The 44,848-nt window shown below is 71.0% G+C and carries 45 protein-coding genes (1 of these 45 running past the window's edge); 20 read left to right on the top strand and 25 right to left on the bottom strand.

Going from position 1 to position 44,848, the window contains the following annotated elements; all coding sequences use genetic code 11:
- Positions 1-90: 90 nt before the first annotated feature.
- From R3E98_14780 to R3E98_14740, 9 genes are all read right to left on the bottom strand, one after another.
- Positions 91-546, bottom strand: coding sequence for an OsmC family protein (locus R3E98_14780; protein ID MEZ4424672.1), 456 nt, complete (start codon positions 544-546; stop codon positions 91-93).
- The gene (locus R3E98_14775) at positions 533-982 is read right to left on the bottom strand and encodes a tetratricopeptide repeat protein (protein ID MEZ4424671.1); all 450 of its coding nucleotides are present in this window, start codon (positions 980-982) and stop codon (positions 533-535) included. The genes R3E98_14780 and R3E98_14775 overlap by 14 nt, the downstream gene beginning before the upstream one ends.
- A gap of 67 nt (positions 983-1,049) precedes the next feature.
- A complete protein-coding gene (locus tag R3E98_14770) occupies positions 1,050-1,667 on the bottom strand; it encodes a Trm112 family protein (protein MEZ4424670.1) in 618 nt (205 codons plus the stop codon).
- Between the two features lie 10 nt (positions 1,668-1,677).
- Positions 1,678-2,049: a 6-carboxytetrahydropterin synthase QueD gene (gene queD, locus R3E98_14765; protein ID MEZ4424669.1), complete on the bottom strand. Its 372-nt coding sequence runs from the start codon at positions 2,047-2,049 to the stop codon at positions 1,678-1,680.
- Positions 2,050-2,089: 40 nt separating this feature from the next.
- The gene (locus R3E98_14760) at positions 2,090-2,791 is read right to left on the bottom strand and encodes an SDR family oxidoreductase (GenBank protein MEZ4424668.1); all 702 of its coding nucleotides are present in this window, start codon (positions 2,789-2,791) and stop codon (positions 2,090-2,092) included.
- Positions 2,792-2,795: 4 nt separating this feature from the next.
- Positions 2,796-3,386: a GTP cyclohydrolase I FolE gene (gene folE, locus R3E98_14755; protein ID MEZ4424667.1), complete on the bottom strand. Its 591-nt coding sequence runs from the start codon at positions 3,384-3,386 to the stop codon at positions 2,796-2,798.
- 31 nt (positions 3,387-3,417) lie between these two features.
- The gene (locus tag R3E98_14750) at positions 3,418-3,834 is read right to left on the bottom strand and encodes a 6-carboxytetrahydropterin synthase (protein MEZ4424666.1); all 417 of its coding nucleotides are present in this window, start codon (positions 3,832-3,834) and stop codon (positions 3,418-3,420) included.
- A gap of 488 nt (positions 3,835-4,322) precedes the next feature.
- The gene (locus R3E98_14745) at positions 4,323-5,717 is read right to left on the bottom strand and encodes a class II fumarate hydratase (protein ID MEZ4424665.1); all 1,395 of its coding nucleotides are present in this window, start codon (positions 5,715-5,717) and stop codon (positions 4,323-4,325) included.
- A gap of 16 nt (positions 5,718-5,733) precedes the next feature.
- The gene (locus R3E98_14740; protein ID MEZ4424664.1) at positions 5,734-6,450 is read right to left on the bottom strand and encodes an SDR family oxidoreductase; all 717 of its coding nucleotides are present in this window, start codon (positions 6,448-6,450) and stop codon (positions 5,734-5,736) included.
- A gap of 111 nt (positions 6,451-6,561) precedes the next feature.
- Between R3E98_14740 and R3E98_14735 the strand changes: the two genes are divergently transcribed.
- Entirely contained in the window at positions 6,562-7,290 is a 729-nt protein-coding gene (locus R3E98_14735; GenBank protein MEZ4424663.1) for an SDR family oxidoreductase, read from the top strand.
- Positions 7,291-7,308: 18 nt separating this feature from the next.
- Here the strand turns inward: R3E98_14735 and trxB are convergent, their stop codons facing one another.
- From trxB to R3E98_14705, 6 genes are all read right to left on the bottom strand, one after another.
- Positions 7,309-8,295, bottom strand: coding sequence for a thioredoxin-disulfide reductase (trxB, locus tag R3E98_14730; protein MEZ4424662.1), 987 nt, complete (start codon positions 8,293-8,295; stop codon positions 7,309-7,311).
- 8 nt (positions 8,296-8,303) lie between these two features.
- Positions 8,304-9,314: an NAD(P)/FAD-dependent oxidoreductase gene (locus tag R3E98_14725; GenBank protein ID MEZ4424661.1), complete on the bottom strand. Its 1,011-nt coding sequence runs from the start codon at positions 9,312-9,314 to the stop codon at positions 8,304-8,306.
- A gap of 142 nt (positions 9,315-9,456) precedes the next feature.
- Positions 9,457-10,443, bottom strand: a complete 987-nt coding sequence (locus tag R3E98_14720) for an MlaD family protein (protein MEZ4424660.1) — start codon at positions 10,441-10,443, stop codon at positions 9,457-9,459.
- On the bottom strand, positions 10,440-11,189 hold the full coding sequence (locus tag R3E98_14715; GenBank protein MEZ4424659.1) for an ABC transporter ATP-binding protein: 750 nt from the start codon (positions 11,187-11,189) through the stop codon (positions 10,440-10,442). Before R3E98_14715 ends, R3E98_14720 begins: the two co-directional genes overlap by 4 nt.
- Positions 11,186-11,968, bottom strand: coding sequence for an ABC transporter permease (locus R3E98_14710; GenBank protein MEZ4424658.1), 783 nt, complete (start codon positions 11,966-11,968; stop codon positions 11,186-11,188). The genes R3E98_14715 and R3E98_14710 overlap by 4 nt, the downstream gene beginning before the upstream one ends.
- A gap of 52 nt (positions 11,969-12,020) precedes the next feature.
- A complete protein-coding gene (locus R3E98_14705) occupies positions 12,021-12,413 on the bottom strand; it encodes a hypothetical protein (protein ID MEZ4424657.1) in 393 nt (130 codons plus the stop codon).
- A gap of 216 nt (positions 12,414-12,629) precedes the next feature.
- On the opposite strand from R3E98_14705, the gene rho reads away from it, so the two are divergent.
- Complete coding sequence (rho, locus tag R3E98_14700) at positions 12,630-13,886, top strand: transcription termination factor Rho (protein ID MEZ4424656.1); 1,257 nt, start codon at positions 12,630-12,632, stop codon at positions 13,884-13,886.
- 13 nt (positions 13,887-13,899) lie between these two features.
- Positions 13,900-14,343, top strand: coding sequence for a hypothetical protein (locus R3E98_14695; GenBank protein MEZ4424655.1), 444 nt, complete (start codon positions 13,900-13,902; stop codon positions 14,341-14,343).
- A 25-nt stretch (positions 14,344-14,368) separates the two neighbouring features.
- Here the strand turns inward: R3E98_14695 and R3E98_14690 are convergent, their stop codons facing one another.
- A complete protein-coding gene (locus R3E98_14690) occupies positions 14,369-16,192 on the bottom strand; it encodes a DegV family protein (protein ID MEZ4424654.1) in 1,824 nt (607 codons plus the stop codon).
- A 176-nt stretch (positions 16,193-16,368) separates the two neighbouring features.
- Here R3E98_14690 and R3E98_14685 point away from each other — a divergent pair, with 176 nt between their 5' ends.
- Positions 16,369-18,504, top strand: a complete 2,136-nt coding sequence (locus R3E98_14685; protein MEZ4424653.1) for an ATPase, T2SS/T4P/T4SS family — start codon at positions 16,369-16,371, stop codon at positions 18,502-18,504.
- 27 nt (positions 18,505-18,531) lie between these two features.
- Here the strand turns inward: R3E98_14685 and R3E98_14680 are convergent, their stop codons facing one another.
- The 4 genes from R3E98_14680 to ggt all read right to left on the bottom strand — a co-directional run bounded on the left by R3E98_14680 (position 18,532) and on the right by ggt (position 23,178).
- Entirely contained in the window at positions 18,532-19,326 is a 795-nt protein-coding gene (locus R3E98_14680; protein ID MEZ4424652.1) for a metallophosphoesterase family protein, read from the bottom strand.
- Between the two features lie 59 nt (positions 19,327-19,385).
- Positions 19,386-20,303 (bottom strand): radical SAM protein, encoded by a 918-nt coding sequence (locus R3E98_14675; protein MEZ4424651.1) that lies wholly within the window; start codon positions 20,301-20,303, stop codon positions 19,386-19,388.
- Positions 20,304-20,359: 56 nt separating this feature from the next.
- Positions 20,360-20,974: a hypothetical protein gene (locus R3E98_14670; GenBank protein MEZ4424650.1), complete on the bottom strand. Its 615-nt coding sequence runs from the start codon at positions 20,972-20,974 to the stop codon at positions 20,360-20,362.
- A 449-nt stretch (positions 20,975-21,423) separates the two neighbouring features.
- Positions 21,424-23,178 carry a gamma-glutamyltransferase gene (ggt, locus tag R3E98_14665; protein ID MEZ4424649.1) on the bottom strand — a complete coding sequence of 585 codons (1,755 nt, stop codon included), beginning with the start codon at positions 23,176-23,178 and terminating at the stop codon, positions 21,424-21,426.
- 231 nt (positions 23,179-23,409) lie between these two features.
- Between ggt and R3E98_14660 the strand changes: the two genes are divergently transcribed.
- The gene (locus tag R3E98_14660) at positions 23,410-23,778 is read left to right on the top strand and encodes a cupin domain-containing protein (protein MEZ4424648.1); all 369 of its coding nucleotides are present in this window, start codon (positions 23,410-23,412) and stop codon (positions 23,776-23,778) included.
- A 9-nt stretch (positions 23,779-23,787) separates the two neighbouring features.
- Entirely contained in the window at positions 23,788-24,579 is a 792-nt protein-coding gene (locus R3E98_14655; protein ID MEZ4424647.1) for an SDR family oxidoreductase, read from the top strand.
- A gap of 57 nt (positions 24,580-24,636) precedes the next feature.
- Here R3E98_14655 and R3E98_14650 read toward each other — a convergent pair whose 3' ends face one another.
- Together R3E98_14650 and thyX are read right to left on the bottom strand one after the other, a co-directional pair.
- The gene (locus tag R3E98_14650) at positions 24,637-25,488 is read right to left on the bottom strand and encodes a hypothetical protein (GenBank protein ID MEZ4424646.1); all 852 of its coding nucleotides are present in this window, start codon (positions 25,486-25,488) and stop codon (positions 24,637-24,639) included.
- Between the two features lie 11 nt (positions 25,489-25,499).
- A complete protein-coding gene (gene thyX / locus R3E98_14645) occupies positions 25,500-26,474 on the bottom strand; it encodes an FAD-dependent thymidylate synthase (protein ID MEZ4424645.1) in 975 nt (324 codons plus the stop codon).
- Positions 26,475-26,625: 151 nt separating this feature from the next.
- On the opposite strand from thyX, the gene R3E98_14640 reads away from it, so the two are divergent.
- Positions 26,626-27,687, top strand: a complete 1,062-nt coding sequence (locus tag R3E98_14640; GenBank protein ID MEZ4424644.1) for a methylated-DNA--[protein]-cysteine S-methyltransferase — start codon at positions 26,626-26,628, stop codon at positions 27,685-27,687.
- A gap of 48 nt (positions 27,688-27,735) precedes the next feature.
- Here R3E98_14640 and R3E98_14635 read toward each other — a convergent pair whose 3' ends face one another.
- Entirely contained in the window at positions 27,736-29,655 is a 1,920-nt protein-coding gene (locus R3E98_14635) for a sulfatase (GenBank protein ID MEZ4424643.1), read from the bottom strand.
- Positions 29,656-29,814: 159 nt separating this feature from the next.
- Between R3E98_14635 and R3E98_14630 the strand changes: the two genes are divergently transcribed.
- The 12 genes from R3E98_14630 (at position 29,815) to R3E98_14575 (ending at position 41,899) form a co-directional block, all read left to right on the top strand.
- A complete protein-coding gene (locus R3E98_14630; GenBank protein ID MEZ4424642.1) occupies positions 29,815-31,428 on the top strand; it encodes a hypothetical protein in 1,614 nt (537 codons plus the stop codon).
- Between the two features lie 28 nt (positions 31,429-31,456).
- Positions 31,457-32,656 (top strand): dicarboxylate/amino acid:cation symporter, encoded by a 1,200-nt coding sequence (locus tag R3E98_14625; protein MEZ4424641.1) that lies wholly within the window; start codon positions 31,457-31,459, stop codon positions 32,654-32,656.
- The gene (locus R3E98_14620) at positions 32,653-33,846 is read left to right on the top strand and encodes an aminotransferase class V-fold PLP-dependent enzyme (GenBank protein MEZ4424640.1); all 1,194 of its coding nucleotides are present in this window, start codon (positions 32,653-32,655) and stop codon (positions 33,844-33,846) included. Before R3E98_14625 ends, R3E98_14620 begins: the two co-directional genes overlap by 4 nt.
- Positions 33,828-34,157, top strand: a complete 330-nt coding sequence (locus R3E98_14615; protein MEZ4424639.1) for an MmcQ/YjbR family DNA-binding protein — start codon at positions 33,828-33,830, stop codon at positions 34,155-34,157. The genes R3E98_14620 and R3E98_14615 overlap by 19 nt, the downstream gene beginning before the upstream one ends.
- Positions 34,158-34,167: 10 nt before the next feature.
- Positions 34,168-34,653: a GNAT family N-acetyltransferase gene (locus tag R3E98_14610; protein MEZ4424638.1), complete on the top strand. Its 486-nt coding sequence runs from the start codon at positions 34,168-34,170 to the stop codon at positions 34,651-34,653.
- Between the two features lie 236 nt (positions 34,654-34,889).
- Entirely contained in the window at positions 34,890-35,318 is a 429-nt protein-coding gene (locus tag R3E98_14605) for an Rrf2 family transcriptional regulator (GenBank protein MEZ4424637.1), read from the top strand.
- On the top strand, positions 35,315-35,869 hold the full coding sequence (locus R3E98_14600) for a cytochrome c (GenBank protein ID MEZ4424636.1): 555 nt from the start codon (positions 35,315-35,317) through the stop codon (positions 35,867-35,869). Before R3E98_14605 ends, R3E98_14600 begins: the two co-directional genes overlap by 4 nt.
- Positions 35,870-35,910: 41 nt before the next feature.
- Positions 35,911-37,896: a Sec-dependent nitrous-oxide reductase gene (nosZ, locus tag R3E98_14595; GenBank protein ID MEZ4424635.1), complete on the top strand. Its 1,986-nt coding sequence runs from the start codon at positions 35,911-35,913 to the stop codon at positions 37,894-37,896.
- Between the two features lie 64 nt (positions 37,897-37,960).
- Complete coding sequence (locus R3E98_14590; GenBank protein ID MEZ4424634.1) at positions 37,961-39,082, top strand: nitrous oxide reductase accessory protein NosL; 1,122 nt, start codon at positions 37,961-37,963, stop codon at positions 39,080-39,082.
- Positions 39,079-40,317, top strand: coding sequence for a nitrous oxide reductase family maturation protein NosD (gene nosD, locus R3E98_14585; GenBank protein MEZ4424633.1), 1,239 nt, complete (start codon positions 39,079-39,081; stop codon positions 40,315-40,317). Before R3E98_14590 ends, nosD begins: the two co-directional genes overlap by 4 nt.
- The gene (locus R3E98_14580; protein MEZ4424632.1) at positions 40,314-41,102 is read left to right on the top strand and encodes an ABC transporter ATP-binding protein; all 789 of its coding nucleotides are present in this window, start codon (positions 40,314-40,316) and stop codon (positions 41,100-41,102) included. The genes nosD and R3E98_14580 overlap by 4 nt, the downstream gene beginning before the upstream one ends.
- Positions 41,102-41,899, top strand: a complete 798-nt coding sequence (locus R3E98_14575; GenBank protein MEZ4424631.1) for an ABC transporter permease subunit — start codon at positions 41,102-41,104, stop codon at positions 41,897-41,899. Before R3E98_14580 ends, R3E98_14575 begins: the two co-directional genes overlap by 1 nt.
- Positions 41,900-41,969: 70 nt before the next feature.
- Here R3E98_14575 and R3E98_14570 read toward each other — a convergent pair whose 3' ends face one another.
- Both R3E98_14570 and R3E98_14565 read right to left on the bottom strand, forming a co-directional pair.
- Complete coding sequence (locus tag R3E98_14570) at positions 41,970-42,356, bottom strand: Rrf2 family transcriptional regulator (GenBank protein ID MEZ4424630.1); 387 nt, start codon at positions 42,354-42,356, stop codon at positions 41,970-41,972.
- A 116-nt stretch (positions 42,357-42,472) separates the two neighbouring features.
- On the bottom strand, positions 42,473-43,705 hold the full coding sequence (locus R3E98_14565; protein MEZ4424629.1) for a LamG-like jellyroll fold domain-containing protein: 1,233 nt from the start codon (positions 43,703-43,705) through the stop codon (positions 42,473-42,475).
- Positions 43,706-43,866: 161 nt separating this feature from the next.
- On the opposite strand from R3E98_14565, the gene R3E98_14560 reads away from it, so the two are divergent.
- Positions 43,867-44,848: the 5' portion of a serine hydrolase gene (locus R3E98_14560; protein ID MEZ4424628.1), read on the top strand. The gene runs 488 nt beyond the window's last position; the window shows 982 of its 1,470 coding nt (coding positions 1-982); it begins with the start codon at positions 43,867-43,869; its stop codon lies beyond the right edge, outside the window.

Below are 44,848 nucleotides of genomic sequence, written 5' to 3'. Positions count from 1 at the left end.
GCGCGGGGAAGCTGTCGCACGCCTCCAGGAACAGTTCCACCAGCGTACCGGTGGGGACCGGAGCGGGATTGGCGTAGGCGCGGAGCGTGGTCACGAGCCCTCTCCGGCCGACTCCTCCACGTCGATGCGTGTGTTGATGCGCGTGTCGGGTGCGAGGGAGTGGAGCACGCTGCAGTAGGTGTCCAGGGACAACTGTACGGCCCGCTCCACCTTGGGGCGGTCCTCCGCGGCCGGACCCGCCAACCGGTAGGTGAGGTCGATCTGGAGGAAGCGCCGGGGCGGCTTCTCCGCCCGCGTTCCCACCGCGTCGACATGCAGCCGGTCCAGTCGAACCCGGGACTTCTCCAGGATCATGCGCACATCGATGGCCATGCAGCCGGACAGGGCCAGCAGGAGGGCATCCATCGGCGAGGGACCTTCCTGGCCGCTCCCGTCGATCACGATGGCGGCGCCGGCGCCGCTCCCCTCGTAGACGTCCGCGCGTCCGGTCCAGTCCAGACGGACGCGCTTCACCGGATTGGGGGGAGCGACCTCAGGCGGACTCACGCGCCGCCCCGCCCGCCTCGTCCTCCATCGCCGCGAGCGCGTCGAGCGTCTCCCGGGCATGCGTCACATGGGGAGCGGAGGCCGGATCCGAGGGTGCGCCCGCGAGGAACGCCCGCAGGTGCTCGGCGGCCGCCTGCAGATGGCCGCCCCGCACGAGCAGGAAGGCCAGCCCATAGTGGGCTCCGGGCGTGTCCGGGTGCTTCTGGAGGACGTGCCGGTAGGTCTTGGCGGCTTCGTCCAGGAGCCCCATGCGGGTGTACGTGATGGCGATCTGTTGGAGGACCAGAGGGTCGCCGGGCGTGTCTTTGAGCGCCAGTCGGAGCGACGTCAGGGCCTCGTGCAGGCTACCCGCGTCCAACAGCGCCATCGCCTCGGCGTAGTAGTCGACGCCCCTGGGTCCGTCCGTTCCGCCGATGAGCTTCTTCAGCCAGTTCATCGCTGCTTCGAACCCTCCGCAGGCAAGGTGTCCAAAGCATATGGACACAACGCGTACCGGGCAACGGTCAACGACGCTCCCAGACACGCGCGCGCGGGTCGTCCAGCAGCGGAACGAACCCGTGCGCCTCCACGGAGCCCGCTTCCTCCGCTGCGGGATCGAGCAGCACGAGCCGACCCCGGGACTGCACGACCCGCGACGCTTCCGCGAGCGCGCCCCCGTCCGGACCCTCGACCACCACGGCCCGGAGGGAGCGGTCGAAGAACGGAAGCCGCCCGCCCGTCCGGACACGTTCGACGCCCGCCTGCTCCGACCAGGAGCCGACGGCCGGGTGGTCGGCGATCCAGTGCACGTCGGGGAGCTGCTCGGCGAGCGTCGGAGCGAACCGGGCCGCCCGGCCGTGCAACAGGACCTGCGCCGGACCCTCGCGGACCCCGACGAGCGCGGCGACCCGGAGTGCCTCCTCCGCCGTAGCGGCCTCCAGCGTGGACGGGGGCGTCGTCGAGGACGCGGTCGCCCGCAGGTCCGCGAGCCCCGCGCGCACCGCGTAGCGCTGGCGGCAGTTGGGGCAGCCCAGCTCACCCTCCAGGACCCGTCTCTCCTCGAGGGTGCGAGCCAGGAGGATCAGCCCGAACGCGGGACCGCAGTGTGGACAGGCGAGCCGATCGGTGAGGAGAAGGTGCACGCGCGTCGGTTCAGGGCTCGTATTGGGCGTACTGGTCCGGAGTCTCCCAGACCCGCGTGTGCACCAGACCGGTGGCGATCTCCGGCGGCAGCACCTTGCGCAGCTCCTCGTAGAACCAGCGCGCCTGGTTCTCGGCGCTGGTCTCCCACTCGTCGAAGGGAGGGATCTCGTTGATGAGCTGGTGATCGAGCCGACCGGCGATCTCCCGGAGGTGGCGCTTGAGCTCCACGAAGTCGAAGGCGATCCCGGAGTCGTTCAGGCGCTCGGTACGCACGGCGGCCTCCACCACATACCGATGCCCGTGCAGCCGCTCGCACTTGCCTTTGTAGTTGCGCAGGAAGTGGGCGGAGTCGTAGTGGGCGCGCGCACTCACGGTATACATGCGGTCTCTGCGTCTCGGGCGTTGCGGGGTGGCGCGAGCCTCACGCTCGCTGGATCTGGATCAGGGGGACGCACACGTGGGCCGGCCGGGTCAACGCGAACAGGATGGCCTCGGCCACGTCGGCCGGCTGGAGCATCTGTCCCCGCGAAGGGAGGGTGGGATCGGCATCGGGGTCGATCGGATCCCACAACGGGGTGTCGACCGCGGCCGGCTCGATCAGCGTGCTGCGCACCCCCGTCCCGGCCAACTCCGCGACCAGGACCTCGTGCAATCCGCGCAGCCCGAACTTGGAGGCGCTGTAGCCGGCATTCCCGGGGAAGGCCCTGCGCCCGGCCACGGAGCCCACGTGCAGCAGGTCTCCGTGTCCCCGCGCCTTCATCTCCGGCAGGAAGCACCGGATCCAGTCGAAGGGCACGCGCAGATTCAGGGCGAGCATCCGTTCCAGGGCCTCGGCCGACGTCCGCTCCACGTCCGACAGCGCAAAGGCCCCGGCGGCGCTGACGACGGCGTCGGGCACCGCGCCCAGACGGGTCCGGACCTGGTCCGCCGTCCGCTCGACCGCGGCCGGGGTGGCCAGGTCCACGGCCAGCCAGTCGCAGCCCAGGCGCTCCGCGGAGGAGCGCAGTCGGCTTTCCGTGCGCGCAGCGATCACGACCCGCGCGCCCGCGGCGACGAGGATCTCGGCCACCGCACCGCCGATCCCTTGGGTGGCCCCGGTGACCAGGACGCTCCTTCCCTGCACGGCGCTACGACCCCAGCGGGCTGTGCGGCGTCATCGCGTAGCGCAGGAACTCGCTGCGCGTGCCCTCGTTCTCGAGGAAGACGCCCCGCATGGCGGAGGTGATGGTCTTGGAGTTCTGCTTCTCCACGCCGCGCATCATCATGCAGAGGTGGAAGGCCTCCACGACCACGCCGACCCCCTGGGGACGGATGGCGTCCCACAGCGCCTGCGCGATCTGCTCCGTCAGACGCTCCTGCACCTGGAAGCGACGCGCATAGACCTCGACGAGGCGGGCCGCCTTGCTCAGCCCGATGATGCGTCCGGAGGGGATGTAGGCCAGGTGGACCTTCCCGATGAAGGGCAGCATGTGGTGCTCGCACAGCGAGTACATCTCGATGTCCTTCACGAGCACCATGTTGTTGTGCGGCTCCTGGAAGATCCCTTCCCCCAGCGCATCGGCCGCCGTGAGCGCGTAGCCGCGCGTCAGGAACCGCATGGACTTCTCCACCCGCTCGGGCGTACGGAGCAGACCTTCGCGGCCCGGATCCTCCCCCAGCCGTCGCAGCATCTCCGCGACCAGCTCGGGGAAGCTGGCCTGCGCCAGGGCGGACGCCACGTCGGCGCCGGGCACTGCGGTCACGGGGGCACTACCGTCCATCGTACTCGACATAGTTGCGCGGCGTCTCCCACAGGGTGATCCGGACCAGCTCCACGGCGTCCGGCAGGTGATCGACGATGCGGTGCCACATGGCCACCGCGACGTTCTCGGTGGTCGGGTTGGTCCCGGACAGCCACGGCACCTCGGTGTTCAGGTTGCGATGGTCCACGTCCGCCAGGACGTGCCGTTCCACCGCGTCCCGCAGCACCTTCAGATCCAGCACGAATCCGGTCTCGGGATCCACCTCTCCCTCGACCGTGACGTCCACTTCGTAGTTGTGTCCGTGCCAGTTGGGATTGGCGCAGTCGCCGAAGACGGCCTGGTTGCGTTCCTCCGGCCAATCCGGCCGATGCAGGCGGTGGGCGGCGCTGAAATGGAGGCGCCGCGTCACGCGGACTCTCGGCATTCTGGACTCTCCCACCAGGCCCGGCGGTCCGGCCCCTTCCCTCTGGTGCCGGACCCCGCCGGGAATCCGGTCACCGCTACCCCCGGCCTTCCGGAAACGGTCCCGCCCGGAGAGCGCAACGGCCGCCGCGGCCATCCCGATGCTCCCGGGGCCGGACGGGAGGGGTGGTCGACGGGGGCCCGCCGCCCGGAACGAAGATCGGGCCGGCGCCTCGTGAGGCGTCGGCCCGACCGGGTTGAACGTACTGAAGGGGGTTATTGAAGCCCGGGTCCAAGGAATGGTGACTCCCCCGTTGCGTCCGAAGTCCCCCTCGGGGGCAGGTCGTCGGCTTCGGGAGTCAGTCCCGGCTTCACTTTTGTTGGCTCAATAATGAAATCCCTTCAGCACGCTCGATATTCGCTGTCCAATATACCGTGCGGGGCCGGTCCCGTCCAAGCGTTCCCGCCGCTCCCACCATCCGCAGGATGCGTGCCGCGGCGCACCCCGCTTCAGCCTCGCGGAAGACCGGGCTCGGTCATGGAACGGACGTCCAGCGCCGTGTCCAGCTGGTCCTCCGGCAGAAGCCCCTTCTCGCGCACCACGTCCCGCACGGAAGCGCCGCGCTTGGCGGATTCCTTGGCCACCTCCGCGGCCCGGTCGTAGCCGATGAACAGGTTGAGCGCGGTCGCGATGGCCGGGTTCTTCTCCAGCAGCTCCCGGATGCGCTCACGGTTGGGCTCGATGCCCACCACGCACCGACGCGTGAAGGCGCGTGCGCCGCCCGCGAGGAGCAGGATGGATTCGAGCAACGCGTCGACCATCACCGGCATCATGACGTTGAGCTCGAAGTTCCCGCGGCTTCCGCCGACCGTGATGGTGGTGTGGTTCCCCGCCACCCGGGCAGCCACCATCATGAGCGCTTCGCTGAGCACGGGATTGACCTTGCCCGGCATGATGGAGCTGCCCGGCTGGACGGCGGGAAGCTGGATCTCGGCCAGGCCGGACGTGGGGCCGCTCGCCAGCCAGCGGATGTCGTCGGCGATCTTCATGAGCGAGACCGCCACCGTGTTCAGGGCTCCCGACGCGCTCACGACCGCGTCGCGGGCACCCTGGGCCTCGAAGTGGTTGTCGGCTTCCCGGAAGGACAGGCCCGTGGCCTCGGAGATCCGCGCGATGGTCTTCGCGGCGAACTCGGGGTGCGTGTTGATGCCGGTGCCGACCGCCGTCCCCCCGAGGGCGAGCTCCTCCAGCTCGGCGATGGCGCGTTCCACGCGCTCCATCCCCCGCCGCACCTGGGCGGCGTACCCGCCGAACTCCTGCCCCAGGCGCACGGGCGTGGCGTCCATGAGGTGTGTCCGCCCGGACTTCACGATGTCGTCGAAGGCCTGGGCCTTCTGCTCCAGCGCGGTCGCAAGCTCGTCCAGCGCGGGCAGCAGGTCCCGGTGCAGCGCCAGGGCTCCCGATACGTGGATGGCCGTGGGGATCACGTCGTTGGACGATTGCGCCATGTTGACGTGATCGTTGGGATGGACCCGCGGGTCCCCCCCCAGGATCTGCGTGGCGCGGGTGGCGATCACCTCGTTGGCGTTCATGTTGGTCGACGTGCCGGAGCCGGTCTGGTACACGTCGATCGGGAACTGCGCGTCCCAGCGGCCGCTGCTCACCTCTCCCGCCGCCTCGCCGATGGCGGCGGCCAGCGTGGCATCCAAGCCGCCCAGCTCTTCGTTGGTGCGGGCCGCGGCGCGCTTGACGATCCCCAACGCCTCGATGAACCGACGGCCGAAGGGCCGGCCGCTGATGGGGAAGTTCTCCACCGCGCGTTGGGTCTGCGCGCCGTAGAGCGCGTCCGCGGGGACCTGCACCTCACCGAGCGAATCGCGCTCGACGCGGGTCGTGGAGCTCATGGGGTGGTTCCTTCCTTCAGTTGCGGGGTGGTTGGGACGGCCGGAGCTCGACCCGGCTCACGTGCGCATTGGCTGGATAGCGGAGCAGGTCCACGACCGCCCGGGCCACGTCGTCCGAGGTCAGTCGCCAGGTGTCCTCCTCGACCGTCCGTCCGCGAAACTCGGTGTTGACGCTCCCGGGCATCACCAGGCTGACGCGGATGTCCTGGTAGCGCACGTCGAGCATCATGGCTTCGGTCATGCCCAGCAGGCCGAACTTGGAGGCATTGTAGCCCACCCCGCCCGCGAAGGCATTGCGGCTGGCCAGGGATCCCACGTTGATGATCCAGGCTCCGCCGGCGTCGGCCAGATGGGGAAGCGCCGCGGTCGAGCAGTGGAAGACGCCGCCCAGGTTGGTGTCGATCTGGAGCTGCCAGTCGTCCACGGAGAGCTCACCCAGCGGGGCGAACACACCCAGGCCGGCATTGTTGACCAGGACGGAGAGGCGACCGAAGCGCTGTACCACCGCATCCACGGTGGTCCGCACCGATCCGGCGTCCCGCACGTCGCACGACCTGCCGAACACCCGGTCCCCATGGGACGCGCTCAACTCCTGGACGGCCGCCTCGACGTCCCCGGCGGAGCGGGCGCAGAGGGCGACCCGGGCGCCCTCCTCCAGGAGTCGCTGGACGATCGCGCGGCCGATCCCGCGGGTACCGCCGGTGACGAGGGCCACGTGTGTCGACAGGTCCATGGGCTGCTCCTGCGGCGGGTCGGGACATCCTCGGGTAGCAAAGGTAGCCCGGTCCACCGCCGCGCGGGTAGCTTGAGGCAGCGCGGACCGGCACCAGGAGTGGCAGCGGCGGTGGCAGAGCGAGACAGGGTGGTCATGGTGACGGGCGGCGCCGTGCGCGTGGGCGCCGCGCTGTGCCGCGGGTTCGCGGAGCGGGGCTATGACGTCGCGCTGAACTACAAGAGCTCCGACAAGGAGGCGCGCGCGCTCGCGCGTCGCATCGAGAAGGGCGGACGGCGCTGCCTGCTGCTCCAAGGGGACGTCGCCAGCGAAGACCAGGTCTCCCGGATGCTGGAGTCGGTCGGGCAGGAGCTGGGACGGCTGGACGTGCTCATCAACAGCGCCTCCACCTTCCGCGAGAACCAGCTCCTGGCGATCGACGCCACGGAGTGGGACGAGGTGATGGGCGTCAACCTGCGCGGGCCTTTCCTGATGTCGAAGCACGCCGCGCCGCTGCTCCAGGCCAGCCGGGGCTGCATCGTCAACATCGTCGACATCTCGGCCTTCCGCCCCTGGACGCGCTATCCACACCATTCGGTGTCGAAGGCGGCGCTGCTGCACCTGACCAAGGTGATGGCCAAGGCCTTCGCGCCCGCGGTCCGGGTCAACGCCATCGCGCCCGGAACGGTGCTCCCTCCGGAGGGCACGAGCGACTCCGAGCTCGACCGCGAGCGGGGCAAGACGCTGCTCGACCGGCTGGGCACACCCCAGGACGTCGTGGACGCGGCGCTCTTCCTGGCCGACGCCCGCTACGTCACGGGGGACGTCATCCTGGTGGACGGAGGCCTGGCCCTGGGCTGACCCCGGGACGGGGCCGCGTCAGGTCCGGTGGGAGACCGGCGGGACCGCCACCTCGTGGTGGGCCAGGAAGCGCTCGGCGTCCAGGGCCGCCATGCACCCCGTTCCCGCCGATGTGATGGCCTGCCGGTAGTAGCTGTCCATGACGTCCCCGGCGGCGAACACGCCCTCGACGCTCGTCAGCGTGCGGAACGGCTGCTGGATCTGCACGTAGCCCTGTGCATCCAGCTCGATCTGCCGATCCAGGAAGCCGGTGTTGGGCGTGTGTCCGATGGCCACGAACAGGCCGCCGATCTCCAGCTCCTCCCGTGCGCCGGTCCGGACGTCCTCGAGCTGGATGGCGGTGACCTCCTGATCGCCGATCACGTCCACGACGGTGCGGTTCCACAGCACGCGGATCTTCTCGTGGGCGAGCACGCGGTCGGCCATGATGCGCGAGGCGCGGAATTCGTCGCGACGGTGCACGATCACCACTTCGCCCGCGAACTTCGTGAGATAGAGCGCCTCCTCCATCGCGGAGTCGCCGCCTCCGACGACCACCAGCCGCTTCCCGCGGTAGTGCGGAAGGGCGCCGTCGCAGACCGCACAGGCGGACACGCCACCCCCCGACTGCGCCAGACGGGTCTCGTTGTCCAGACCCAGCCAGTTGGCCCGGGCCCCGGTGGCGACGATGAGGGTCTCGGCGAGGAGCGGCTCGCTGCGGCTCGGCTCCACCCGGAACGGCCGCTCGGACAGATCCACGCGGTCGACGTTCTCCGAGACCACCCGGGTGCCGAAGCGCACCGCCTGGTCGCGGAACTTCTGCATCATCTCCGGACCGGTGATGGACTCGGGGAACCCGGGGTAGTTCTCCACCTCGGTGGTGAACATGAGCTGACCGCCGGGGATCATCTCGCGGCTGGGCTCCCCTTCGAACACCAGGGGCTCCAGGTCGGCCCGGGCCGCGTAGATGGCAGCCGTCCAGGCGGCAGGACCCGATCCGACGATGACCAGCTTCTCGCGCTGCATCGAAGGCCTCACTTGTTCTCGAAGATCTTGAGGTTCGTGGAGTGGCCGGGGTTGACCCGGGCCGACGGGTCGAGGAAGCGGGCCGCGTTGTTCACGGCGATGGCCGCCTCGGCGAACCCGGTGGCGATGAGGTCGAGCTTCCCGTCGTAGTCGACGATGTCTCCCGCGGCGTAGACGCCCTGCAGGTTGGTCTCCATCAGCGACGTGACGAGGATGCGGTTCTTGCGGATGTCGAGGCCCCACTCCTTGATGGGCCCCAGGTCCGGCTTGAAGCCCAGGAAGCACAGCAAGGCATCGGCGGCCAGGCGGTCGTCGAGGTCCGTCCGGTTGTCGAACACGGTGACCGCCTCCACGAGTTCCCGACCCTCCACGCAGCGCACCTCGTGGAAGGTGCGCAGGTCGACGGTTCCGGCCACCACGGCGGCCTGCAGCGCCTCGACCGACTGCTCGTGCGCCCGGAATCCGTCCCGGCGGTGGAGCAGCACCACCTGGCTGGCGACATCCTTCAAGGCCAGCGTCCAGTCCAGGGCCGAATCGCCCCCGCCCACGATCACCACGCGCTTGCCGCGATAGGATTCGGGGTCCTTGACCGCATAGTACACGCCCCGGCCCATCAGCTCGTGGTAGCCCGGCACCTCCAGGTGCCGGGGCTCGAAGGCCCCCTTCCCGCCCGCGATCAGCAGGGCCCGGGCCCGGTACTCGCCGGTGCGGCCCACGAGGCGCCAGTGATCGTCCTCCCGCTGGAGCCCGCCCAGCTCCTCGTCCAGGATCGTCTCGGCACCGAACTGGAGCCCCTGGGCCACCAGGTCGCGGGCCAGGTCCTTGGCCAGGATCCGCGGGATCCCGCCCACGTCGAACACGTACTTCTCGGGATAGAGGGCCGTGAGCTGACCCCCGAGCTCGGGAAGGGAGTCGATGATGGCGGTACGGAGGCCGCGCAGCCCCGCGTAGAAGGCACCGAAGAGGCCGGTGGGGCCGCCCCCGATGATGATCAGGTCGCGGATGTCGTCGGAAGCCATCGGGCAGATCGCTGGAGAAGTGGGGAGGGCCTGCGGGCGCGGGGGGCGGAGCAGGCCCCCACCGTCCCGCGGGCGCCTGGGAAGCGCTCAACAATAACCCCCACACTCCTCAGAGCAACGGCCCGGCGGGGGCCGGATCGCCTCAGAAGATGGACAGGCGCACGTACCGCTGGGGGTTCTCGCGGAAGTCGGCCAGCAGCAGGTCGAGCTGGGTCAGCACGGCCTCGGCGCGCACGGCCAGCTCGTTGTTGGACAGGAGCAGCCCCAACGTCCCCTCGCCGGACTCGATGGAGGCCCCGATGCGCTCGAAGCGACCGAGGGCCGAGGCGCCCACCGCCAACGTGGAATCCACCTGCGCCAGGGTCGCATCCAGCCGCGTGGAGGCGGAACGCAGGGCCGCCAGGGTCTCGCGGGCGTCGCCGAGGGTGGAGTCGGCCGCTCCGCTGTCCAGCATGCGGTTGACGCGCGCGAAGGTGGCACCCGCTTCCTGCGACGCCGCCCCCACCTCGGCGGCGGTCTCGGCCACTTCCGCGGTCAATTGCTCCACGGAGCGCGCCTGCTGCGTCACGAGGCGATTCAGCTCGTCGCTGACGGAGCCGATGTTGTCGATCGCCCGCGCCAGGTTGCGCGCGGTCTCCTCCGTGAAGGCCAGCTCCACGCGGTCCGTCAGCACGGTCAGGTTCTCGGCGATCTCGTCCGCCGTCGCGGTGAGGCGCGACAGGTCGGGCAGGGTGTGGCCCGGCAGGGCCTGCGACCCGTCGACGACGAGGAAGTCGTAGCTCGGGAAGTCCGCGCGTGACACGATCTCGACCTGCCAGTCCCCGAAGAGCGACTCCGGCGAGACGACCACGGCCGCGTCCTGCGGCAGATTGACGTCACGCTGGACCAATAGATCCACGGCGACGGCCCTCCCCGACGGCGCGACCCGGATCTCCTCCACCCGACCGATGGCCACACCGCGGAACTTGACCGAATTGCCCGGCGCGAGCTGCCCGGCCTCGAAGAGCAGCGCCTGCATCGGCGTCATGTTCCGGCGCAGCGAGGCTCCCTTCAGGAAGAGCGTGCCGCCGACCGCCACGGCCGTCGCCAGGACGATCACCAGACCGACGAGCACTTCCTTGCGTCTCATGTCGCCTCCTCGAACAGCTCGGGGAGCCCCGCCACGAACCCGCGCACGACGGGATCGGTGGCCTCCTGGATCTCCTGGGGGGTCCCGAAGAAGCGGATCCTCCCGTCATGCAGCATCGCCACCCGGTCCGATACCCGGAAGGCGGACGTCAGATCGTGCGTGATCACCACGCTCGTGACGCCGAGCTCGTCACGCATCCGCATGATGAGGCGGTCGATCACGGTGGTGGTGACCGGGTCCAGCCCGGTGGTGGGCTCGTCGTAGAGCAGGTAGCGGGGCCGGGTCGCGATGGCCCGGGCCAACCCCGCCCGCTTGCGCTGCCCGCCGGACAGTTGGGCCGGGAAGCGCTCGCCATACCCCTCGAGGTCCACCAGGTGGAGGCACTCCTCCACGCGCTCCCGGATGCGGGCGTCGTCCCAGTCGGGGAGCCGGCGCAGGCCGAGGCAGATGTTGTCGGCGATCGTCAGCGAGTCGAACAGGGCGGCGAACTGGAAGACGTACCCCACCTTGCGCCGCAGATCCCGCAGCCCCTCTCCCGACAGCCCGTTCACGTTGTCCCCGTCCACCCAGATCTCGCCCCGATCCGGACGGAGCAGCCCGACCACGTGTTTCAGCAGCACGGACTTGCCCACCCCCGAACTGCCCATGACGGCGACGGTGCCGCCTTCCGCGACCTCCAGGTCGACGCCGTCCAGGACCGTCTTGGTCCCGAACGACTTGTGCAGGCCCACCAGACGGATGCTCACAGCAGCGCCGCGGCCCAGAACGCGTCGAGGACCAGGATGGCCATGCTGCTCACCACCACCGCCCGCGTCGTGGAGCGCCCGACCCCTTCGGCCCCTCCCTGTGTGGTGAAGCCGAAGAAGCAGCCGATGGACGTCAGGATGGCGCCGAAGCTCAGTCCTTTGATGATGGCGAACTGCACGTCGAAAGGCTCGAAGAACAGGCGGAGCCCCTTCAGGAACTCCGGGGTGCTCATGTCGAGCAGGCCGAGCGCGGTGAGCCACCCGGCGATGACGCCGACCGTGGTGGCCAGCACCATGACGGCGGGGAACATGGCCACCCCCGCCACCACGCGCGGCGTGACGAGATAGTCGATCGGATCGTACCCGAGCGTTTCCAGCGCGTCGATCTGCTCGGTGACGCGCATGGTGCCGAGCTCGGCCGCGATGTTGGCGCCGACGCGTCCGGAGAGCGCCAGCCCGGTGAGCACAGGCCCCAACTCCAGGATCATGGTCTTGCCCACCAGCGTGCCCACGAAGTACAGGGGGATGGCGCCGGTGAAGGTGTAGGAGGCCTGCAACGCGAGCACGACGCCGGTGAAGAGCGCGATGAACGCGGCGATGGGGACGGACTCGACCCCGATGCGCGCCATCTGGGCGGGCAGATGCCGGAACCACTCGCGCAGCCGCGGAACGCTCCGGGCCGTGGCGAACACCAGCTGTCCCCACCGACCGATCCCCGCGGCGAGATCGAAGATCGCGCGCCCGATGGCGCCGAACAGCACCTTCAGGAGTGTAGGCATGGCGACTCTTCGCTCCCGGCCCGGTCGAGGTCGGACACGGGGATGTCGGGGATCAGCGTCCGGTGGGCCCCTGCTTCAGTCCGTCCTCGAACGTGAAGACCACTTCCTCACCGCGTACCGCTCCGCCGCGCCTTCCCCGCGGGGCGCGTTCCGGCGGGTCGAGCTCGTACGTGACCGTCACGCGGCGAACCCGCATGCGCGGATCCGTGACGGTGATCGCGAAGTCGATGTGTCCGTCTTCCGAGGCCACGGCGGTGCGCGTCGTGGAACCGGGCTCCGACTGCCGATACGGAGACGGGTTGCGGAAGAGGTTCATGGTGGACTGGCGACCGGAAAGGAGCTTCCGGGTCACCTTCACGCGGCGCAGCCAGTCGGGCTGGTAGTCGATGCGATAGGGCTGGTCCCTCTGATCGACACCCTTGCCCGTGCGATTGTGCCGCGGCACACACCCTCCGGAACCGACGATGAGGAGAAAGGAGAGGTACGTTCTGCCCGGCACGGGGGGCTGTCAAGGCGAGTCTTGACCGGGTGGGTGGGCCGCCCCTAGACTCGGGCTCGACCCCTGAGCCTCCGCGCGGTCCGGCCGGAACGCGCCAACGACCGCCATCCGACTCCCCCGCGTCTTTGGGCCGTTCCCCGACGACCCAGGAGCCTCCCTCCCGTGGACATCGCCGAACTCAAGAGCAAGAGCATCCCCGAGCTCCATGAGATGGCCGAAGAGCTCAGCATCCAGAACTACTCCGGGATGCGCAAGCAGGATCTGATCTTCCGCATCGAGCAGAACCTCCTCGACAGCGAGGTCGTGCTACGCGGGGAAGGTGTGCTCGAGATCCTGCCGGAAGGCTACGGGTTCCTGCGCTCGCAGGACTGGAACTACCTCTACGGTCCCGACGACATCTACGTCAGCCCATCGCAGATCAAGCGCTTCGATCTGCGCACCGGCGATACGATCCTGGGTCAGGTGCGTCCCCCCAAGGATGGAGAGCGCTATCTCGCGCTGCTCAAGGTGGAGACCGTCAACGGGGACGAGCCCGAGAAGGCCAAGCACCGGATCGCGTTCGACAATCTACGGCCACGCTATCCCGAGCACCGTCTCCGTCTGGAGCAGGTCGAGGACAACCCGCTCGCGATGCGCGTCGTGGACCTGATCGCGCCGATCGGCAAAGGACAGCGCGGCCTCATCGTCTCCCCGCCCAAGGCGGGAAAGACGACCCTGCTGCAGAAGATGGCCAACTCCATCGCCACCAACTATCCGGAGGTCTACCTGATCGTGCTGCTCATCGACGAGCGGCCCGAAGAGGTGACCGACATGGAGGAGAACGTCCGGGCCGAGGTGATCTCCTCCACGTTCGACGAGCCCGCCGACCGCCACACGCAGGTGGCCGAGATGGTGCTGGAGAAGGCCAAGCGGCTGGTGGAACACGGACGCGACGTGGTCATCCTTCTGGACTCGATCACCCGCCTGGCGCGCGCCTACAACGTGACCGTCCCGCACTCGGGCAAGATCCTGTCGGGCGGCGTGGACGCCAACGCGCTGCACAAGCCCAAACGCTTCTTCGGCGCGGCCCGCAACATCGACGAGGGTGGATCGCTCACGATCATCGCCACGGCGCTCATCGAGACCGGCAGCCGCATGGACGAAGTGATCTTCGAGGAGTTCAAGGGCACCGGCAACATGGAGCTCATCCTCGACCGCCACATCGCCGACAAGCGCGTCTTCCCCGCCATCGACATCAACCGTTCGGGTACCCGCAAGGAGGAGCTGCTGCTCTCCGAGGCGGAGCTGAACCGCGTATACCTGCTGCGCAACTTCCTGGCGGACATGCCGTCCACGGAGTCCATCCACTTCCTGCTCGAGCGCATGCGCCGCACGGCCAGCAACAAGGAGTTCCTCGACTCCATGGCCGCCGGCGGCTGAGGGCTCGCACTGGATGTCCGCCGATCCGCAACAGACGGCCGACGCACGCTTCGAGGAGGCCCTCGCGGCCCGGGGCGCACGCGACCCGCGCGAGTACTACCGTGAGCGCATGCGGGAGCTGAAGGGACAGGACCCGGAGAGCTACGAGCGCGCGACCGCGTTCTATCGCGACGAACTGGTGCCGAGCATCGCCAGCGGTGCTGCCGACCCGATCGAAGCCTGGTTGGACTTCGGCTGCCGTCTGGCCGAGTGGTCCGCCCCGGGGGACGCGGTGGAGGTGGACGCGAGCGGCCGACGCCACCCACACGTCCCTCCCACCCCGCTCGACCGGCTCGTGCTGCACCTGCCGCGCGAGCGTGGGGCTCGGGCGCAGCTGGTCGGCCTGCCGATCGAGCCCAGTGCCGCCCAGCGCGCGACCTACGCGCTCCTCGTGCAGGGTCGCCTGAAGCTGCGCTGACGCGCTACGCGCGGGACCGTCCCGTCTACAGCGGGTCCTCCACCAGGTAGGCCACGGCCCACGCGCCCGGACCGGTGTGCGTGGCGATGACCGGCGTGGCCGGCAGGGTCCAGACATCCACCTCCCCGAAGCGCGCGCGCAGGGCGCTCGCCACCCCTTCGATCACTTCGGGACAGGCGACGTGCACCAGCCCGAACCGGACCGGATGATCCTCGGGGATCTCCCGCGCCAGCAGGTCCAGCACCGCGGGGAGCAGGCGCTCACGGCCCATCACCTTGCCGACCGGGACCACCTTGCCGTCCCGCGAGAGGCCCAGGATGGGCTTGACGTTGAGCAGGGAGCCCAGCAAGGCCCGCCCCTTCCCCACCCGACCCGAGGCCAGCAGGCGGTCGAAGGTGTCGACCGTGAAGACGATGCCCGACCGGTCGCGGATGCGCTCCAGCGTCTCGAGGATCTCGTCCGGCGCGACACCGGCTTCGCCCAGCTCGGCAGCCTTCAGCGCCAGCAGACCGAGGAGCGCCGAGGCCGCCCGCGAGTCGAAGACCCGCACGTCCGCGTCCGGCACCGCCGTGGCCGCCGTCCGGGCGGAGGTGTGGGTCCCCGAGAGCGCGGAGCCGAGCACCACGGACAGCACGGTCTCCCCGTCCTGGGCGGCCGCACGATAGGCCTCGACGAAGGCACCGGGGGGCGGCTGCGACGTGGTGGGCAGGGGACCGCCGTCCTGCATGCGGCGGTGGAACTCCTCCGCGGTGATGTCCACCCGGTCGCGCAACGCGCGCTCGCCCTCCATCAGCATGAGCGGCACCACGTGGATGCCGTGCTGACGGCGCACGTCGTCGGGGACGTCCCCGGACGAGTCCATCACCACCGAGACCGGTCGCCGCGCCAGCGTGAGGTGTCCCGACGCCGCGGCGCGCTCGACCACCTCGTGCTGCGCCCGCATGTCCTCCGCCTTGTGCGCGGTCAGCGTGCCCACCGAGCGCAGGTACCGGAAGACCGCCTCGGGGTCGTCCGTGTGGATGTGCAGCTTGAGCAGACCCTCGGCCCGGATGACGATGAGCGAGTCCCCCAGCCCCTGCAGCCGCACCCGCACCTGGTCGCGATCGGGCAGGTCCGTCCCGCGCACCAGCGCTTCCGTGCAGAAGCGGTAGGTCTCGCTCTCGGCGGGGTAGTCGACCGCAGCGACCGCAGCCGCGTCCGGGGCGGAGTCGAAGGACTCCGCCGCCTCGACGAGCGGATCCCCGTGCACGAACAGCACGACCCCCTCGAGGAGGCTCACGAAGCCCTTGGCGCCCGCATCCACCACGCCCGCCTTGCGCAGCGCCGGAAGCAGGTCGGGGGTCCGCGCGAGGGATGTGCGGGCCACCGCCAGGATGCGCTCCAGGAAGGGCAGGAAGTCGTCCGTGCGCGTCTGGTGGGCGGCCTCCGCGGTGTCGCGCATCACCGTGAGCATGGTGCCTTCCACCGGGCGCTCCAGCGCCCCCGTGAGGCGCTCGACGCCGGAGGCCAGCGCGCACCCGAAGTCGTGGGTGGAGATGCGCTCGGCCGAGCCCACCCGCTCCGCGAACCCCAGGAGGAAGTGGGAGAGCATCATGCCGCAATTGCCACGGGCTCCCAGGACCGAGGCTTCGGCGGCGCGCCTGGCCACGGCGCCCACGTCCCGGTCCGCGTTGGACCGGAGTTGTTCGGCGATGGCGCGCACGGTCAGCGCCAGGTTCGTGCCGGTGTCCCCGTCCGGGACGGGAAAGACGTTGATCCGGTTGAGATCCTGACGCCGGCGTTCGGCGTAGCCGCACGCGGCCAGGAGCGAGCGCCGGAACCGGGGGCCGTCCACATAGGCGATCTGCATGGAGCGCCAAGATGGGACGGGGAGGAGCGCCGGAGAAGGGCTCCCGCCCCTGGCATGCCTCTTGAAATCCGGACCGCGTCGCCCCGCGCCCGGACGGCCGCCGGCCCGGGGAATCAACGGATTCCGCCGTTCGGACCTGGTCCGGGCGGCACGGATTCCCTTTCGATGGGGAAGGCGTGTACACGACTCGCACACCTGGACGGCACTGGCTGGAGGACGTCGCGGAGGCCGCGGGCCTGCGCGGGCTGGCGCTGGATCCGAACCCCCCGTTCAGCCAGGTCCGGGCGGCGTGGGCCGAGATCGCCCAGCGGAGCAGCCTCTCCGAGGAGGCCCTCGCGGAGCGGGTGGCCGCCCATTTCCGCCTGAAGCTCGCCGATCTGGCCGCTGCCGAGCCCCACGCCGCGAAGCTCCTCCCCGAGCAGACCGCCCGCAAGCACGGCATCCTGCCGCTCCGGGCTTCCGACCAGGTCATCGTCGCGGCGACGGCCGACCCGACGAACGCCCACGCCGAGCAGGACCTCCAGTTCCTCTCCGGACGCCGCGCGGTCTTCCAGGTCGCGGCGCCCGGCCCCCTGCAGGACGCGATCGACCACTGCTATTCCCGCAGCCGGATCATCGAGTTCGTGCTGCAGAACCTGGCCGCCGAGGTGGCCCGCGACGACGTCGAGATCGTGCGGGACCAGACGCTGGGCGCGCCGGCCGACTCCTATTCCGACACCCGTCCGGTGGCGAGCCTGGTCAAGCGCACGCTGCGCCAGGCGACCGCGGTGGGCGCCTCGGAGGTGCGGGTGGCCGGTACCGCCGAGGGCGGGCAGGTCCAGTTCCGGATCGGCACCGAGCTCCAGCATTTCATGCACCTCCCGTATCCGGCGCTGGTGCGCGTCGTGCGCCGCCTCAAGGAGCTCGCGCGACTCGACCTCGCGGAGCGCTCGGGCCCGCAGGAAGGCCAGTTCAGCGCCTCCGTGGACGGTCGGCGGTTCGTGATGCGCGTGCGCTCCGAGCCCGGCCGCGCGGTCGAGAGCGTCGTGGTGCGGGTCACGGATCCGTCGCTGCGGCCCACGCTGACCGATCTCGGCCTCCCCCTGGCGGAATCCGACGCGCTGCGGGCCGTGCTGGACGGGCCGCCGGGGCTCGTGCTCCTCGCCGGGCCTCCCGGCCGGGGCCGCGAGACGCTCCTGACCGCCTTCGCGCAGGCCCTCGTGCCCCTGGGCCCGGTCACCCTGGTGGACTCGTCCCTCCCGGCGCCGCTCGCGGACATCCGGCAGATCCAGGCCGATCCCGACGCGGGCTTCCGCTTCGGCGAGGCGCTGGCCCAGGCGCTCGACGACACGCCCACCGCCGTCGTGCTCGGCCGGTTGGACGACCCCGACGCGGCCCGGCTCGCCCTGGAGGCCGCCGGATCCGGGACGTGGATCGTCACCGCCGTGGAGGCCAACAGCCCGGCCGCCGCGGTGGACGAGCTCGCGCCGGAGGAGGTGGGCCCGGAGCGCGCCGCGCACGCCCTGCGCGCGATCGTGCAGCACAGCTCGCTCCGGACCCTCTGCCCGCACTGCGCGCACCCGGTCCAGACGATGGACCGGCTGCCGTCGCGGGAGCGCAGCCTGGCCTCGGCGTACGGGGTCACGCCCGCCGCGCACGCCAGCGGCTGCGAGTCCTGCCATCAGACCGGGTTCAGCGGTGAGACCCTGGTCACCGGTACGGTGGCCATCACCGACGCGCTGCCGGGAGCGATCGCACGGCGTGCCTTCGCCGAAGCGCTCGAGAGCGTCGAGCGTCACACGCTCGAAGAAGCGATGTTCGACCGCGTGCGGAGCGGCCAGACCTCCCTGCTCGAGGTCGAGCGCAACCTGCCCCCCACCCTGGCGGTCGTGGTGCCCACCCGCACGCGGCCGCGCATCCTGGTGGTGGACGACTCCCCCGAGGTACGCTTGCTGGCCCGCACCATCCTGGAAGCGCGCGGCTTCGACGTCGACGAGGCGTCCGATGGCGACACGGCCGTGATGCACCTGGAGATGAACGACGACACGTCCCTGGTGCTCCTGGACCTCAACATGCCACGCATGGGGGGCGCCGAGGTCCTGCAGCGCATCCGGACCTCCGCGCGCATGGCGGCGCTTCCGGTCGTGGTGCTCACCGCCGAGCAGGACCCGAACCTCGAGATCGAGCTGATCGAGGCCGGCGCCGACGACTATCTGCGCAAGCCGGTCGATGCGTCCCGTCTCGCGGTCCGGGTCCGGGCCGTGCTGCGTCGCGCCGGCTCCTACGATGCGCTCCTGGGGACCGCGCTGTCCGAGGCGCCGGTCACGGTCTGAGCGGGCTGCCGCCGATCCGCGGCAGCCTCAGTACCGCCCGCGCGCCCGCTCCTTCCCGGGGAGCACCTCCAGACAGGTGGTCCACCACCCCGTGCGGATGGTGGCGATGAACTCCTCCGGCAACCGCTCGTCGCGCATCTCGTCCGCCAGGGCTTCGTGGTCGTAGGCCAGCGGGACGAACCGGGTCTGCAGGGCACCCTTCCCGTCCGCTTCGATGAGGGCATACCACACCTCCGTGCGCCCGTCGTTGGCGGGACGGCCCAGCGCGCCGGCATTGACGTACCAGGCGTGCGGCCCCACCTGCCGCTGCCAGTGCAGGCCGGTGTGGGTGCCGACGATCACGTCCGTGTCGTAGTGGCGGGTGAGCCGCTCCAGGAAATGGGTGGGCGTCGCCGATTCCCAGAGGAACTCGTTCATGCGCCGGGGACTGCCGTGGCAGGCCAGGACGCGGAGATCGCCCACGCGGAAGCGGAGCGCCTCCGGGAAGGTGGCCATGCGGGCGCGGTGCGCGGACGCCGTGTGCGCGAGCGTATACTCGTAGGAGAGACGGGCGAAGTGGTTGTCCCGCGGATCGGTGTATCCGCACTGGCAGTCGTCCAGCCCACGTGCGATCGAGTCGTCGTAGTTGCCACGCACGACCGGGATGCCCTCGCGCTCCAGGAGGGGGAACACCTTGTCGGGGTGGGGGCCGAAGGCGCCCAGGTCGCCCAGCGCGTACACCGCATCGGCACCGCGGTCGCGGGCATCGTCGATCGCTCGCGCCAGGGCTACGTGGTTGGAGTAGATCCCGCCGAACAGCGCCACGCGGCTGTGACGGGGCACGTCCGTCCACGGATCTCCATCGCGCTCGCGCCCGGGTGTCCCCGCGCGGCCGGCCTCCGTCACTGGCCCGCCGCCTGCGCCACGGACACGTTGGCGCAGAGCGCGCCGTGCAGCCAGCAGGTGTAGCAGGCGCTCTGTTCGAGGCGAGCCGGTACGTCGACCGCCTCCTCCAGCGTGTCGGCCACCCGCGCGGCCGGATCGTCCAACAGGATGGGACAGACCCACACGCCCCGGGCCGTCACCAGTCGCGCCGAGGCGCACAACAGCGCGTCCGTCCCCAGCGCCTCGACCATCTCCGCGGTCACCCGTTCCTCGGACGCGTAGCCGTGGGTGCGGCTCGCTTCGCCGCCGATGCGCAGAGGGGGGAGGATCTTGATGCGGGGCTGCCGGTAGCCCAGACCGGCCAGCAAGGACCGGAACCCGTCCAGCACCGCGTCGGACTCCGCGTCCGGCCAGTGCTGCATGGCCGTGAGGATCGGCAGGAATCCCGCCTGCACCAGCCGGCGGGTGCCGTCCAGGGCACGGGCGAAGGTGCCCTCACCCCGGATCGCGTCGTTGACGGGCGCGGTCACGCCGTCGAGGCTCACCCGCACCTCCAACGAGTAGGGCGAGCCCTCCGCCAGACGCGCGAGTCGGTCCACGGCCCGGTCGCCGAGCAGCGTCGCGTTCGTCAGGACGGTCACGGGTCCCAGCGCCAGGCTATCGGCGAGCATGTCCGGCAGCTCGCGGTTCATGAACGGCTCCCCGCCGGTGAAGTAGTACTCCTTCACGCCCAGATGCACGGACGCATCCAGCGCGCGCCGCACGTCGGCCCGGGAGAGGAACCAGAAGGCGTGGTTGTCGGGCGCACAGGAGATGAAGCAGTGCCGGCAGCGCAGATTGCACACCGTCCCGCTCACCTGGAACCAGAGCTGGTCCAGGGCCCTGAGCGGGACCTCGGGCGCGGCGGGAGCGGCAGGCGGGTGCGGAGGGATCATGGGCCGAAGCTCGCGCGCGCCCGGGGCGCGGGCAACGGCCGTTGGACCCCCAGCGACTAGAACCGCAGGCGGGCGCCCAGGTCGACGACGAGCGCAGAGACCTGGAACGGTTCGGCGCCCGTGTTGAAGGTCTCCAGGTTGATGTCCGTGCGGTAGTAGACGAAGCGCAGCGCCGGTGCCAGGGCCAGGAAGCGGTGCACGCGCACGTCCGCCCCCACCCCCACCTCCACCCCGGGCGTGACGTCCGAGCGGAGGACCACACCATCGAGATCGTAGGAGAACCGGTGGAGCGTGACGCCGCCGCGGAACCAGGGCGTGGTGACCGTCTGATGGGGCAGCACGATGCGCACGCCGGCTTCGAAGCCCGACGACGCGACCACCGCATCGGGCGCGCAGTCGGAATCCCCACTGCAGGCGACGCCGTGGCGGCTCCATCCTCCGTACAGCCCCAGTCCCGGCCGCACCCGCAGCAATGCGGATACCCCGCGCGAGATCCCGGCGTTGGTGGCAATCCCCCGCTGGCCCCGGGACAGCTCACCGGTGGGGAAGCTCACCCCCAGCCGAGCCTCCACGGAGAACGCCTGTCCCTCCCCCTCCTGGGCCGCGACGGCCGCGGGACCTCCCCCGATCAGGAGGCCGAAGGCGAGCAGCAGGCGGCGCGTGGTAGGCATGGGGATCGTCCGGGATGTAGATTGCCCGCTCGTCGGGTCGGGGGCGTCGCGTCCGATCCGCAGGATTCCCCACCCCCGCTGCGGACTTTGCAAGACATCGGCCAGACGCCCCGAGCGTCGCGCCCGCCGGCGCACCTCGTGCCGCCACCCGGCCCGGTGGGGCGGGAGGCCTGCCTCCCGGTCGAAGCCGTCACCGGGCCGCGGGCACTGTTCTAGCAGCACGCTCCCGCATGCGCATCCTGGTCCGAGGGGGCCGTGGCCCCGACGAACGTCAGACCCGACGCCAGCGGTGGATCCGCGTCCTCGTCGGGCTGATCGTCCTGATCGTCATCGCCGGCTTGATCGGGTTCATCCTGTACGCGAACGACCGGGCCGCCCGCCCCCGTCGGGTCGAGGCTCCGCCTGCGGCCTCCCCGCACCGCCTGGCGCGCCGGACGCCCGCGGCCGGCTCAGTGGCCGGCCGCCCCGGCGTCCTCGGAGCGGGGATCGGGGGCGCCCAGACGGTCGCCTGTCCGGGGGTCGATCATGATGGAGTTGGCCGACCCCTGCTGACCCCCGACCGACACGGTATGGCCCAGCGCGCGTAGCGCCGCCACCCCCGCCTCGTCCAGCCCGCCCTCCTCCATCCGGATCCGGTCGGGCAGCCACTGGTGGTGGATGCGGGGGGCGTCCACGGCCTCCTGGATGTCCATCCCGAAGTCCACCACGTTCAGGAAGACCTGGAGCACCGTGTTGATGATGGTCCGCCCGCCGGGCGTGCCGATCACCGCCACGAGCTCGCCGTCCCGGGCCACGATGCTGGGCGACATGGACGACAGCATCCGCTTCCCGGGCCGCGCGACATTGGCAGGCGTGCCGATCAGCCCCGAGGAGGTGGTGACCCCGGGATGGGCATTGAAGTCGCCCATCTCGTTGTTGAGGAGGAAACCCGCGCCCGGCACCACGATGCGGGAGCCGTACCCGAACTCGAGCGTGTACGTCACGGAGACGGCCATCCCGTCCTTGTCGACGACGGAGTAGTGGGTGGTCTCCGGGCTCTCGTAGGCGACCTCCACCGCCACGGAGTCCGACGCGCTGGCGCGCTCCGGATCGATCCCGGCGCGCAGCTCGGCCGCGTAGGCCTTGCTGGTCAGGCGCTCCAGCGGCATCTCCACGAAGTCCGGATCGCCCAGCCAGCGCGCCCGATCCAGGAAGGCCCGCCGCATCGCCTCGCCGAGCAGGTGCAGGTAGGCCGGTGAATTGTGCCCCAGGGCGGCCAGGTCGTAGCCCTCGAGGATGTTGAGCATCTCGATCAGGGCCACGCCTCCGCTGGAGGGCGGGGGCATGCTGATCAGCTCGTAGCCCCGGTAGGTGCCCACCACCGGCTCGCGTTCGACGGCTTCATAGTCCGCCAGATCCGCTTCGGTGATCCACCCGCCCCCGCGCTCCATCTCGGCCGCGAGCATCCGTGCCGTCTCGCCCCGGTAGAAGCCGTCGCGACCCTGGTCGCGGATGCGGGCCAACGTGCGCGCGAGGTCGGGGAGGCGGATCGTCTCGCCGGCCGTCCAGGGTCGACCTGCGTTGGAGTAGGCGTCCACCGTGGCCGTGTAGCCGCGCTCGCGGGCGTCGCGCAGGAGGTAGTCCAGGCCGTCGGCCAGGTCTTCGCTCACGGGGAATCCGTCGCGGGCCAGCTCCACCGCGGGATCCACGAGATCCTCCCAGCTGCGGCTCCCGTGTGCGGCGTGCGCCATCCAGAAGCCGGCCACGGTTCCCGGCACACCCACGGCCAGGTGCGAGTTGTGATGCCGCTCCGGCGAGTACTCGCCGTCGGCCTCGAGGAACATGTCGGGGTGCGCGGCCGCCGGCGCCCGCTCCCGGAAGTCGTAGGCTGTCACGCGGCCATCCGGGAAGCGAACCACCATGAAGCCCCCACCGCCGATGTTGCCGGCGGTGGGATGCGTGACCGCGAGCGCGAGCCCCGTGGCCACTGCCGCATCGATGGCGTTGCCGCCCTCCTCCAGCACGCGCGCGCCCACCTCGCTGGCGATCGCGGACTGGGAGACCACCATGCCGTTCGGAGCGCGGACGGGATCGCCCGCACGCACCGGCGCGGCTGCATCCGCCCGCACCGCCAGCCACGTGCCGGCCCCCGCGGTCGCGACGGCCAGGGCAAGAGCGAGGGGAGCGGCGACGCCGCCGCGGCGGAGGTGGGCTCTCGGACGCATCGCAGGCACTCCGAACCGTGGTGAGGATCCGCGGCCCCGAGGGCCCCGGTGGTCCCTCAATGAATACAGGGCTCCGGGCGGGCCGGCGACCCGCGGCCCTCCCGCCTGGAGGCCTGTGGCTCCGCCGGCGCCCCGCGAAGCCCTTTCGTCCATCGTCCGCCCGGGGCATCTTGGCCTGCCTCGCGCGCGGCGCAGACCGCGCCCCGTCCCCGCTGTCCGGAAGTCGGATCCATGAGCTCCAAGGTCCATCACCACCGTCTCGCGTCCATGCCCCTGGAAGAGGTGAACCCGCTGCTGTCCCGGCGGCTGATCACCGGCGAGCGCATGATGTACGCCCAGGTCCTGCTCAAGAAGGGATGCGTGGTACCGCGCCACTCCCACGACAACGAGCAGATCACCTTCATCGTCGAAGGTGCGCTCAAGTTCTGGATCGGGGAGGACGAGTCCGAGGAGCTGATCGTGCGGGCGGGCGAGGTGTTGCTGATCCCGTCCCACGTGCCGCACAAGGCGGAAGCGCTCGAGGACACGGTGGACGTGGACATCTTCTGCCCCCCGCGCGCCGATTGGCTGTCGGGGAGCGACGCCTACCTCCGCCGCTAGGACGCCACGATGGAGCTGGGGCTCGGCAAGAAGGTGGCGCTGGTCTGCGGTGCCAGCAGTGGCCTCGGTCGCGCCGCCGCGCTGGAGCTGGCGCGTGAGGGTGCGCGCGTCGTCGTCTGTTCGCGCAGCGAACGGACGCTGGAGGCCGCGCGCGCCGACATCGCGCTCACCACGCGCGCGGAGACGCTCGCCATCGCGGCAGACCTGAGCGAGCCGGACCAGGTGGACCGCCTCGTGGACCAGACGCTCGAGCGCTTCGGTCGCATCGACATCCTGGTGACCAATACCGGAGGGCCGCCTGCCGGCCCGTTCGAGGCCCACGACCGCGACACGTGGAGCCGGGCCATCCGCCAGAACCTCGAGAGCGTCATCAACCTCTGCCGCGCGGCCTTGCCGTCGATGAAGCAGAACGGCTGGGGCCGCATCATCAACATCACCTCCATCTCGGTGAAACAGCCGGTGGACGGGCTCATCCTGTCCAACTCGTTGCGGGCCGGCGTGACCGGCTTCGCGCGCACGCTCGCGAATGAGGTGGCGGCCGAGGGAATCACGGTGAACAACGTGCTGCCCGGGTACACGGCCACCGAGCGGTTGACCGAACTGGCGGACGCCATGGCCGGACGCAAGGGCACGACGCCCGCGGACGAGCGCGCGGTGTGGGAGCAGCAGACGCCCGCCGGTCGGCTGGGACAGCCGGAGGAGCTCGCCGCTCTGATCGCCTTCCTGGCTTCGGAGCGGGCCGCCTACATCACGGCGCAGTCCATCGCCGTGGATGGAGGGTGGGTGCGGTCGCTGCTGTAGCGGTCGCGGCCTGCTCCCCGCACCGGGCCCGCTTCGCGTGCCGGCGCGGGGGCCGGCTCAGGGCGCGAGCCGAGGCCGGACGTCGGAGCCCACCCCCACGTGCACCGCGAGCTGGCGCAGGAGCCCGTCGAGGCCCTCCTGGCCGACGCGCAACGCCTTGCGGAACAGCGCCTGGTACGCGCGCGTGCCACCCCACCAGACACCGGTGAGCCCCACGATGCCCGCCGGGATCACGAGCGGCAGGGCCGCGCCCGCCACACCCGCCAGCGCCGCCGCACCGGCCGCGCCTCCCACCGAGACCACCGCGTTGAAGATCGACCCCACGCTGAAGTTCAGCTTGCGCGAGTGGTCCAGGGGTGAACGGATGTGCACCTCGGTGCGCTGCGCGTCGATCGGACGGAGGCGCACGATGAAGTGCTTCATGTCGGACCACATCACGGCCTTGCCGATCCCGGTCGTGTAGTCGTACGAGGCTTCGAAGACGAGCGCGCCGCCCTCGAGCGGGTGGCCTCCGATCTGGTCGGAGAGACGTAGCTTGCACGACTCGGAGGTGAAGACATCGCGGACGGCCTCGAGGGTGCGGTCGGCAGGAGCATCGATCACCCGGCGGGATTCGAGCGCACGCACGTCCCCACCGAGGAAACGGGTGATCTGCCGGTCGAGCCGCGGGGACGCCGGGTCGACGCCCACCTGCTGATCCGTCCAGGCCTCATCCACGAACGCGGCGTCGATCCCCGCTTCCACGGCGGCCTGGCGCACGTGCTCGAGCGCGAACCCGCCTTCCGGCTCCGCCTTGACGGGCAGGGCGCGTTCGGCCTCGTCCGCGCGCCGGCGCGCGTCCTCCTGCAGTTGCGCCGCCCGCTCCCAGAGCCGGCGGGCCTGCTCCTCGCTGAGATGGTGATCGGCCACGGGACGCCGGGCTACTCGAACGCGGAGGGCACGGCCTGATACATGGTGCGCGCCACGTCGTCCGCCGTGCGCATCGACGTCAGGTCGAGCTCGAAGTCGGGCACCGTCGGAGAGGCCAGCTTCTCGGCCAGCTCCTCCACTTCGCGCCGGGACAGTCCGGCCGCCTGCAGGTCCGGGGCCGGAACGGATCCCGCCCGGCCGTGCAGCCCGGCGTCGTCCACCGTCAGGAGGCGGGAGAGGACCTCGCGCTCCGCGCGCGTGATGGGGCGCGCGGCCAGGTCGTAGTCCACCCAGGCTTCGTAGGAGAGCGGCGCCACGCGCTTGACGATGCCGGCGATCACGCGCGCGAACTGCTGGATCTCCCATTGCGCCCGGGCGTCCACCCGCAGCGTCAGGAAATGCAGGAGGTTGTGCAGGTCGATCTTCCAGTACCACTGCGTGTAGGTGGAGACGGGCAGATCGATGCGCGCCAGCTCGCGCGCCACGTCCTCTTCCAGCATCCAGCGGTAGGCGGAGCCCGCCTCGGTGCGCAGCCGCTCCCAGCGCCGGACGGCCTCTTCGTAGATCTCGCTCCTCGCGGCCGCGTCCCGCCCCTGCTTGTTGCTGCGGCTCTGCAGCGCGAACTGCTCGGCCGCCGGCGTATAGAAGAGCAGCGGCATCAGCGAGTAGCGCGCCGACAGCTCGTTCACCGACGCGGTCCGGTGGCGGATCCACTGGCGCGCCACGAACATGGGCATGGCGCAGTGGAACTTGAACTCCACCATCTCGCTGGGCGTGGTATGGTGGTGTCGGCGCAGGTAGCGGATGAGCCCCCGGGTCTGGGAGACCTTGCGGGTGCCGTAGCCGTAGCTGACCCGGGCCGCGCGCTCGACGTCCTCGTCCGAGCCCATGTAGTCGACCAGGGCCACGAAGCCGTGGTCGAGCACGGGGAAGTAGCCACCGAGAACCTCCTCGGCGGCCGGAATCGTGGGGCGTTTGGTATCCATGGACGCGGGGGCCAACGGTGAGCGGCGGGGTGGTCGCCCGAATATAGCCCCGGTCCCGGTCGGGTCGAGTCGGGCCGCCCCGCGGCGCGCGCCCGGGATTCCGCGCCGCTTTGTCGGTGGCGCGTCCCGGAGACGGAGTCCAGCTTCCTGCATGATGCCCGCCGCCCTTCCGCCGCGCCCGGAGATGTGGGCCGCGTTCGCGGCCCGTGACGCCGCCTACGACGGGATCTTCGTGGCCGCCGTCCGCACCACGGGGATCTTCTGTCGTCCGGTCTGTCCGGCCCGCAAGCCGCGGCCCGAGAACGTCGAGTTCTTCCCACAGGCCCGGGACGCCCTCTTCGCGGGCTACCGGCCCTGTCGGCGCTGTGGGCCCCTGGCTACTCCCGGGTCCGCTCCGGACTGGCTGGCTCCCCTCCTGGTCGAGGTGGAGCGCGATCCGACCCGGCGCTGGCGGGCCGCGGACCTGCGCGAGCGCGGGCTGCATCCCGACCGGGTGCGTCGCTGGTTCCAGGCCCGGCACGGCATGACGTTCCTCGCCTACGCGCGCTCGCGCCGCCTGGGGGCCGCGCTGCGGGCCATCCGGGACGGGGAGGCGGTGGCCTCGGCCGCGTTCGCCCACGGCTACGACTCGCTGAGTGGCTTCAACGCGGCCTTCAAGGACGCGGTCGGCGTGCCTCCGAGCGCGGCCCGGGACGGGACGCTGGTCTGGGTGCAGGAGCTGGACACCCCCCTCGGACCGATGGTGGCCGCCGCCACCGAGGAGGCGCTCTGTCTGCTGGAGTTCGCGGATCGGCGCATGCTGGAGCGTCAGATCCGCAGCGTGGCCCGTCACCTGCAGCCCACGTTCGTGTCGGGCTCCACTCCGCTCCTGGACACGGTGCGCGCCGAGCTGGCCCGCTATTTCGCAACGGGCCGCCCCGTCTTCTCGACGCCGCTGCTGCTGCTCGGTTCCGGGTTCCAGCGCGCGGTGTGGACGCGGCTCCGTGACGTGCCCGCCGGAACCACCCTGAGCTACGGGGCCCTCGCGGTCGCGCTGGGTCGTCCGTCCGCGGTGCGGGCCGTGGCCCGGGCGAACGGCGCCAATCGTCTCGCGATCCTCGTGCCCTGCCACCGCGTGGTGGGATCCGATGGCGCCCTCACGGGCTACGGAGGCGGCCTGTGGCGCAAGCGCAGGCTGCTGGAGCTGGAAGGCGTCGCCACGCGTGGCGACTGAGGGGATCCACGCGCGGAGGCCACGCCCCCGGCGCTGGCCTTCCCGTACCTACCGTGGAACGACCGAGGGGTCCTGCGCGGGAAAGCGCTCCACCATCTCGGCACGCATGCGCTCGAGCGTCGCGCGGTGCGCGGGATCGGTGGCGAGATCCGTCCATTCGTGCGGGTCGGCCCGGTAGTCGAACAGCTCCTCCTGCGGACGCACGTAGCCCTCCGCCACGCTGTCGTAGGCCAGGCTCCAGACGTAGTGGTAGCGCTCGTCCAGGAGCGCCTTGGACTGATGCGGCCCCAACGCGGCCAGCGCGGCCGGAGGCGCCTCCGCGCCCTGGAACACCTCCGTCACGATCCAGGGATCGGGGGCCCGTTCCCCCCGCCACAGGCCGGCCCAGGACGCCCCAGGGAATCCGGACCCGTCGGAGATGCCGGCCAGATCCAGGACGGTCGCGGGCAGGTCGCGCAGCGTCACGGCATCCTCGATCCGTACGCCCTCCGGGACCGCACCCGGGAGCCGCAGCAACAGGGGCACGCGCACGAGCTGGCTGTACAGGCGATCCCCGTGCCCGTCGCGGCCCCGATCGCCGATCTGCTCCCCGTGGTCGGAGGTGATGATCAGGATCGTCTCGTCCAACACACCGCGCGACTCGAGCGTGGCGAGCAGATCCGCGATCTCGCGATCGAGCGACGCCAGCGTGCCGTCGTAGCGCCCGACCGCATCGGGAACGCTGCCATCCGCGAAACGGGCCCGCAGGTCCGCCGGCGGATCGTAGGGCCGGTGCGCGTCGAAGTAGTTGAGGAACGCGTAGAAGGGTTGTCCGTCGACCCCGTCCAGCCACTCGAGGAACGCCGCATTGATCTGTCCGGCGTCGCGGCGTCGGATCTCCCGCTGGAACGGCACGAAGGGACTGAACGAGGCCAGCGCGGACAGCAGCTGCGGCAGGCTGCGCGCATCGGCCAGCGCCTGCACGCCCGCGGTCTGGCCCAACCAGGCGTGGCTCAACAGCGGCTCTTCCGCGCCCTGGTAGTCGTCCACGTGGACGGCCCCGCGCGCCACGCCGGTCTCCTCCCCGGCGTAGCGGGCGTTGGCCACGATGTGCGCCGTGGCATACCCGGCGCGGGCCAAGGCCTCTGCGAGGGTGGGATGGGCGTCGTCCAGCGGGACGCGGTTGCCCGCGCTCAGCTCGTGCCCCCACCGTCCGGTGAACAGGCTGGCGTGGGTGCCGAGCGTCCACGAAGAGGGGCTGATGGCCCAGTCGAAGACCGTGGACTCCTCGGCGAGGCCCTCCAGGTACGGCGTGGTGGGGCGTGCGTACCCGTACAGGCTCATGCTCTCCGAGCGCACCGTGTCCAGCAGGAGCACGAGCACGTTGGGTCGTCCCGTCTCCGCGGCGAGAAGCGCGCCTGCTTCGCGCAGGCGCCGCCCACCGGATGCGAAGGTGTCGAGGGCCGCAAGGACGACGGTGCCACACGCCAGGGTGACGGCAGCGCCCCGGGCCCAGCGCCGCACCCGCGCAGGACGAGCGCGTCCGGCGCGCGCCGCCTGGACCGCGAGGCCCAGCGCGAGGATGGCCATCGCGTAGCGATCGATGCGGGGAAACGAGAACGCGACGGACCCCGCGGCGAGCAGCGTGAAGACGAACAGCGGGAACGTCAGGGGCATCCAGGTGCTGCGCACCAGGGCCACCGCGACCAGCGCCGCCGCCGGCACCGCGAACAGGAGCAGGTAGACCGTCGGCGTCATCCAGGGGACCGACAGGGACCAGAACGCGAAGCGGTGCTGGACCGACTGCCGGTACCAGATGGCAGCCACCTCGATCCAGCCCGTGGCCAGGGCTGCCGCGACGGCCAGGGTCACCACGTCGAGCACCGCGCCGGCCCGGCGCGGTGGGGTCTCCCCGGCCGCCGGACGCCCGGCGCGGACGAGCGCCACTCCGAGGGCGGCCACGGCCAGCCCGAAGAGGATGCGGAGCATCTCCGGATCTCCTGCTGCGTTTTTCCAGGGAGGATGCTCCCAACTAGGCCCGTCGAGCGACCCGCGTCAACCGTGTGGCGCGGGCACACCACCGCGCGCTGGCGGATCGGCTCGCGAACGCACTACCATCCCGGACCCGAACCCCCACCCCGGAGTCCGATGATCCGCCGTGCGCTGCCCCTGACGCTGCTGCCGCTGGTCGTCGCCTGCGACGGGCCCGTGCCCCCGTCGTCCGTCGGAACGCCCGAACAGCGGGCCGCCCTGTTCGACACCGTTCTCGCGAGGGTGGAGCGTCGGGAGGCGTTCTCGCCCGTCAAGAACGACGCCCTGGCCTTCGATCCGCTGGCGTCCGTGCGCGCGTTGCGCGAGGACGTGATCGCCGCCGAGTCCGAATCCGAGCTCTTCTATGCGCTGTCCCGGCTCAGCAACGCCCGGCGCGACCGCCACCTGGACGTGGCGCTGGTGCCCGGCGGGCTCCGGGTCCCCGAGGCCCGCGGGCTCCCGCATGCGGACGAAGAGCAGGACGTGGCTCCCCTGCACGCACCGCTGAAGGTCCTCCCGGACTACGGCACGACGGGAGCACCGGACTTCTTCGTGAGCGACCTGCCCGTGGGCGCCGATACGCTCGCAGCCGACGCTCCGCGGCTGGGGGACCGGATCGTGCGCGTCAACGGCCGACCGGTGGCGCAGTACCTCGCCGACGTGGAGCCCTACCACCGCTATTCCTCCCTGCCGAACCACTGGTGGCGGCTGGCGATGGCGCTGCCCGAGCGCTCCGCGCTGCTCCCACCGGAGTTCTACGGCGAGCGTCTCGAGCTGGAGCTGGAGCGCGCGGACGGGAGCCGGGTGGCCGTGACCCTGCCCTACCTGGAGCCGGAGACGCTGACCTGGATGGGGACGGCCGAGCCCCGCTATCCGGGCTTCCGGGAGGAGCTGCGCACCGGCACCTGGGACCTGTGGCTTCCCGAGCCCGGCACGCCACGCGCGATCGTGCTCCGCTGGCACGGCTTCCGCGAGACCCTGCTCGAGGACGTGGACGCGCTGATGGAGCTCGCGGCCGCACGCGGGCTGCTCGACCACGCCGTGATCGTGGACGGGACGCGCAGCCGCGGGGGCTCCAAGGGCGCCTATGCGCTGCAGCGCCTGTCACCGCATCCGTTCCGCGTGACGTTCGGAAACCTGCGCCTGTCCGACATCACCCTGCCGTTCATCGACGACAAGCGCGCGGAAGCGGCGGCCGGCGGAGCCCTGGACTCGGGCGTCGGCGAGACCATGGACGACGGCGGCTGGCTGCTGGACTGGCTCGAGCACGACGTGTTGGACTCGCTGGCCGCCGGCGCCCGCTACACCAATGCCGTGCCGTTCAAGCTGGCGCACCTGCCCAAGGACTCGGACGGGATCCTGCAACCGGCACCGGTCCACTTCCGGGGTCCGCTGATCCTCCTGCTGGGACCGCAAGGCGGGTCGCACCTGGACCAGTTCGCGGCCCAGGTGATCGACAACGGCCTGGGCCATACGCTGGGGATGCCGGCCGGCGGCTACAGCAACACGTGGGAATGGGAGGAGGTGCTGACGTTGCCGGGAAGTGGACGACCGCTCGTGCGCTTCATGTACGACATCGGGCACACGTTGCGTCCCAACGGACGGATCCTGGAGGGCGAAGCGGCGCCGGTGGACGACTTCATTCCGCTCACGCGCGCCAACTTCCGCACCTACTACCGGATCCTCCTGGAGCGCGCGCTCGCGTCGCTGGAGGGAGGCCGCACCGCGTGAGGGCTCCGCTGGCAGGGAGACGGCCGCGTTGATCGAGCGGTGGCGCGCGCTCTCCCTGGGCGCGCGCATCCTGGTGTTCATGGCCCTGGGGGCCGCGGCCGGGCTGCTCCTGGGCGAACGCGCCACCGTGGTCCAGCCCCTCGGGGACGCGTTCATCCGCCTGCTCATCATGGCGGCGATCCCGCTGGTGTTCTTCAATCTGTTGGCGGGGATCACGAGTCTCACCGATCTGCGCACGCTGGGGCGGCTCGCGGGCAAGATCGTGTCGTACTACCTGCTCACCACCACCCTCGCCCTCACGCTCGGACTCGCCGCGGCCCACCTCCTCCGGCCGGGGGACGGCATGCGGCTGACCGCGGAGACCTCCCCTACGGTCGGGGTGCCTCCGCGGGTGATCGACGTGCTGCTCGACCTGATCCCCGAGAACATCTTCCGCGCGTTCGCGGACGGGCAGGTCTCGCAGATCGTGGTCTTCGCCGTGCTGCTGGGGATCGCGACCGTCAAGCTCCCCGAGGCTCCGCGCGACCGGCTGCGCGAGGGCTTCGACGTCGTGGCGCGGCTCCTGCGGATGCTGGTGGACGTCCTGATGTGGACCGCCCCGCTGGGGATCGGGGCGCTGGCCGCCGCCACGCTCGGACAGTACGGCGCCCAGATCTTCGGTCCGCTCGCGCGCTTCCTGTTGGCCGTATGGGGCGCACAGCTCGTGATGGTGTTCGTCTACCTGACGCTGCTACGCCTCCTGACGCCGCGACGCCCCTGGCCCTTCCTGAGGGAGACGGGTCCGCTCTGGGCCACGACCGCGGCCACCTGCAGCTCGCTCGCCAGCCTGGCCGTGGCGATGGACCTGGCCGGCACCCGGCTCAAGCTGCCCGAGCGCGTCTACGGCTTCACCCTGCCGTTGGGCGCGCAGATCAACAAGGACGGCACGTCCATCATGCTGTCGGTCGTATTGCTCTTCACGGCCCAGGCGGTCGGTCTCGAGTTCGATCTGGCCACCCAGGTCACGATCGTGCTGATCGGCCTCCTGCTGTCCGAAGGATCCGGCGGCATCCCGGGCGGCGGCCTGGTGGTCGCGCTGATCTTCGTGCAGGCATTCCAGCTCCCGCCGGAGATCGCGGCCATCGTGGGCGGCATCTATCGTCTGATCGACATGGGCAGCACCACCATCAACGTGATGGGCGACATGGTCGGCACGGCCATCGTCGCCCACTCCGAGGAGAAGCGATGACCCTGGATCCCACGGCCTTCCGTGGCCTCTTCCCCGCCCTCGGCCACGGCACGTTCATGAACGTGGCCCAGCGCGGCCTCATGGCCGCACCGGTGCGCGCCGCCATCGACGGGTACCTGGACGTGCGCATGGGCTACGCCTGGGACAAACAGGGGCTCTTCGAGCGCACGGAGAGCACACGCGCGCGCTTCGCGCGCCTGATCGGCGCGGACAGCCCGGACGAGGTGGCGTTCGCCAAGAACGTCTCGGACGGCATCAACATGATCGCGGGCGCCGTCGACTGGCAGCCGGGAGACAACGTGGTGCTCTGCCCCGAGCTGGAGCATCCCGCCAACGTCTTCCCCTGGTACAACGTCCGGCACCGTCACGGCGTCGAGGTCCGCACGGTCGCGCCCGTCGGGGGGCGCATCCCGGTCGAGGACATGCTCGCGCGCATCGACGCCCGCACCCGCCTGCTCACCGTCCCCACGGTCTCGTTCTCGCCCGGGTTCGTCACGGACGTCCGGGCCCTCTCCGCGGTCTGCCGCGAGCGCGGAGTCTTCCTGCTGGTGGACGCGGCCCAGTCCGTCGGGATCCTGCACACGGACGTCCGCGACCTGGGCGTCGACGCGCTCGCGGTGGCCACCCAGAAGGGGCTGATGGCCTGCTACGGCATGGGCTTCCTCTACTGCCGCGCCGAGGCGGCCGAACGGCTCGCTCCCGCGGCGCTGGCGCGCTTCGGCGTGGACCTCCCGGAGGACGCGCACGAGACGGAGCTGGTGGACCAGGACTTCCGGTATGCGCGCGGAGCCCGGCGCTTCGACGTGGGCAACTACAACTACCTGGGCGTCATCGCGGCCGAGGCGGCGCTCGCGCTGCTGGAGGAGATCGGGACCCGCACCATCGAGGCGCACGTGCGCGACCTGGCGCGCGCGCTCGCCGTCGGGTTGCTGGACCTGGACCTCCCGGTCGTGGGCGGGGCGCCCGAACCGGACCTGGGCCACATCGTGGCGGTCGGCGTCAGCGGGGGAGGCCGCCACGACACGGTGGACGACCCGCGCATGCAGGCGCTCTACGACCACCTGAGCGCGCGGGACGTGCATTTCTCGGTGCGCAAGGGCGTGCTGCGCTTCTCTCTCCATGGTTACAACGACCACGCCGACGTGGAGCGCGTGGTGGAGCTCGCGAGCGAATGGACGGGCACATCCTGAAGCGGCTGCGGGCGTTCTGTCTGGCCCTTCCAGACGCGCACGAGACCGACACGTGGGGCCACGTCCAGTTCAGGGTGCGCAACAAGATCTTCTGCGGCACCGGGGACATGGGAGGGGGCGACTCGATCTCCATGAAGGTCGGGCTGCCGATGCAGGGCGTCCTGCTCCAGGACCCCCGCTTCTTCTCGAGCCCCTTCGTGGGCCAGCATGGATGGGTGTCGTTGCGCGTGGACGCACCCATCGACTGGCCGCACCTCGAGGCGCTCATCGAGGGGAGCTACGAGATGATCCGCCGCCCGCGACGGAAGTAGTGGGGACGCCGTGGAGCTGACGATCCGACCGGTGCGCCCCGGAGACGCGGAGCCGTGGCATCGCATGCGCTGTGCGCTGTACGGCGAGCCTGCGCCGGAGCGCGCGGAGATCGACGCCTGGTTCCGCGACCGGCCGGACGGGATCTGCCTCGTCGCCGAGGACGCGCGGGGCGCACTCGTCGGATTCTGTGAGGCCGGCACCCGCAGCTACGCGGAAGGCTGCCTCAGCACCCCGGTGGGATACGTGGAAGGGATCTGGACCGAGCCCGACGTGCGGCGCCACGGCGTGGCCGCCCGCCTCCTGGAGGCGGCCGAGGCGTGGGCGCGTTCCCGCGGCCTCGTCGAGATGGCGTCGGACTGCACACCCGACAACGCGGCCAGCCTCGGCTTCCACCGGGACCGTGGATTCCAGGAGGTCGAGCACATCGTCTGTCTGCGGAAGACGCTCGTCCCCGAGGCGCCTGCCCACCCTCAGCCTTCCGGAACCGAGCGCTAGCGCCGCCACCGCCGCCCGGCGGTGGCGGTGGACGACCCGCCGTCCGCGCCCTCGTGCGGACCGGTCCCCGGGGCCTCCTCTTCCGTCGGGACGCGCTTCTATTCGGATCTGTCTGTCCGATTTTTCCGTACACCCGCCGCGCGCCCCTCCCGACAGAGGCGGCTTAAATCGGATTTTATCATCCGATTAACCGAAATGGTGGACCACGGGGGCCCACCGGCGACAAGGGAGGGGCCATGCTCTCACGGACCGGGATGTACGCGCTGCAGGCGGTCCTGCTGCTGGCGCAACGGAACGGCCACGGTCCGCTCCCCGCGGCGTCGATGGCGGAGGAGCTGGGGATCCCCTCCAACTACCTCGCCAAGACCCTCCACCGGCTCCGCCAGGAAGGCCTGTTGACGTCCTCCCGCGGCGCGGGGGGCGGCTTCCGCCTGGCCCTCCCGGCCACGGCGATCCCCGTGGCGCGTGTGCTCGCGCCGTTCCAGGAGCTGGGCACCCAGGGGCGCTGCCTGCTGGGCGGGGCCTGCGATCCCCGGAACCCCTGCGCGGCGCACACCCGCTGGACGGCGCTGACCGCGGCCCGCCTCGGACCCCTCACCCACACCACGGTGGCCGACCTCCTCGGTCGGACCCCGGACTCCACCACCGACCGGAACCCACGATGAACGTCCCGATCCACTTCCGTCGGCTGCGCCGTCGCAGCCCCTCCATCCTCCGCCTGGCGGCCGCGCTGCTGCTGGCGGCCTGCGGGGCCGAGCCCGCGGCGGACGCCGCCCCCGCCGACAGCGCCGCCGAGGTGACGTCCGCCTCCGACGCCGGTGCGCTCTCGCAGGTGGAGCTGGACCAGGGCCTCGGTCCCATCCGCGATCTGACCCTGGACGACGTGGATGCGGCGCTCGCGGCGACGGGTGAGGGAGCCTTCGTCACGAAGTGCTCCGCCTGCCACAAGATCGAGGACCGCTACGTCGGCCCGCGCCTCGGGACCGTGCTCGCACGGCGTCGCCCCGAATACGTCATGAACATGATCCTCAACGCCAACGAGATGGTGCAACGCCATCCCCAGGTGCGCGAGCTCCTGGCGCAGTTCTACACACCCATGCCGGTGCAGGTGACCGACCCCGCGGAGGCGCGGGCCATCCTCGAGTACCTGCGCACCGTGCAGATGGACACCCTGGCTTCCCCCACCCCGGCCTCGAACGGCGCGGGCGGGCTCTGAACCCGTCCCCCACGAGCCAACACGCACAAGGAGACCTCTCGATGATCCGCTCACGCAGCACCCTGGCCCTCGCCGGCGTCGTCATGACGCTGGGTTCGGTGGGCGCCTACGCCTGCTCGGCCGGTGGCTCCGGCACCGCGCTGGGAGCGGGCGACATGTCGGACGCGGCGCGGGCCGTCTACGTCGCGCCGGGCGAGTACGACGAGTTCTATGCCTTCATGTCGGGGGGCTTCAGCGGCAACCTCACGGTGATGGGCCTGCCGTCCGGGCGTCTGCTCAAGACGGTGCCCGTCTTCAGCCAGTTCCCCGAGAACGGGTGGGGCTACGCGGAGGAGACGCGCGCCATGCTGGAGACCAGCCACGGGTTCGTGCCGTGGGACGACGCGCACCACCCCGAGCTGTCCATGACGGACGGCGTGCCGGACGGACGTTGGATCTTCATCAACGGGAACAACACGCCCCGGGTCGCGCGCATCGATCTGACGACGTTCGAGACGACCGAGATCGTGGAGATCCCGAACTCCGCCGGGAACCACGGCTCGCCCTTCATCACGCCGAACTCCGACTACCTGGTGGCGTCCACCCGCTTCAGCGTTCCGATCCCCAACCGCGACATCTCCATCGAGGAGTACCGCGGCAACTTCAAGGGCACCCTGAGCTTCATCCGCGCCAACGAGCCGGGTGAGATGAAGGTCGCCTTCCAGATCCTGGTGCCTGGATACAACTACGACCTGGCCCACGCCGGCAAGGGGCCCTCCGATGGGTGGATGTTCTTCACCTCGTACAACTCGGAGGAAGAACACACACTCCTGGAGATCAACGCCTCCCGCAAGGACAAGGACTTCGTCGCGGCCGTGAACTGGCGCCGGGCCGAGCAGTGCATCGCGGAAGGCGCCGGACGGACGGACGACGGCATCCGCTACCGCCACAACCAGCTCAACGAGCAGCACATCGCCGAATCGGAGGAGATCCGCTCCGTCCGGATCATGGAGCCCACCGACTGCAGCGACATGGTCTACTTCCTACCGACGCCCAAGTCTCCCCACGGCGTCGACGTCGATCCCACGGGCGAGTACATCGTGGCGGGCGGGAAGCTGGCTACCGTCATCCCCGTGCACTCGTTCCAGAAGATGATCGCGGCCATCGACGCGCAGGACTTCGAGGACACCGTGGACGGGATCCCGGTCCTCCGCTACGAGAGCATCATCGCGGGTGAAGTCGAGAACGCGGGCCTGGGGCCGCTCCACACGGAGTTCGACGGGCGGGGGTACGCCTACACCACGGCGTTCATCTCCTCCGAGATCGTGAAGTGGGAGATCGGCACCTGGCAGGTCGTCGACCGCATCCCGGTCTACTATTCGGTCGGGCACCTGATGATCCCGGGCGGCGACTCGCGCCAGCCCGCCGGCAAGTACCTGGTGGCGCTCAACAAGATCACCAAGGACCGGTACCTGCCGACCGGTCCCGAGCTGGCCCACGCGGCGCAGCTCATCGACATCAGCGGTGACAAGATGCGTCTGCTGCTGGACTTCCCGACGCAGGGCGAGCCGCACTACGCGCAGGCGATCGCCGCCGACGTGATCCGCGATCAGCAGGTCCAGTTCTTCGAGCTGGCGAACAACCACAACCCGTATGCGACACGGTCGGAGGCGGAAGCGCGCGTGGAACGGCGCGGCACCGAGGTGCACGTCTACATGACGGCGATCCGCAGCCACTTCGCGCCCGACAACATCGAAGGCATCCGCGTCGGCGACGAAGTCTACTTCCACGTCACGAACCTCGAGCAGGACTGGGACGTGCCGCACGGCTTCGCCGCCTTCGGCGCCAACAACGCCGAGCTGCTCGTGATGCCGGGTCAGACCCGGACCCTGAAGTGGGTGCCGGAGTCGGCGGGGATCTACCCCTTCTACTGCACGGACTTCTGCTCCGCGCTCCACCAGGAGATGCAGGGCTACGTCCGGGTGTCTCCCACCGGCTCGAGCACGACGCTGCGCTGGGGCACCGGCGGGACGTGGACGACGCAGTGATTTCCCTGTGCCGGGGGGCGGCCCGTCCGTCCCCCGGCCCGACCCCGATCTCGAGGAACCGATCATGATGACCCGAGCGAGCCGGATCCTGGTGCTGGTGGCCGCGTTGGCGCTGGGCCTGGTCTTCGCGCTCCCGGTGTGGACCATCGACCTGGAAGCCCCGCAGTACCCGGAGGGGCTGGGCATGGTGATCCGCGTGAACACCATCGAGGGGAAGAAGCCCAACGACCTCGGCAACATCAACAACCTGAACCACTACATCGGCATGCGCCGCATCGAGCCCGAGTCCATCCCGGAGCTCGTGTGGATGCCCTGGCTGGTGGGCGCGCTGCTGGCGGGGGGCGTGGCAGTGGCGGCGCTGGGTCGCCGCAAGGCGCTGTACGTCTGGACGGCAGGCTACCTGCTCATCGCGGTCGTCGGCCTCGCCGACTTCTACCGTTGGGAGCACGACTACGGGCACAACCTGGACGAGGAGCACGCGATCATCAAGATCCCCGGGATGAGCTATCAGCCCCCCCTGCTGGGCTCGCGGCAGATCCTGAACTTCACGGCCCACTCCTGGCCGGGCGCCGGCGGCTGGATCCTGGTGATGGTGGGCGTCACCGCCGTGGCTGTCGCCACCTCGGAGCTGCGGACCGGTCGGGGACCGCGTGTCCGACGCCCGCGCGCCCGGGGCGCGGCGCTTCCCGCCGCGGCCGCCCTGTCCGTGCTCGCGGTCGGGATGGGCGCGTGCGGCGCACCCGGACCGCGCCCCCTGGCCGTGGGGACCGACGTCTGTGAGCGCTGCCACATGACCGTCGCGGACGACGGGGGCGGTGCCGAGGCCATCGGCACACGGGGTCGCATCTACGTCTTCGATTCGATCGAGTGCATGGTGGCGTGGCTGGACCACGACCCGGATGCCGACTCCGGCTCCCTGTGGGTGCGGGACCGGTCCTCCGCGGATGGCCTGGTCGAGGCCGGGTCCGCCCACTACCTGGAGAGCGCCGGCCTGGGCTCACCGATGGGCCTGGGCCTGGTGGCGTTCGCCTCCGAGTCGGCGCGCGACCGCGCGCGCGCGCAGCACGGCGGGCGTGCGCTCGACTGGCAGGGCGCGCGCGCGCTGGTGGCGGAGCGCTGGCCGGGAGGGCAACCGGCGGCCGGACACGCCGCGCACGACGCGCATGCCGGGATGGGCGCGCCGTGAACGCCGCGCTATTGCTCCTGGCGTGGGTGGTGCCCTCGACGACCTGGATCGTCGTGGGTCCGGACGGGCCGCACACCAGCGTGGCGGCCGGGATCGCCGCGGCCGCACCGCACGACACGGTCTGGGTGCAGCCGGGCGTCTACGACGAACCCACCCTGGTGCTGGACCGGCCGGTCACCCTGGTCGGTGCGCCCGGAGCGGTGCTGGACGGCCGTGGCGAGCGCGGCCTGATCGTGGTGCGGTCGGATTCGGTCACCGTGCGCGGCCTCACCTTCCGCGATACCGGCATCTCGTTCACCGAGGATCGAGCCGCCCTGCTGGTGGACGGCGCCCGCTTCTGCACGCTCGAGGGCAACCGGTTCTTCGACACGTTCTTCGGCATCTACCTCGCCAACGCCGGCGACTGCCGGGTGGTGGGCAACACCCTCACGGCGAGCGCGACGCGCGAGACGCGCGCCGGCAACGGCATCCACCTGTGGTACTCGAAGCGTGTACGGGTGGAGGACAACCGCATCTCAGGACACCGGGACGGCATCTACTTCGAGTTCGTGGAGGACAGTGACGTCGAGCGCAACGACAGCGCCCACAACGTCCGGTACGGGCTCCACTTCATGTTCTCGGATGGATGCCGCTACCGCAGCAACCGCTTCGCGGCGAACGGTGCAGGTGTAGCGGTCATGTACACCCGCGACGTGCTGATGGTGGGCAACGACTTCGATCGCAACCGCGGGATGGCCGCCTACGGGCTGCTGCTCAAGGACATCCGTGACAGCCGCATCGAGGGCAATCGCTTCCGCGACAACAGCGTGGGGCTGTACGCCGAAGGCGTGACCCGCCTCACGGTGGAGGACAACGACTTCACCGGGAACGGGTGGGCCATCCAGCTCATGGCGAACAGCGAGGGGAGCCGCTTCGCCCGCAACACGTTCCTCGCCAACTCGTTCGACGTGTCGACCAACAGCCGGCGCACCCACAGCCGTTTCGAGGGCAACTACTGGGATCGCTACCGGGGCTACGATCTCGATCGGGATGGCGCGGGCGACGTGCCGTTCCACCCGGTGCGCCTGTTCGCCCTCCTCGCGGAGCAGACCCGGCCCATCCTGCTCCTGCACCGCAGCCTGCTGGTGCTCCTTCTCGACGTCGCCGAGCAGATCCTGCCCGTGCTGACGCCCGCCAATCTCGTGGACGAGCGTCCTCTGCTGACGCCGCCCACCTCCGCCTGGAGGATGTCGTGAGCCGCCGCAGCATGGCCCTGACCCTGGACGGGATCCACAAGCGCTACGGCCGCCATGCCGTGCTGCGGGGTGCAGGGCTGGAGCTGCACCCGGGACGCGTCACGGCCTTGCTGGGACCGAACGGGGCGGGCAAGACGACCCTCATCAAGGTGGCGCTGGGGCTGGTCCGCCCGGACGCGGGCTCCCTCGCGCTCCTCGGCGTGGAGGCCGGGCAGGGCTCGACGTATCGCCGCGACATCGGGTACATGCCGCAACTCCCCCGCTTCCCCGGCAACCTCTCCGCGCGCGAGCTGGCCGCGATGCTCGACGATCTGCGCGGCTTCCAGGGACCGCCGGACGAGGAGCTGGTCGGAGCCTTCGGCCTGGAGCCCTGGATGGATCGGCCGTTCCGGGCGCTGTCCGGCGGGACGCGGCAGAAGGTCAACGCGGCGCTCGCGTTCCGCTACCGCACGCCGGTGCTGATCCTGGACGAGCCGACGGCCGGGCTGGATCCGGTGGCGGCCCGCATCCTCAAGGCGAAGATCCGCGGTGAAGTGGACGCGGGAACCGCTGTCCTGCTCACCTCGCACGACCTGGGGCAGGTCACGGCGCTCGCCGACGACGTCGTGTTCCTGGTCGAGGGGACCGTGTGCTTCGCCGGCGCCCGCCTGGAGCTGCTGTCGCGCACCGGCCAGGCCGACCTGGAGGCGGCCGTCGCCAGCCTCCTGACCGGAGGCGGGGGCGCCTCCGCAGAACCGACGGACGTCCGCCGCATGACCCTGCACCCGGGGTGGGAGGTGGCCTGATGGACGAGCTGCGCACGGGGACCGCGAACGTCCTCACCTACACACTGCGCGACACACTCCGGGGACGGGGTGTCGCAGGGTACGCGCTTTTCTTCGCGGCGGTGAGCGCCGGCCTGCTCCGCTTCGGCGGCGGGCTCGAGCGCGCGCTGCCGTCGCTCGCCAGCGTCACGCTGCTGGTCGTGCCGCTGGTGAGCGTCCTCTTCGCGGCCATCGCGCTCTACGAGGGCCGCGACTTCATCGAGCTCGTCCTGTCCCACCCGGTCGGGCGCCGGCCGCTCTTCCTGGCGCTCTACCTGGGCCTGGCGCTGCCGCTCGCCACGGCGTTCTGCGTGGGCACCGTGCTGCCGCTGGCGCTGCACGGGTTGGCCGACCACGCGGCTGCGGCCATCCGCGTGGTGCTGGGCGGTGTGCTCCTCACGCTGGTCTTCACGGCCATCGGGTGCTGGGTGGCCCTGCGCGTCGCCGAGACGGCACGCGGCCTGGGCCTGGCCCTCCTGCTCTGGCTGGCGCTCACGGTCCTGTACGACGGGGCCGTCCTCCTGGGTGCGCATACCTTCGCGGCCTGGCCGCTGGAGCGGCCCCTGCTGCTGGCCATGATCCTCAACCCGGTGGATCTGGCCCGCGTGCTGGCCCTGCTGGCCCTCGACGCCTCGGCGCTCACGGGGTACACGGGCGCCGTCTTCCAGCGCTTCTTCGGCAGCGCGGTGGGCGTGGCCGTGGCCGTGGGTGCCCTGCTCGCCTGGATCGCCCTGCCGGTGGCGCTGGCCCTGCGCCGCTTCGAGCGGATGGATCTCTGAGCGAGGCCGAGCGCCGCGGTCCGCCCCGTGCGGGCCCCGGGGCCTGGACCACCGGCGACCTGAGGAGCGTCTAGAGCAGGTCCGCGAGCGAGTGCTTCTCGAAGAAGCGGAAGACCGGCGCGCTGGCTTCGCGCCAGGCGGTGTGGGCGGGGCAGCTTCCGACCTCCGAACAGGTCCCGCGCCCCAGGAGACACTGGCGCGTGCTCCCCATCTCGTCGAAGCGCTCCACGACCTCGAGCAACCGGATCTGGTCCGCCGGCCGCGCCAGCCGGAAGCCGCCATGGCGGCCGCGCTCGGAGACCAGCACGCCCTGGCGCGCGAGTGTGTTCAGGATCTTTGCGAGATAGGTGCCCGGCACGCCGAGCGATTCGGCCACCACCCCAGCGGGGACCGGGCCCTCCTGTCGGGCGATGTGGAGCGCAGCATTGAGCGCGTAGCCTGCCGTGCGGGAGACCACGGTTCAGACGCCTGCGGATGGCAAGGCGCGGAGCGAGCGAGCCTGGGTGACGATCAGGGCCTGCATGGACCGGGACCTGCGCGGGAGGCGGATCCGGACGGGAGGTTCGTCCACCGTCACGGGGGCCCGTCCGGGTGGGTCTCACACCGGGCCGGGGGCCGTTCAACGGTATAGACGATCGAGGTCACCTGCCAGCGGCGCCCGGTGCGGACCATCTGGAACGCGTCGATCCCGCAATGACTGAAGGTCGAGTCCCAGTACAGATCGTAGGGAGCCCATACGGTGGCGATGCCCTCCCGGACCTGCACCCGGGCGTCCCACAAACGCTCGATCGGGACCCGGTCGGCTCCGGCGATCTGCCGGAAGAACGTGGCGCGGTCGGACGCCCGCGCGACCGTCGAATCCCCGACCGCGCTGGTGGCGACGAGCGTCAGGGCGGGGTGGGAGAGCGGCGCCAGCCGCGTGGTGTCGCGGGCCGCCATCGCCGCGAAGAAGCGCTCGGCCACGTCCAGCACGGCCCGCTCCTCGGCGCCGAAGCGCGCGGAGAAGGCGACGATCTCCTGCTCCGTCCAGGCGCGCTCGAACACCAGCACCTCGTCCAGGGCACCCACGAACGGCATCGACTGGTGCGCTTCGTTGCCTTGGTGGGACTCGAAGCCGGCATAGCACGCATCCGTGCGGTGGAGATCGCCCGGGTTCCAGCGCCCCCCTTCGGCGGCCGCGGCGCTCCGCAGGTGGGTGTCCGCCGGTGCGGGTCGGCCATCCACCCAGATCCGCACCAGATCGGTGTCGATGGGGTCGCCGGCCGTCCCGTCGAGCACGACGACCACGGAGCTCCAGCGACCGCGGCGCACGGTCCCGGGCGCGGTGGATACGCCCCCGCCCCGGGTGTCACCCAGGCGGTAGCGGTCGTCGGGGGTGATCCAGAAGGCCCAGACGTCGTCGCAGGCCAGCACGTGCTGATGAAGCCCCAACGAGTCGACCCGCATCCAGGCCGCGATCGTGAGCGGTCCCTCCAGGTCGAGGTCGGCGTGCTCCGCGACGTGGACGCGCTCCGCGACACGCGCGAAGGCGAGCGCACCGCCCAGCAGACCCGCCACCGGGGTCGTGACGCCGAGCTCGCCGTGGTGGCCGCGTCCGCTGAAGTCCCGCAGTCGCCCATCCGCCGTCCGCGTCTCCATGTCCCAGGCGAGGACCAGACCCGTGGACGCGATGGCCGCGCTACCGGTGGGCAGTCCCTCGCGGATCCCGGCGAACGTGCCCGGCTCCTGTCCCGTGAGAGGCGGCGGGAGGACGCACAGCGCGAGTAGCGGGGCGCACCACCGCCACCGGACACAGCGAGCGTCCATGAGGGCCTCCGGACAGGGGGACTCGCGACCGGCCCACGGTCGGGCCGCTGGGACGATAGCACGCGGCCCGCCCCGCGGCACCCGCGCGCGCGCCCGGCGACTGGACCCGCCGGCCGGCGCGGGCGCATGTTGCTCCCTCCACCGCGAACCCCGGAGCTCCCATGACCCGCACCTCCCTCTTCCACGCGCTCGTGCTCGGCGTGGTCCCGCTCGCGACGTCCGCCGCGTCCGCGCAGGACGTCGCCCGGGATCCCCGGGTCTCGGAGGCACTGGCCGTGGTCACGACCTGGCTCGACGCCCAGCGGGCCTACGAGCAGATCCCCGGGTTCTCGGCGGCCGTGGTCCACGACCAGGAGCTGGTCTGGAGCGGCGCGATGGGGATGGCCCACCCGCAGCGCGGCGAGGCAGCGACCGCCGCCACGCTCTACAGCATCTGCTCCATCTCCAAGCTCTTCACGTCCGTGGCCGTGCTGCAGCTGCGCGATCGCGGCCTCCTGGACCTGCGCGACCCGGTGCAGAAGCACCTGCCCTGGTTCACCCTCGCGCAGCGCTACGAGGGGGCGGCACCGATCACGGTCGAAGGCGTCCTGACCCATTCGGCCGGGCTGCCGCGCGAGTCCAACCACCCGTACTGGAGCGAGCCCGACTTCACGTTCCCGACGCACGACGAGATCGTGGACGGACTGGCCGAGCAGGAGACGCTGTACCCCCCGTGGAAGTACTTCCAGTACTCCAATCTGGGTCTGACGCTGGCGGGGGAGATCGTGGCGGCGGTGTCCGGGCGGCCGTACGCCGACTACGTGGAGAGCGAGATCCTGGCGCCCCTGGGCCTGCACGACACGCACCCGGAGATCCCCGCGCAGCACGAGGGGGGCCGGCTGGCCACTGGCTATGGCGCGCCGACCCGGGACGGCACCCGGCACGAGGTGGCGCCCTTCCAGACCCGCGGGATCGCGCCGGCCGCCGGCTTCGCCAGCACCGCGGAGGACCTGGCGCGCTTCGCCTCCTGGCAGTTCCGGCTGACCGGGGAGCGCCGCGAGGTCCTGAGCGCCCACACGCTCGCCGAGATGCAGCGCGTGCACTACGTGGATCCGGCGTGGAACACGTTCTGGGGCCTGGGCTTCAGCATCTCGCGCCGGGGCG

Source organism: Gemmatimonadota bacterium, assembly GCA_041390125.1.
Taxonomy (GTDB): domain Bacteria; phylum Gemmatimonadota; class Gemmatimonadetes; order Longimicrobiales; family Gaopeijiaceae; genus JAGQIF01.
The sequence above is the reverse complement of the archived record's forward strand: the minus strand, read 5'-3'. Positions and strand labels throughout refer to the sequence as shown.

Excerpts from the sequence above, each read along its gene's own strand:
- R3E98_14775 (MEZ4424671.1), bottom strand. The coding sequence starts at position 982 with ATGAACTGGCTGAAGAAGCTCATCGGCGGAACGGACGGACCCAGGGGC.
- queD (MEZ4424669.1), bottom strand. The coding sequence starts at position 2,049 with ATGTATACCGTGAGTGCGCGCGCCCACTACGACTCCGCCCACTTCCTG.
- R3E98_14750 (MEZ4424666.1), bottom strand. The coding sequence starts at position 3,834 with ATGCCGAGAGTCCGCGTGACGCGGCGCCTCCATTTCAGCGCCGCCCAC.
- R3E98_14745 (MEZ4424665.1), bottom strand. The coding sequence starts at position 5,717 with ATGAGCTCCACGACCCGCGTCGAGCGCGATTCGCTCGGTGAGGTGCAG.
- R3E98_14740 (MEZ4424664.1), bottom strand. The coding sequence starts at position 6,450 with ATGGACCTGTCGACACACGTGGCCCTCGTCACCGGCGGTACCCGCGGG.
- trxB (MEZ4424662.1), bottom strand. The coding sequence starts at position 8,295 with ATGCAGCGCGAGAAGCTGGTCATCGTCGGATCGGGTCCTGCCGCCTGG.
- R3E98_14725 (MEZ4424661.1), bottom strand. The coding sequence starts at position 9,314 with ATGGCTTCCGACGACATCCGCGACCTGATCATCATCGGGGGCGGCCCC.
- R3E98_14720 (MEZ4424660.1), bottom strand. The coding sequence starts at position 10,443 with ATGAGACGCAAGGAAGTGCTCGTCGGTCTGGTGATCGTCCTGGCGACG.
- R3E98_14710 (MEZ4424658.1), bottom strand. The coding sequence starts at position 11,968 with ATGCCTACACTCCTGAAGGTGCTGTTCGGCGCCATCGGGCGCGCGATC.
- R3E98_14695 (MEZ4424655.1), top strand. The coding sequence starts at position 13,900 with ATGTCCGCCGATCCGCAACAGACGGCCGACGCACGCTTCGAGGAGGCC.
- R3E98_14690 (MEZ4424654.1), bottom strand. The coding sequence starts at position 16,192 with ATGCAGATCGCCTATGTGGACGGCCCCCGGTTCCGGCGCTCGCTCCTG.
- R3E98_14675 (MEZ4424651.1), bottom strand. The coding sequence starts at position 20,303 with ATGATCCCTCCGCACCCGCCTGCCGCTCCCGCCGCGCCCGAGGTCCCG.
- R3E98_14670 (MEZ4424650.1), bottom strand. The coding sequence starts at position 20,974 with ATGCCTACCACGCGCCGCCTGCTGCTCGCCTTCGGCCTCCTGATCGGG.
- ggt (MEZ4424649.1), bottom strand. The coding sequence starts at position 23,178 with ATGCGTCCGAGAGCCCACCTCCGCCGCGGCGGCGTCGCCGCTCCCCTC.
- R3E98_14660 (MEZ4424648.1), top strand. The coding sequence starts at position 23,410 with ATGAGCTCCAAGGTCCATCACCACCGTCTCGCGTCCATGCCCCTGGAA.
- R3E98_14655 (MEZ4424647.1), top strand. The coding sequence starts at position 23,788 with ATGGAGCTGGGGCTCGGCAAGAAGGTGGCGCTGGTCTGCGGTGCCAGC.
- thyX (MEZ4424645.1), bottom strand. The coding sequence starts at position 26,474 with ATGGATACCAAACGCCCCACGATTCCGGCCGCCGAGGAGGTTCTCGGT.
- R3E98_14640 (MEZ4424644.1), top strand. The coding sequence starts at position 26,626 with ATGATGCCCGCCGCCCTTCCGCCGCGCCCGGAGATGTGGGCCGCGTTC.
- R3E98_14635 (MEZ4424643.1), bottom strand. The coding sequence starts at position 29,655 with ATGCTCCGCATCCTCTTCGGGCTGGCCGTGGCCGCCCTCGGAGTGGCG.
- R3E98_14630 (MEZ4424642.1), top strand. The coding sequence starts at position 29,815 with ATGATCCGCCGTGCGCTGCCCCTGACGCTGCTGCCGCTGGTCGTCGCC.
- R3E98_14620 (MEZ4424640.1), top strand. The coding sequence starts at position 32,653 with ATGACCCTGGATCCCACGGCCTTCCGTGGCCTCTTCCCCGCCCTCGGC.
- R3E98_14615 (MEZ4424639.1), top strand. The coding sequence starts at position 33,828 with ATGGACGGGCACATCCTGAAGCGGCTGCGGGCGTTCTGTCTGGCCCTT.
- R3E98_14605 (MEZ4424637.1), top strand. The coding sequence starts at position 34,890 with ATGCTCTCACGGACCGGGATGTACGCGCTGCAGGCGGTCCTGCTGCTG.
- R3E98_14600 (MEZ4424636.1), top strand. The coding sequence starts at position 35,315 with ATGAACGTCCCGATCCACTTCCGTCGGCTGCGCCGTCGCAGCCCCTCC.
- nosZ (MEZ4424635.1), top strand. The coding sequence starts at position 35,911 with ATGATCCGCTCACGCAGCACCCTGGCCCTCGCCGGCGTCGTCATGACG.
- R3E98_14590 (MEZ4424634.1), top strand. The coding sequence starts at position 37,961 with ATGATGACCCGAGCGAGCCGGATCCTGGTGCTGGTGGCCGCGTTGGCG.
- R3E98_14575 (MEZ4424631.1), top strand. The coding sequence starts at position 41,102 with ATGGACGAGCTGCGCACGGGGACCGCGAACGTCCTCACCTACACACTG.
- R3E98_14565 (MEZ4424629.1), bottom strand. The coding sequence starts at position 43,705 with ATGGACGCTCGCTGTGTCCGGTGGCGGTGGTGCGCCCCGCTACTCGCG.